Here is a 54,201-nt window from a genome sequence, read left to right as displayed (position 1 = left end):
CGACGCGCGAGATCGAAAGGCTCTTGAGATAGGCCTGCGGGTCCGCGGGATCGAAAACCTTGCCGTCGAAGAATTTTTCGATGCCGCGCGATGTCGAGGACGGGATATCGGCAACGCCGAGATCCTTGGCCGCCTCACGCCAGATGTCCTCGCGATTGACCTTGGCAACCAGCGCCTTGATATCGGTATCGGGCGCGAACTTGCCCCAGCGGATGTTCTCGGTCAGGAACCATGCATCGTGGCTCTGGTAGGGATAGGAGGCGTGGTCTCGCCAGAATTTCATGAGATGCGGGCTGGCCTCGACGACCTTGCCGTTGCCGTAGTCGTATTCGCCCTTCAGCCGATCGACGATGTCCTTCGGAGGAACGTTGAACCAGCTGCGCTTGCCGACGATCTTCGCCAGTTCTTCCTTGTTGGCCATGTCGTCGCACCATTGCGCCGCTTCCTGGATCGCCATGGTGAGCGCCTTGGCGGCGCGCGGGTTCTTCTCCACCCAGTCGGCGCGCATGGCGAAGGATTTTTCCGGATGCTCGTTCCAGATCTCGGCGGTGTTGACGGCGGTGTAACCGATCTTCTGGTTGACGAGCTGCTCGTTCCACGGCTCGCCGACGCAGAAACAGTCCATGGTGCCGACCTTCATGTTGGCGACCATCTGCGGCGGCGGGACGACGATGGTTTCGACGTCCGTGTCCGGATCGATGCCGCCGGCGGCGAGCCAGTAGCGCAGCCACAGATCATGGGTGCCGCCCGGGAAGGTCATCGCCACCTTGGCCGCAGCGCCTTCCACCTTCTTCCTGGCAAAGGCTTCCTTCAGGGCAGACGCGTCCAGACCGACCTTGAGATCGGCATAGGCGCCACCGACGGAGATCGCCTGCGCATCGAGGTTGAGGCGAGCGAGGATCGCCATCGGCAGCGGCTGGTTGTTCTGCGTCACCTTGCCGGTCGAAATGAGATAGGGCATCGGCGTCAGGATATGAGCGCCGTCGATGCCGGCACCGTCCGAACCGAGCACCAGATTGTCACGCGTCGTGCCCCAGGACGCCTGCTTGACGACGTCGACTTCGGTCATGCCGTACTTGTCGAAGAAGCCTTTCTCCTTGGCGATGATCAACGGCGCGGAGTCTGTCAGAGCAATGAAGCCGAGAACGGCCTTGGTGGTCTCGGGACCGGCCGACTGTGCAAAGGCGCCGGTCGGGAAGGCCGTCTTGACGGCACCGAAAAGGGCGGCCGTCGCTGTGGTCTTCAGCAGGCTGCGACGGGTCAGTCCGCCGGTCAAAAACTTGGTCATGCGCAGGTTCCTCTGCTGCTGCCGGGCAACGCCGGACATAAAAAAACGCCGCTTGGAGATTGCGTCCGGGATCAGGAGGAATCCTCGGGAAACAAAAACCTTGCGACGTCAGTGTCTCTGGCAAACGCGATCTGGCGTTTGAACTCGCCTCAATCGCCGTTGACCGAAGCGATTTCTAAAATGCAAAGGCCGTGCCAGTTCGAATGGCCGCAGCCTAGAGTATTGATATAAAAGGAGAAAAACTCGATCGACACAAATGCACAACAAAATAGCTGCTTTAGACTCTGCTGAATTATTGTGCGCCGCACACAACGGGTCTGGCAACTCTGCCCAAACAAGCAGCGCCCGACAGCGTCAGTTGTCGGCGTCAAACGGCGCCGCACTGCCTCTGGTCCGGACCGGGAACGCCTCGACATAGGCCTCGATGGCGGCCGGGTCGAATACATGTCCGTCCACGAAACGATCGTCGGCAGATGCGCCCTCAATCCCGATGTCGGGCCCCGCCGGTACGGCGTCCTTCCCGAGAGCGAGGCGATAGAGATCCGGGCGGTATGCAGACGCCGCCGCCGTCAACCCTTCCGCGCTGATGCTCGCCTGCCCCCAACGCGCCATCTGGCTGTAGATCCACAGCGCATGGCTGGAGCGGGGGTAGTTGGCGAAGCCGCGATGGAAGACGAAATAGTCATCGATGACCCGCCTCTGCCCTTCCGCGTCGATGGTGAACTCGCCGGAAAGCACGCGGCGGATGATTTCGACCGGGGCGCCGACATAGTGCTGGTCGGCCAGCACACCGGACAGGCTATCGCGATTTTGCGGATCGTCGCACCACTGCGCGGCGGCATCCAGCGCCACGATCAATCGCGAAACGGTCTCCGGATTGGCCTCGGCCCATTCAGGGCGCATGCCGATGACCTTTTCCGGGGCCGACGGCCAGATATCCTGCTTGGCGGCAACAATCCGGCCGACGCCGCGCTCGGACGCGACCATGTTCCAGGGCGCACCGACGCAGAAGCCATCGATCGCGCCAGCAGCGAGCGCGTCGGAGGTCATCGGCGGCGGCACGACCACGAGCTTGACGTCACGATCCGGATCGATGCCGCCGGCAGCCAGCCAGTAGCGGAATTCGTAATTGTGCGAGGAAAACGGATAGGTGACACCCAGGGTCGGCGGCGCTTCGCCCTGTGAGGCCATGCGCGCAAGCACGGCGGCAAGCGCCCGGGCATTGGCCAGCGCGTCTCCGGCTCCCCCAAGCCCACCCTCCTCGACCATTCTGGCATAGAGCCGGTTGGACAGCGTGATGGCGTTGCCCCCGCGCCCGAGCGAAAAAGGCGCGATCGCCGGCGACGGGTTGGAGCCGAGGCCGAGCATCGCCGCGACCGGCATCGGCGAAAGCATGTGGGCAATATCGAACTGGCGAAAAGCCAGCCGATCGCGAACATTGGCCCAGGACACGTCCTTGACCAGGTCGAGCGTCAGGCCTTCCCTGCGGGCGAAACCGAATTCGCGCGCGGCGATCAGCACAGATGCGTCGACGAGCGGGATGAAGCCGGCACGCAGCGTGCGGGCACCCTCGCCACGCAGCTTTTGCGGGGCCGACAAACCGCGACCCGTCGGGGTCTGGCCGCTGCCGAGATCGCCGAAATTGGCCATGACGTTCACTCCACTCACTCCTTGCAGCAAGCCGATGCGCAGCGCGTCTTTGCCGTCACATCAACAGGCCGGCAGCCGTCACCACGCTTTGCGCGATTTCCGACATCTTCTTCTTTTCGTTCATCGCCGTCTGGCGCAGCAGGGCAAAAGCTTCCTCCTCCGACAGACCGCGGATCTTCATCAGGATACCCTTGGCGCGCTCGACGACCTTGCGCTCCTCGAGCGCGGACCTTGCATCGGCCAGCTCCCTCTGCAGCCGGCTGAAGGCATTGAAGCGGCTGACCGCCATGTCGAGGATCGGCTTGACGCGTTCCTTCTTCAGTCCGTCGACGATATAGGCCGATACGCCCGCCTCCACCGCCGCCTCGATCGAGGCCGTGTCGGAGCGATCGACGAACATCGCGATCGGCCGCCCGACCGTGCGCGTCAACTGGAAGAGATGCTCCATCATGTCGCGATTGGGGTTTTCGATATCGATGACGATGACATCGGGCCTGAGGCTGTCGATGATGCGCGCGACGCCCTGCACCTCATGAATGACGGTGACCTTGCGATGACCCGCCTCGTGCAATCCTTCCTCGATGATCGAGGCACGGATTGCGTTCTCGTCGATGACGAGAATGGTGAGGTCGCGGTTTGTCATGGCACAATCATGATGCAGCGCAGCAATTTGCGCAACAGATTTGCCTATTTTCTTGACAAATTTGTTTCCGCCTATTTTTTAGGCCAATTGCTCATCACGTTGGCGTCAACCGGTTCACGGGAATTCCACGCCAACGACGGTCGCATCGAGGCCACGCGCCGGTCGTGCAAAAACCTGCCAGCGCTGCATGCAAGGCGAACGGTCTCACGAGCGAAGCGGCCCGATAACGAAAACGGCAAGCCTAGTTCTTCTCGACCTGTTCGGCCAGACGCCGAAGGCCTGGCAAATCACAGAGCAGCAGCTTCTGCCGCCCGCCCTGAACCAGTCCCCGCCCCTCCCAGGCGCTGAGAATGCGCGAAACCGTATGAAGGGTCGTGCCGGTCATTTCCGCGATATCCTGGCGGGAGATCGGGAAATCTATGCGCACGCCGAGCTCTTCGCGTTTGCCCGCCTGTTCGGCGAGCCGCAGGACCGCGTGCGCGACGCGGCGCTCGACTTCCTCCGTCGACATCTCGCGAATGCGGGTATGGGCCTCGTCGAGCCGCTGGCCGATCGTGTGCATCGCATTGATGGCCAGATGCGGATTGCTCTCGACGAACACGTTCCAGAGCTCGGTCGGCCAGGCAAGAACCAGGCTTTCCGTCGCCGTCATCGCCGTGCCCGGATAGTCGCTGCGCTGCAACGCGCGGGCAAAGCCGAACAGATCGCCTGGGTTGACGACACGCACGATGATCTGTTGGCCATCACGGGTGACCTGCGTGACCTTGAGACGCCCGTGCAGCAGCAGGTAAAACGAGTCTGCCGCAGCCCCCTGCTCGAAGACCGCTTCATTCTGAGGAACGCGCCGCACCGTCGCATGCGCAAGAAGCCTGTCCAGCTCCTGATCGCTCATCTTTTGAAACAGCGGGAGGGATTTGACGAGTGTTCGGTCCAGTGCAGCCACGTCGTTTCCTGTCTCCTGCAGATCGGCGATGCGGGCTGCTATATCACGTGCGACCGAACCGAAAAAGCAGCCAGCGTCCACTCATCGCCTTGCAGGGCCGACAATGTACGCCTGCGCTGTTACACCGCACCGGGGAAACGGCGCTCGAAGGCGTACAGCATGTTCGCATACCAACGATCATCGCGAACCAGGCGGAAGCCGAGATTGTCCGGCGGCACGCCGACAGCACACCCGCCGCTCTTCGGATCGCGAATGAAGAAGCTCATCGACGCGCGGTGCTTGCCGTCGACGACGTAGATGCCGCAGGCCGGCGCTTCCTTCAGCACTTCGCCGTCCTCACCGACCGTCACGCGACGGTGGCAGGTTTGTGTCCACTCCCAGACGTTGCCATCGAGATCGGCGACGCCGAATTCGTTCTCGCCGAACGTGCCCGACGGTTGCGGCATCGGGTTCTTCGACTTCTGCCGGGTCGACTCGCGCTCGTAGTCCGCAAGCCACCGGAGCGCCGGATTGTCCTTGCTGCCATCGATGCCGAGCGCATCGTCGGGAAACTTCTTGCCGGCGGCAAAGGCCCATTGCCGATCGGTCGGCAGCCGCCAGACCTGGCCGGTCTTTTCGGTCAGCCAGGCGGCATAGTTGCTGGCATCAGTGTAGTTGACACCGGTCATTGGCGTATCATTGCCAAGGCTTGCCGCCGGCTCGCCCTTTTCGCAGGCGCCGTCTTCGACGCAGCGTTGATAGTCCGTGCGACTGACCTGGTACTTCATGATCCTGAACGGTTTTGCCAATGTCGCATCGACAAGCGGCGCATCGACGGCAAAGCCATTCTTGATGAAGTGGCCCTCGGCCCGATACTCCATGCTGCGCGGTTCAATCGTCACGGTCACCGGCGCTTCGACGCGGGTATCGACCGATGCGTCGAGATCATCCAGCAGCCCGACCTTGGCCGAAAGCACCCCGCCGATGGCAACCAGCAGCAGGGCGGGAACGGCGACGGAAAACACCGAGACCGCATTCTTGTGACGTCTATCGCGCATGACCTTCCCCTTCTGTTGGCATGCGCCGATGAACCCGGCGCATGTCTTGTCGCTGGCTCGCGCTGTCTGAAGTCCCCCTCGGACAGCGCAGCCGATTGGCCGGCCGGGGTTACATCGACGCCGGCTTGACGACCGAGGTCATCAGATCGTCATTCCACTCGCCGGTGACCTTGAAGTGTCCCGCCGCGCCCAGCTCGAAAGCCTCGATCAGGTTGTGGTTGACGTAGGCATAGATGCCCGGCTGGCGGAATGTGTAGAAGGCCGCGCCGGCAGTGCCGCCCGGAATGAACCAGGTTTCCTGGTCGAGCTCCGGCGGGTTGCGGAACTTGCCGGTTGCCCAGACATAGTCGCCGTGTCCGCCGATCAGGTGTGGCCGCGTATCGCGGTTGGCCTGCGAGTGGATGACGAGCACATGCTCGCCCACGGCTGCCGTCAGTGCCTTCTCGCCTGTAAGCGCTCCGACCGCGCCGTTGAAGACGACGTGGGTCGGCGTCAGCGTGCGCATGGCCTTGACGGTATCTTCATAGGCTTCGCCGGGCGTTTCGTATTTCTTGTAGTTGCCGGCCTCGTCGCGCGGGATGTAGAAGTCCTGCTCGCCCACATAGTAAACCTTGTCATAGGTCAGCGGCTGTCCCTTCTCGTCCTTCAGCCCGTCGCGTGGTAGCACCATGATGGCGCCGTTCATGCCCGAGGTAACGTGCCAGGGCACCATGCCTTCCGGCGCGCAATGGTAGACGAAGACGCCTTGTTTGGTCGCCTTGAAGCGCAGGGTCGTCTCCTCGCCGGGATTGACCTGCGTCAGGCCGCCGCCGCCGAGCGCACCCGTTGCCGCGTGAAAGTCGATATTGTGCAGCAGCGTGTTGGTCGCGGGGTTGATCAGCCTGAGTTCGACATAGTCGTTCTCATGGACGACCATCAACGGGCCGGGAACCGAGCCGTTGAAGGTCATGGCGTGCACTTCGGTGCCGTCGCCGTCGATCACCAGCTTCTTTTCTTCGATGGTCATGGTGAATTCGACCACGCGCGGGCCGGTCTTGGCGACCTGATCGTGAGCGTGAACGAAGGGCGGCGCAACGAGGTCGACCTTGACCCGCTCCAGTGTCGCAATGTCGACCGGAGCCGCGCCCGTTGCCGCGGGAGCGGCGGCCGTTGCGGCCTGGGTCGAAGTCGCCGTCAGGATCGGCGTCAGCGCGCCAGCGAAGGCGGCGCCGGCCAGTATCGTCCGGCGAGTCATCTGCAGCTGTTCTGTCATCATTGCTCTCCTTTGGCACGACCGCGCGACCGGAATGGTCGTCCGAAAATCATGCCGATATTCAACGTGTTACGGCGGCTCCTGCCGTCCCTGGCGGGCTCGCCTCAGGTTTTGACCACCTATTTTCCAGCAGTCATGTCTCAAGTAGAACCGGGAGCGAAAGGCGTCTTTGTCATGGAACAAATCGGCCGAGGAAGGAGACGTTTTTCTGCAAATCTTCGCGCGGGAATGAATTGGCCGGGCTCTATAATTGCGTTTTCGCAAAGAGACCTCGGCAAGCCCCGGATACATCGATCCCATCCACCCGTCCGCCCAGCGAAAGAACAGGATCGAACAATGTTTAGTCTCCTCAGCAAACCACGGCCCAGCGGAGGAATCCCGCGCGGGATCGCCACCACTGGTCCCGTTCTCTTTTCCTATGGCTTCAGGCCATTCTTTCTGGGCGCCAGTCTTTGGGCGATTTTCGCCATGGCCGCATGGATCGCCGCCCTGACTGCGGGCATCGACCTTGCCGGGGCCTACGGGCCTGCCCATTGGCACGCGCACGAGATGCTGTTCGGCTTCTCGTCCGCCGTTCTCGCCGGCTTCCTTCTGACCGCGGTTCCGAACTGGACCGGCCGATTGCCCGTTTCCGGGTGGCCGCTCGCCTACCTGTTCGGCCTATGGCTTGCCGGGAGGCTGGCGCTGCTCATAACGGATGTCATCGGAGTGACGCCGGCGGCCATCATCGAAGCGCTGTTCATGCCGGCATTGCTCGCGATCTGCGCGCGGGAAATCATCGTCGGTCGGAAGTGGAAGGATCTGAAGGTCGTCGGCGGATTGGTTCTGCTTTCAGCCGCCAATATCTGGTTCCACATCTCCGTCATCCGTCAACTCGACGTCGATGCAGCGGCACGGCTGGCGATCGGCGCCTATGTCATGCTGATCATGATCGTCGGCGGCAGAATTCTGCCGAGCTTCACCCGCAACTGGCTGAACAAGTTCGGCCGGACAGACTTTCCGGTTCCCTACAACCGCTTCGACACTGCGAGCATCCTCGTCGGTGTCGCGGCTTTAGCCTGCTGGACCTTCTCGCCCCAGCACATCGTCACCGCCGCCGTCGCAGCCACCGCCTCGTTGATGCAGGCGGCCCGGCTTATCCGCTGGCGCGGGTGGACGACGTGGCCGGACAAGATCGTGTTCGTCTTGCATGCCGCCTATGCCTTCGTGCCCCTCGGCTTTGCCGCCGTCTCTGCCGGCGCGGTCGGCGCGCTCGACGGGTACCCGGTCATGCATGTGATGACCGTCGGTGTCATGGCCTCGATGATGCTGGCCGTCATGACGCGCGCAAGCCGCGGACACACCGGACGGCCGCTGGCTGCCTCGAACCTAAGCTGCGCCTCTTACATCGCGATCATCGGTGCGGCTTTGGCACGACCCTTCGCCGAAATCCTGCCAACTCACTACCATCACCTGCTCGCCCTTTCGGGTGCTCTCTGGATCATGGCCTTTGGGTTGTTCTGCATCGAATACGGTCCGATGCTGGTTCGCGCCCGGCGCGCACCCAGAGGCGCCGCATAACACGCCCTGAAAGTTACATCCCACAAGCAAAAAAGGTTGCCGCAGACACGGCAACCTTCATCAGGCATTCACGGCCGTTGACCGCCAGCGGCCTAGTGCATCATTTCAGGGGTCCATGGCGGCTCATAGGTGAGCCGCACTTCGGCATACTCGACGCCCGGCACATACCAGACGCAGTTCTGCACCGCCTCCTTGAGAAAGGCAGTCGCCGGGCAACCCTTTATCGTCGTCGTCATCGTCACCCGGACAAGGCCGCCTTCCTGGACGGCGATATCGTAGATCAGACCGAGATCGACGATATTAGACCCCATCTCCGGATCGACGATCGTGCGCAGCGTGTCGCGGATTCTGTCGACCAGTTCTTCGCTTTCAGCCGGCTGCATTTTCGTGCCCCTTGCGTCCGCCGACGCGGATCAGGATGCGATAGGTTTCTCCGGTCGCATCAAAGTTGCCGGCCCATTTGTGCCCGCGCTTGGCAAGCTCCGGGTAGAGAAACAGCGGTTCGCGCGCCAGCAGTGCGAAAAGCACCTCGCCGGCCAGCATCTTTTCCAAGACGGCGAGGATGCGAACCATCGGCTCGGGCGGATCCAGATCCGTCAGGTCGAGCTGGCGTGCCGGGTCCGGCCAGGTATCGAGATCCGTATCGCCGGCCGAAACCCTGATCTCGTCCACCTGTTCCTCAGGCGTGAACAGGACTTCCCAATCGCCGTTGCCGAGAGGTTGATCCTGATATGCAAAACCACGGCCGGCCATGACGCTGAAGAGCGGCACCGGCCGGAACGTGGCGATCAATTTCAGCGGCTGGCCGGGTGCGAGACCGTCGACGGCGCTCATGATGGCCTGGAACGGATCGCTGCCGCTCTTCAGAAGCGGCCTGACGTCGAGCTCATAGGGGTCTTTGGTCATGGTTGTCTCCGTGACTGAAACGATGGGAAGAAAAGATGCGGACCGGTGAACCCGCCGGGAAGTCGAAGATTGCTCGGCACGTTGCTGAGCCGTCGTGTTGCCACGAACTCGAAGACCAGCGCATTGACCGCAATCAACTGGCCAAGGCTGCCGGCTCGAAACAGCCATGTGCTGTCGAGATAAAGCGCGACCGAGGCAACGGCCACGGTGAGATAGAAGAGCCGGAACCAGAACGCTGCCCGCGTCTCGACGACCAGATCCTGAACCCGCGGCGTCGGCATGCGTCCGAGCAGAGGGCCGTAGCATTCGAGCCAGGTGATGAAAGGCACGATCTTGTAGAGCTGCGCCAGCCCCATGCCGGTCAACCAGCCAAAGGTGACGAGATAGACGAGTGGCCCCACGCCCTCCTCGATCTGGCCGCCGACGAGCAAAGCCACGAAGATGACGGTCGCGACAATCAGTGCGGCGAACGCGCCGATGCCGGCGCGGCTGTTTAGCTCGATCAGCTTGCGCTTTCGCCCGTGGTAGATCCTGACGATGTCGGCCATGTAAATTCCGATGGCGATCACGCTGGCAAGCGCGGCAAAGACAAGCACCGTTGTCCGGCCGGCAAAGCCGACAAGGATCATCGGCACGATGCAGACGATCATGCCGAGGGCCGCAGCGCCCAGTATCCAGACGGTCCTGCTGCTGCGTCGTTCCCGGTCGGGCGATAGCATGAACATGGTCAGGAGCCGGTAGCTGACCCCCATGGTCGTAAAGCTCAACCAGCCACCCAGCCCCAGTGCCGCATGAAGCGAAACACCTTCGAGCGTCAGATCGATCGCGCCCGGCGCATCGGCAAGTCCGGAAAGAACGAATGCGTAGGTGCCACCAAGCAAACAAGCGATGACGAGCGACACGAGGCCGGCAGCGACGAAACGCGCAGGCAACGGCAGCGGACGCGCCTGCCATAGTGTCGTTGCAAAGACGCTGACGAGCAGGCCGAAACCGGCAATCGTCACGGTCGCCCCCACCGGGAGCAGGAGCGGCGAAAGGCCGTCGGTACCTGCGAGGCTGGCAAAGCCTAGGACCAGGCTGGTTATACCGACAACCAGCAGCACCAAAGCTGGAAAAGCCAGATGCGGAAACGAAAGCGGTCGACCAACGAGAACAGGCACGAACTGCAACAGGGCCCCCGCCATCAGCAGGCTGAGCCAGCCAAGCGCAATGGTATGAACGAGTACCAGGGTTTCAGGGGCTTCGATGGACGAAATCGGATATCCGACGCCGAAAACCATCATCATCTCGCCGATGGCGAGAAAAATCAGCGCCGCCGCGAAATAGGACATCGTCCAGCGAGATAGCGTGGCTCCGAACATAGCGGTTCATCCTGAACGATGAGCATTTCCAGGAAAAGTGAGGAACGGTCTTCCGTCGGGAAATGCGTAAAAACAAGGAAATGGCGCGTCTGCGGCCCCGCCCAAACCGCAAACGCTTTGGCTGTGGGCGTCCTTTCAGTGGCCGCTGCTGCTGCCGCAGCAGCAATCGCAGCCGGAAGCCTGTTGCCGGCCGATCTCCACCCGCCAGACGTCGGGTCCGTTCTCAAGATATTCCCAGGTAAATTCACCGGGATAACGGCTTTCCAGCTGGTAGTGCAGCGGGCGGGGATCATGGTCGTTGACGATGATGAAGGAGCCGCCTTCGGCCAGCGCATTGAGCATGCCGAAGATCTTCGGATGGCGCTCGACGGGCGGAATGGTACGCACGTCGATGAAGGGCTTGGTTTCTGTTTCTGCAGTGGTCATTTCAGTCCGTTCAGGGCGCCGTTGTTGCCTCGGTTTCCGGGAAACGCCGACGCAAACGGCCCGGATTTGCAAAGCCTAGTGCCACCGACAACGCGACATTTTGTCGAAGCGCAAACAAATCCCGCTTTGCCACCTGTCGCCCGCTTACTTGGCTTTTCGCAAAGAACTGACGTGGCTGCCGCCCTAGAACGGATCGATCGTTTCGACATCGATAGGAACCGCCATGCAGTCCACCGCCCTCATGAAATACGCCGAGATGCGCTTGCCGCGTTACACCAGCTATCCGACCGCGCCGCGGTTTTCCGCCGGCATCGGTCGCGACACCTACGCCGATTGGCTCGGCGCGGTCCCGGCGGACAGGGATGTTTCTCTCTATCTGCACATCCCCTTCTGTCGGTCGATGTGCTGGTACTGCGGTTGTCACACCACGATTACCCGGCAAGACGAGCCGATCCTCGATTACCTCAATGTGCTGAGGCAGGAGATCGGCATGGTCGCCGATCACGTGCAGGGACCGCTGCCGATCGGCGAGGTCCATTTCGGCGGCGGGACGCCGACGATCATCGAACCGGAAGAATTCCTGGCCCTGATGGCACTCCTGCGTGCACGTTATCAGTTTGGTGCCGAAACGGGCGTGGCTGTCGAAATCGATCCTCGCCGCCTGACCGTCGCCATGGCGCAGGCGCTTGGCGAAGGCGGCGTCAGGCGCGCCAGCCTCGGCGTGCAGAGCTTCGACCCGGTCGTGCAGAAGGCCATCAACCGGATCCAGAGCGAGCAGCAGACGGCCGACGCGGTGGCCCATCTTCGCAACGCCGGTGTCGCAGGTATCAATTTCGACCTGATCTACGGATTGCCACACCAGACGGTTCGCTCCTGCGTCGAGACGGTCCAGGCTGCGACCGCGATGCGACCGGAACGCTTTGCCGTCTTCGGCTACGCGCATGTGCCATCCTTCAAGAAGCACCAGCGTATGATCGACGAGGCCGTGCTGCCCGACGCTTCGGCGCGCACCGATCAGGCGCTCGCCATCAGCGAGGCGCTTTGCCAAGCGGGTTACCGCCAGATCGGGCTCGACCACTTCGCCCTGCCCGATGACGATCTGGTGCTCGCACAATCGGCCGGTATGCTTCGGCGGAACTTTCAGGGCTACACCACGGACAATTGCGAAACGCTGATCGGTTTCGGCGCCTCGGCAATCGGCCGCTCGCGAGACGGCTATGTGCAGAACGAGGTTCCTCCGGGGCTTTATGCCAGCCATATCGCCTCCGGCCGACTGGCAACCACGAAGGGTTACCGGCTGACCGAGGAAGACCGCCTGCGTGCCGAAATCATCGAGAGGTTGATGTGCGACTTCACCGTCGACATCAAGGCAATCGCCACCGCACACGGACGAGACTCGGACTTCCTTCTCGGCGGCAATGTGCGGCTGGCAACGATGGTCGATGATGGCGTGCTCGATATCGCCGATGGCGTCTTGACGGTCAGGCAGGATCATCGCTTCGTGATCCGCGCCGTTGCCGCAGCGTTCGATGCCTATATCGACGACGGACAACGCACGCACAGCAAAGCCGCCTGAACCGCTGACAGCACCCAACAAAAAAGGCCCGGTCGCAACCGGGCCTTTTTCTGCTTCAAGTAACGTCCTATCCCGCGAGGCTTCGGTATATCGCCGGTAATGCCGCCGGCAGCCGGGCAATATTGCCGACCAACGCATAGCCGTTATGGCCGAACATGGCCGGCACGTAGGACTGCGCCTCGCGGTCGACGGTAACCGCAAAAGTGCTGATGCCGCTGCGGCGCGCTTCCATGACGGCCTTGCGGCTGTCCTCCAGCGCGAAGCGCCCTTCGTAATGATCAATGTCATTCGGCTTGCCGTCGGTCAGGACCAACAACAGCTTCTTGCGGTTGGGCTGTTTCTGCAGTTCGGCTGTGGCATGGCGGATGGCGGCCCCGATGCGGGTGTAGTATCCCGGCTTCAGGGCGGCGATACGGCTTTCGACGAGCGAACTCATCGGCTCGTCGAAAGCCTTGACGCTCTCCACCTTTACCCAGTCGCGCCGGCGCGAGGTGAAGGTGAGGATCGAATGATTGTCGCCGCAGGCAGACAGGCCGTGGGCGAGAATGAGCAGGGCCTCCTTCTCCACGTCGAGCACCCGGCGATTGTCGGACCAGGCATCGGTCGAAAGCGAGACGTCGACCAGGATCGTGACCGCGAGATCGTGAACCTGCGGGCGGCTCATCAGGTGGATGCGATCGCTCCCCTGCCCGCCTGCAGCCAGATCGGTGCGGGCGCGCACCACGGCATCGAGATCGAGGTCGGCGCCGTCGATCTGCGCGCGCAGGATTTCGTTGCGCGGCCGAAGCACCTCGAACTGGCGCCGTACCCGCCGGATCAGGCTCCTGGTTTCCGCCGTAAGCTCAGCCCGGTCTTCGGTGCCCGAGGCCGGGCCCGCCAAGACGCGGCAATGGTCCTTGAGATAGCTCGACGTCCTGTAGTTCCATTCTGGATAGGTCAGCTCCGATGTCAGCGGCGTCGGATCGACGGCTTCCGGCGGCAGGTCGAGATCGAAGCGGAAACGGGCGGACGGGCGGCCCTTCCGCTCGCCCAGCGTCATCTCGTCAAGATCCTGCGCCGCCTTGTTGTCGTGTTCATCGCTGTCGTCGGATGGCCGGTCGACATTGACCATCTCGGCCATCGCCAGGATCTTCTCGAAGCGATTGAGGATGAAGGGGCTGCGATCCCCCTTGCGGTTCTCCGGGCTCTCCCGGACGGCCACGTGGCGTTCGGTCTCGGCGATCTGGCTGGAGGCGGCACCTGTTGCCGCGACATCGTCATCGCGTTCTGTCGTCGTTTCCGGCCGCAGCAACGTATCCGGCCACAGCGGGACCGGCAGCAGCGGCAGATATCCCGGCGGGGCGCGATGCGGGAAGATCACCGGCAAGGTCGTATCCAGCTGGCCGGCCGCCTTGCGCAGCAACCGCAGCACGCGGTTTTCGACATGCTGCTCCACCGACGGAAGGGAGCCGCGCTGACGCTCGACCAGAACGGCTTCGGCAAGACGGCAGTACTTGTGGCGCATGCCAGGAAAGCGCTGGAAGACCTCGGCCACGATCTCCTGCGCCCGGGACAAATATGTCAGGTCAGCCAGCAAGGGATCCGCTTCGTCGCGCGGGACGAGCGGCATGGTCGCCATGTACGCGACCAGCCAGAAGTAGAGATCGATGTTGAGGCGTCTGTCTGGAAAAATGTCAATCTCGCCGGGCAACATCAGCGAAGCGTGATCCCGGCCGGGCTGAACGAGCTTTTCCTCGCCGAGCCCCATCTTCTGTCGCCACTTCAGCCGATGGCCCGACGTGCGGCCGCGCGCCGGCACGATCTGGACGGCGGTTTCACCGCCGTGCCCCCGAAAGCAGATCGCCAGCATCGGCATCATGTCGACCAGCTTGACGGCCTCATCGGGATAGCGCCGCCAGGTACCCGTGTTGCCGATAAAACGGTGCCAGGCGCGCCCGACAGTTTCTTCGAGTTCGAGGAAATCCAGCATGGCGCAATCCTCAAGCGATCAGGGAGGCAGCAACCTCGAGAAGGGCTGCGCGCACGTCCGGCTCATCGGTCAACGGCTCGATCATCGCGGCACGCACCGCATCGCGGACAGGCATTCCGGCATCGATGAGGCAGGCGCAGTAGACCAGCAGGCGGGTCGATACTCCCTCCTCAAGATCATGCCCCTTGAGGGTGCGCAGGCGGTGAGCAAGGTTGACGAGCGGTGCCACCTGGCTTGCAGCCAGTCCGCACTCACGCGAAACCACCTCGATCTCCTCGTTGCGTGGCAGGAAATCGAACTCGATGGCGACGAAGCGTTGCCGCGTGCTGGGCTTCAGGCTCTTGAGCAGGTTCTGGTAGCCGGGGTTATAGGAAACGACCAGCATGAACGCCGACGGCGCTTCGAGCAGCTCGCCGGTCCGCTCCAGCGGCAACATGCGGCGGTCGTCGGTCAGCGGATGCAGCACGACGGTGACGTCCTTCCGCGCCTCGACGATCTCGTCGAGATAGCAGATCCCGCCTTCGCGTACGGCCCGTGTCAGGGGACCGTCGACCCAGACCGTATCGCCGCCCTTCAACAGGTAGCGCCCGGTCAAGTCCGCTGCTGCCAGATCGTCGTGGCAGGAAACGGTGGAAAGCGGCAGGCCGAGTTTTGCCGCCATATGGCTGACGAAACGGGTCTTGCCGCAACCGGTCGGCCCCTTGAGCAGGAGCGGCAACTGTCGGACCCAGGCATTCTCGAACAGCGCGCACTCATTGCCCGAGGGACTATAGGCGGGAATGTCGATCGATACCGGAACCAGGCTTGGTTGAACAATGCTCATGGCATGTCTCCGTGAAAGGGGGGAGGAAAAGATTGGCCGGTCCGGGCGAGCCGGACCGGCGCGTTCATTCATTCAGCAGGCTGCATCGAGGCACTCAGCTTCTCGCTACGCTCTTTGCCGGGGACGAAGATCGCCCAGACGAACATCAGCGCCGAAATCATGACGAAGACGCCCGAGCCGAGGCGGATCCAGTAGAACAGCGCCAGCTGGTCCTGGACGTCCATGTAGCTCTCGCCCAGAACCCGCTGCAGATGGGACTGAAGGACACCGGCAAAGGTCAGCGCGAAGGTCATGACCGACATCGCCGTGCACATGATCCAGAAGCTGACCATGGAAAGCATCTGGTTGTAGGGCGCGCGCCCGCGGATTTCGGGGATCGCATAGGCCATGACCGCAAGGTTGAGCATGACATAGGCGCCGAAGAAGGCGAGGTGCCCGTGCGCGGCGGTCACCTGGGTGCCGTGGGTGTAGTAGTTCACCGACGACAGCGTGTGCAGGAAACCCCAGACGCCGGCACCGAAGAAGGCCATCACCGAGCAGCCGATCGACCACAGCAGCGCCGCTCTGTTCGGGTGTTTGCGCCCGGCCTTCCAGGTCATCACGAAGGTAAAGATCACCATGGTGAAGAACGGTGCGACCTCAAGCGTCGAGAACAGCGAGCCGATCCACTGCCAGTAACCCGGCGCGCCGATCCAGTAGTAGTGGTGGCCGGTGCCAAGGATGCCCGAAAACAGCGCCAGGCCGACGATGACGTAAAGCCATTTCTCGACGACTTCCCGGTCGATCCCATTGAGCTTGATCATCAGGAAGGCGAGCACCGACGCCATGATCAGTTCCCAGACGCCTTCGACCCAGAGGTGAACGACGTACCACCAGTACATCTTGTCGAGCGCGAGGTTGATCGGGTTGTAGAAGGCGAAGAGGAAGAAGATCGCAACGCCCCAGAGCCCGAAGATCAGGATGTTGGTGACGGTCGTCTTGCGGCCCTTAAGGACTGTCAGCGTGATGTTGTAGAGGAACATCAGCGCGACGATGACGATGCCGACCTTGATCGCGAAGGGTTGCTCAAGAAACTCGCGGCCCTCGTGGATGCGCAGGAGATAGCCGACGACGGCGATGGCAGCGGCGATCAGGAAGATCCAGAACTGGGCGATCGCGATCTTGGTGCTGTAGAGCTCGGTCTCCGCCTCTTCCGGCAGGAGATAGTAGGTGGCGCCCATGAAGCCCATCAGCAGCCAAACGATGAGGGCGTTGGTGTGCACCATGCGAACGATGTTGAAAGGCAGCAGTTCGGACAGGGTATTGGGAAGGACATAGATGGTGCCGGCAAGCACGCCGAACAGCACCTGAGCGAGAAACAGGCCGATCGCTCCGTAGAAATAGAGCATTGCGACCTTCTGGGTCTGGTATTTCATGATTTCACACTCCAATCGCAACGCTTAGCCGGCCTCGTTCGGCGGCCAGTTCTGGGTCTTGATGCGGCTCGTCCACTCCAGGAAATCGGCGAGGTCGTTGAGCTCCTGTTCGGTGAGGTTGAACTGCGGCATCTGGCGGCGGCCTTCGATGCCGCTCGGCTGGGCGGCCATCCAGGCCTTCATCGTTTCGCGTGCACCTTCCGGATCGGTCTCGCCGCCCCAGCGCTTCCAGACATTGCCGAGCTCGGGCGCGAAATAGGCGCCTTCGCCAAGAAGCGTGTGGCAGTTGATACAGGCGTTCTTCTCCCAGACGTGCTTGCCGCGGGCGACTGCGTCCGTCAGCGTCGACTCGTCGGTGGAGACCGTCCGCATGTAGTAGTGGCTGTGGGCGGTGAGCCCGACAAAGATTGCAAAAAAGAAGAAGGACCCGCCGTAAAAGACGTTTCGGGCCCCGGTCTTGGTGAGGCGTTCTGCCATCACGTGATCCTTTCGACTTCAGCCGGCCTTAGACACCGGGGCCGGCTTTACTGATCCCCTCCCCGCTTGGCGCCGCGACGAGCGGCGCCGAACTATCGGGGCGCGAACCATGTCTAGGGATTTCCGGAAGACCTTCTTTGCGTTTTGGCAAACAAGACAAAGAGTGGTTTCAAGCAGATAGCGTCACGCCCATCGCAAGCTTTGCCAGCGCCAGAAGCGCAAGGATCGCCGGCCAGGCCAGGAGGCCGAACCGCAGGCCGGCCGGCGCCTGAGCGAGGCCCATGAAATCAAGGGCAACAAGCCGGCACTTGATCACCGCCAGAACCAGGAGGGCCGCTGTTGCTGCAGCCGTTCCGCCCCAGAGCGTCATCAGGATCATGCCGCAAGCAACGAGCAGGACCAGCGTCGCAAAGGTCTTCCGTAGTCGACGTTCATTGTGATGGGTCATGGCGATCACACGAGATAGACGAGCGGGAACATCACGATCCAGACAAGGTCGATCACGTGCCAGAGCGTGGTGATCAGCACGATGTTTCCGGGGCTCGGGCGCCAGGCGACCAACAGCAGGATGGCGCTGCCGAAGCCGACGTGCAGCAGGTGGAAGCCGGTGATGAGGAAATAGAGTTCGAAGAAGGCGCCGAACTGCGGCAATCCGGCCGCGCCGATTTCGGTCGAATATTCGAAAAGCTTGATGGCGACAAAACCAAGACCGAAAAGGGCTGCCAGAACGAGCGCGCGCCGGCGTGCGGACATCGAAGCGGCCGGGCGCGCCGCGAGAGCTGCCTGCCAGCCGCTGGTCAGAAGTACGAGCGTATTGATGCCGGCGAGCAGCGGATTGAGATGCGACCGGGCTGCCGCAAACGCGTCCGCCTGGAGGAACCCGACCACCAGAAAGCCAGCGAGCAGTATGCCGAAGGCCGCCAGCTCGCTCCACACCAGGACCCAAAGCAAAAGGTCGTCGGCGGATGCCTGATCTTCTTGGTCTTCCGTCGGAAGGACGTGCCCGTCCATGCGTCAACTCCTTGCCAGAACCGCCGTCAGCTAGGCAGGCAGGCGCTTTCTGTCTTTGCGATTGCGCAAAGAGCCGGGCCAACCGGACTGATAGCAGCAGGAGCAATCTAGGAGTTTTCCGATGACAGACGCACAAATCGGCCTTTCCGTCGCAACCCCGATCATTGTCGGGTTCGCCATCCTTCTCTACCGCATGGGCGTTCTGCAGCGCGCCGCGACCCTGTCAGCCGTGCTGTTCTCCATCGCGATCGCCGTCGTGCTGTTTCTCGACCCTTCGCAGTAACTGCATCACGCCGCGGCGTTCTTCAGCTGGACGTCATCCACTTTGCGAAATGTCAAAGATCGCCCTATCGATTGCGCCTAGAGGATTGGGGGATGACAAATCTCGATCACGGAGCGGCCGATGCCTGGACAAGATGCCCTGGAGGAAGGCTATCAAAGCCTCCTCGAATTGTGCGATCGCCTTGAGGCCGTTGCCGACTCCCTGCCGCGCCGCATCGATACGGCGAGCTGCCGCGAGGTTGCGGACAAGCTGCCCTCGACACTGCTGATCGTACACAGGCTGGAGGAAGAAATCCTGTTTCCAGGGATCGCGGCTGTGCGATGCCAGGACGACGGACAAAGGCTGATCGAACGCCTGCGCGACGAGCACCGGCATGATGGGCAATCGGCCGAGCAAGTTGCCCGCGTCCTCAATGAACTGCTTCATGGCCGCAGTCCGCACAGCTGGGAGGCGATCGGCTACATGCTGCGCGCCTTTTTCGAAACCGTCCGGCGTCATGTCGCGACCGAAAGGTTGCTTCTCGCGCAGAGGGTTTGAGGTCCGGTCGATGTACAATTTCCTTCTGGCATTCGCAGTTTTTCTTGCCCTTCACATGGTGCCGGCATTGCCGAGGCTGCGTCAGCGGCTCATCACGTTGCTGGGGCGGCGAACCTATTTCAGCCTCTATTCGCTGCTGTCGATCGTCGCGCTGATCTGGGTTTTTCAGGCAGCGCTCGCGCTTGATTTCATCCCGCTCTGGGAGCCGGCCCCGTGGCAGGCCTGGACGACATTCGTTCTCGCGCCATGCGGGGTCTTCCTCGTCCTAGCCGGCCTGTTCAGCGAAAATCCGCTGTCGATCTCCATTTTTCAGGGCAACGAACGGAAAGGCGCAATCGTCAGCGTGACGCGCCATCCGGTGCTCTGGGGCTTCCTGCTTTGGGCCGTCGGCCATGTCATCGCCAATGGCGACCTGCGCTCCCTGGTGCTCTTCGGTGGCTTCGCGCTGTTTGCGCTCGGTGGGTTCTTCATGGTGGAAAAGCGTGCGCGGCGGCGCCTTGGGGATACCTGGCCGGCGGCCCGGCAAGGTACCTCGGTTTTTCCCTTCGCCGCGATCATGAAAGGCCAAGCGCGCCTGCGCGCAGATCCCGTGATGATCCTGTCGGCCTTCGCGACCGCTGCGATTACCTTCTGGCTGCTCGCCGGCGGTCACTACGCGATGTTCGGCGCAGATCCGCTTTTGCAGGCATTGCCTTTCGGCTGAACTTCCCCCTGCCAGGCGACAGCAAGCGACGCGATCGGCAATGCGAGTAGATCGATCGCCCTAGCGGCGAGATGATCGACGATCGCCTCGACACTGTCAGGCCGGTGATAGAAGGCCGGGACCGGCGGCATGACGATCGCGCCCATCTCCGTCACCGCACACATGTTGCGCAGGTGCCCGAGATGAAGCGGCGTTTCGCGCGCCATCAGCACGAGACGGCGACGCTCCTTGAGGTGCACGTCGGCGGCACGCACGATGAGATTGTCGGCAAGCCCATTGGCGATCGCGGCAAGCGTGCGCATCGAACAGGGTGCGACGATCATGCCGGCGGTCGGAAACGATCCGCTGGCGATCGCAGCGCCGATATCGCTGTGGTCATAGGTCCGGTCCGCCTTCTCCAAGAGCCGCAACAGTGCATGTCCGCCAACCTCATGGGCAAGCGTTCGATGCGCCGATGGCGACAGCACCAGATGCAGTTCCACTTCTTCGATCCGCGCAAGCCGCTCGGCAATGCGCAACGGAATGGCGGCACCCGATGCACCGGTGATCCCCAAGACAATACGGTGCCGGCTCATGATGTTTTCCTTTCAAGCCCGAGTTCGGCCCAGATAGCATCGACCTGGCGCACGACGTCGGGCGTCATATCGAGGACACGCCCCCATTCGCGATCGGTCTCCGAACCGATCTTCGTCGTTGCATCGAGCCCGAGTTTGCCGCCGAGGCCGGTGCGTGGCGACGCGAAATCTAGATAGTCGATCGGCGTGTCGGCAACGACGGTAACATCGCGGCTGGCATCAAAGCGCGTCGCCAGCGCCCACATCACATCGGGCCAGTGGCGGACATTGATATCCGGGTCGACCGCGATGATCAGCTTGGTGTAGCTGAACTGCGGCAGCATCGACCAGAGCCCCATCATCAGGCGCTTCGCCTGCCCGGGGTAACGCTTGTCGATCGCGACCACCATGGCGCGATAGGAACACGCTTCCGGCGGCAACCAGAGATCGGTGATCTCCGGGAACTGTTTCTTGGCAAGCGGAACAAACAGCGTGTTCATCGCCTCTCCCAGCCGCGAAGGCTCGTCCGGCGGCCGACCGGTATAGGTGGAGAGATAATAGGGTTTGCGGCGAGTGGTGATGGCGGAAAGCGTCATGACCGGAAACGGCTCGACCGAATTGTAGTAGCCGGTGTGGTCGCCATAGGGCCCTTCGTCGGCGGTCTCGGTTGCCGACACCGTTCCTTCCAGCACGATCTCGGCCTGTGCCGGAACGGCCAGCGGCACCGAGGTTGCGGCCACGAGCTGCGTTCGGCTCCGGCGCAAGAGGCCCGCGAAGTTGAGCTCGCTCATCCCCTCCGGCAGCGGCATGACCGAGGCAAGGATCGTTGCCGGATCGGCACCGATCGCCACCGCGACCGGCATATCGCGCCCCTGGCGCTGCCACAGACGGTGGTGCCGCGCACCGCCGCGATGGGCAAGCCAGCGCAGGATCACCCTGTTACGGCCGAGCACCTGCATGCGATAGATGCCGACATTGACATCGAGCGGGTCGTCCGGCGCGCGGGTGATGACGAGCGGCCAGGTGATCAACGGCGCCGGCTCGCCCGGCCAGCACCATTGGATCGGCAGGCGGCCGAGGTCGATATCCGCGCCGCGCCAGACGACGTCCTGGCACGGTGCGGCTGTCACATGCTTCGGACGCAGGAACAGAGCCGAGCGCAGTAGCGGCAGCCGATCCCAGGCATCGCGCAGAGACGCTGGTGCGCGGGGATCGCGCAGGTCCGCGAGATCGCGCGCAAGGCTGGCCAGTCCGCCGTCGCCCAGACCGAATCCGCGCTCGATCCGGCGTTCGGTGCCGAAGAGATTGGCGAGCAGCGGGATGTCGTGGACCCGCCCGGAGGCATCGACGGGTCGCTCGAAGAGAAGCGCAGGGCCGTGATCGGCCAGAATGCGCCGATGGATTTCGGTGATCTCATGGACCAGGGATACGGGGCGAGAGATTCGTTTCAGCTCTCCCTCACGCTCCAGCGCACAGGCAAAATCCTGAAGCGATGCAAATCCCCTGGCTGGACGGAAGCTCTTGTTCATTCCGCCTCTTAGGGGCGGCTAATGCCCGATGTCTTTGACGTGGGACAAACAGCGGCGGCGACACGGCGACTAGCATGCCGCCATTCTTTGCTCCGTTTTCATGCAGGCAGCCCATGACCCTACCCTTTGCGATGACCGCACCGTTGCGGTTCGCGCCGCTTCCTCTCATCGAACACGCCACGCGGCTCGTCTTTGCCCAGGTCGTTCGGCAGCACCCTGATCTTTTCGACCGGCTCGGGGAGCACGCCGACAAACGCTATGCCTTCGTCCCCACGGACCTTCCACTGGGCTTTCTGATAGAGCCGGCGGCTCGACGCATCTCCGTTCACCGCAAGCCGCACCTGCCGGCCGCCGACGCCTGCATGGGCGGCACCTTCGTACTGCTCCTGGCGCTGCTCGAGGGTCAGCTCGATGGCGATGCCGTGTTCTTCTCCAGAAGCTTGACGATAACGGGCGACATGGAGGCCATGTTGGCGCTGCGCAACGCGCTCGACGACTGCAATATCGACCTGCCGGCGGATATCGCCCGCATGAGCGGCCCGTTCGCGCCCCTGGTCAGGCGCGCGGCCAGCGAAATCAGGACACGCGCATTGTCGGGGGAGGCCGCCAGATGGAACTGATCTGTCCGGCAGGCACGCCGGCCGCCTTTCGTGAGGCCGTGGACGCCGGCGCTGATGCCGTCTATTGCGGCTTTCGCGACGAGACCAATGCCCGCAACTTTCCCGGCCTGAATTTTTCCCGCGACGAGCTGAAGACGGCGATTGCCTATGCCCGCCGGCACAAGGTGATGACCTTCGTCGCCATCAACACCTTCATGCGCGCCGGACAGGAAAAGCTCTGGCATGACGCCGTCGATGATGCCGTGCGCCTTGGCGCCGATGCCCTGATCCTCGCCGACTTCGGCCTGATGGCCTACACCGCCGAGCGCCATCCGCAGCAACGGCTGCACGTCTCGGTGCAGGCGTCCGCCTCCAACGCCGATGCGGTCAAATTCCTGGTCGAAACCTTCGGTGCGAAGCGCGTCGTGCTTCCGCGCATCCTCACAATTCCCGATATCGCCCGCCTTGCGCGCCAGATCAGCTGCGAGATCGAGGTCTTCGTTTTCGGCGGGCTTTGCGTGATGGCGGAGGGGCGCTGCTCGCTGTCATCCTACGCCACTGGCAAATCGCCCAACATGAACGGCGTCTGCTCGCCGGCAAGCCATGTGCGCTACCGCGAGGACGGCAGCGAACTCGTGTCGGAACTCGGTGACTACACGATCAATCGGTTTCCCGCCGGCGAGGCCGCCGGTTACCCCACGCTCTGCAAGGGCCGTTTCGACATAGCCGAGGAGCGCGGATACGCCTTCGAGGATCCGGTTTCGCTCGACGTCATGGACCATATCGATGCCTTGCGCGATGCCGGCGTCGGAGCACTGAAGATCGAGGGGCGCCAGCGCGGCAAGGCCTATGTCGCCGAGGTCGTTTCCGTCATGCGCCGCGCTGTCGCTGCCGATGCAACTGAGAGACCCGCCTTGCTGTCGCGCCTCAGGCGGCTCAGCGAAGGACAGAAGACGACGTCGGGCGCCTATGAAAAGCGGTGGAGATAACGACATGCCTGCTACACCCCACCTCTCGCTCAGTCTCGGCCCCGTGCTCTACCTTTGGGACGGACCCAAGTGGCGTGACTTCTATTTCCGCATTGCCGACGAAGCCCCGGTCGACCACGTCACCCTCGGTGAAGCGGTCTGCTCCAAGCGCCTGCATTTCATCGAGCCGCATGTCGCCGAAGTCATCGAACGCCTGGAGGCGGCCGGCAAGAAAGTCAGCCTTGCTTCGCTGGCACTCGTCACCCTGGAGCGCGAGAGCCAACTCGTGCGCGGCCTGGTGCGCGACAGCATCCACCCGATTGAGGCCAATGATCTGTCTGCGCTCGGGTTGCTTGTCGGCAAACCGCATTCGATCGGCCCTCTGATCAATGTCTATAATGGAGCCACCGCCCGATTGCTGGCGTCGCGCGGCGCAACCAGCATTTGCCTGCCACCGGAGTTGCCGATGGCGTCGGTCAGCGAGATCGTTCGTGATGCGCCTGACGTCGCGTTCGAAATCTTCGGCTTTGGCCGCGTGCCGTTGGCAATCTCGGCGCGTTGCGCTCACGCCCGTTCCAAGGGCCTGGTGAAGGACAATTGCCAGTTCATCTGCGGCGACGACAGCGATGGGCTCATTGTCGAGACGCTTGATCGCCAGCCGTTCCTCGTCCTCAACGGGGTCCAGACCATGTCCCACACATGCCAAAGCCTGCTGCAGGAACTTCCGGCACTGACTGCCGCCGGCATCAGCCGGATCCGGCTATCGCCGCAGGACTGCGACATGGTGACGGTCGCCCGCATCTATGAATCCGTCGCCGCCGGGCTGATGTCTGCGGCCGAAGGCCTTGCGCGTCTGGTGGCCGCCTATCCCGGCGTGCCGTTGTCAAACGGGTTTCACTATGGCCAGACCGGCGCATCGTGGATCGAAGCACCTGCCGGCGCGCGCCATGGAGGTGAAAGATGGCAGATGCGTTGACCCTTCCAGTTCGCGAGCCGACTGACGATGCCGGTCCCGCTGACATCGTCGCCGGTATCCGTCGTCTGATTGCAGGCGCGACTCTCGATTGCGCCTGCCGGGCGGAAATCGATCAGTTGCTCCTCCAGTTCGAGCGGTTGGCCGCCGGCCGGTACCGGCGCCGCCGGCTGGACCGCGCCAGGTATCAACGCCGGCGCATTGCCGCCATCGCGGAACTGCTTTGCGAACTCGATGAAGTTGACGATGAGGAGGTGGATGGCAGCCTGCTGGCCGAAGCGCAATTGCTGTTCGAAGACATTGCCGAAGCCGCACGCACCGGCGCTGTCATCCTCGCAGGCGCACAACAGGTGGACCGCAATACCGAGGCCAGCGCATGACGACTGAGCGAGGCACCAAGGGCAACTTGCCCGAGCTGGAATTGGCGAACGATCCCGGCGTCGAAAATGCTACGTCCCTTTCCTTGCTGACGGATGGCCGGCTTCGCCATCGCCGGCACCTTTCTTGGCAACGTGCCGAGCACACCCTTTGTTCACCTGGTAACGGGCCGGTTCGTTCGCGCCTCGCCGGAACTTGAGCGTCAGCTGACGGCCGACGGCACCGGGCGGCTCGCCGTGATCCACCCGGTGCGGGTCGATCACGCCTCACGCTGGCTACTGTCGATCTCTCCTTCCGGCGGCGCGGCGGCATCATCCTTGAGGCCGTGCTTGAAATTGCGAATGCCCTTGGCGACATCCCCCATCAGCTCCGGAATCTTGCCGCGTCCGAACAGGACCAACACCACCGCAAGCACGATCAACCAATGCCAGATACTCAAAGACCCCATGTCTTTACTTCCTTCAAACAGTTCCGATGCGGCCGGGCGGCGACTGCTCGCCGGCTGCAACACAGGATTAGCGCGCGTTCGGCGGCATATCCTTGTCAGGCGACAAACAGACGGCAGCGTTCCTAGATTTTCGAGCCATGATCCGGCACGGCGCTGCCTGCTTGCAATTCATGTGCACCGGGCGCAGGAATCACCGATGATACCGATGCCCCGGGGGCCATTCACCTGCAGCGGCTCGATCCGCGCCGACCGGTTCCTGCATGGCAGCAACCGACAGCGCACCACGGGCTTCCGTCGGGCGCCGTGGCGCACAGATCAGGCGAAATCGGTTGGCCTTGCGGTTGGGCAAACATTGCCCGTTTCGGCCGGGGCCGAGCAACAATTTGACTTATGTCATGAGCGGTGAATAATGTCAGGGATTGACAGCATGAAGGATCCCCATGCCTATCCGCAACACCGACCAGATCATGCACAAGGCCGCATGGCTCTACTACAGCCATGGGCTACGGCAGGATGAAGTCGCGCAGAAACTGGGCATATCACGTGCCTCTGTTGCCACCTATCTCAGGCGGGCACGCGAGACCGGTATCGTCAATATCAGCACATCGACGGAGCTTTTTACCGACGATGTGCTGGCGCGCGAACTGGAGGACGCAACCGGCGTGACGACCGCCTGGATCGTGCCGGAGGATCGACAGGCCATGGACCCGACGGCGGAGATGCCGGTGCTGGCCGCATCCGTCTTCCTCGAGCTGATCAACAAGGGCGACCGCGTCGGCGTCGCCTGGGGACGCACGGTTTACCACATCGCCGACGTGATGCCTTTCGCCGATCTGCGCGGCGTCACGGTGGTGCAGCTCTGCGGCAATCTCGGCGCGCCCTATTCCTATCGCCCGGACCAGTGCACGACGGAGATCGCGCGCCGGCTCAATGCCGAAGGCATCAATTTCTACGCGCCGCTGGTCCTGTCATCCGAACGGCTGGCCGAGGAACTTCGCGGCGAGCCGGTGATCCGCGAGCAGCTGTCGACGATCGCCGACTGCCATCTGGCGCTCTATTCCGTCGGCGGCATCGAAGACGACAGCCATCTCGTCAAATGCGGCGCGCTCAGCGCCGATGAAATGCACCGCATGGGCGAAGAAGGGGCCGTCGGCGTCATCGCCGGGCAGCTGATCGACGGTGACGGCCAATGGGTGAACTGCGCCCACAATCGACGCTGCATCTCCGCCGATCTCGGATCGATCCGCGCCATCGAGAAACGCATGCTGGTCGTCCAGGAAGACAGCAAGTTCGAGCCGTTGATGGCCGCGCTAAAGGGGGGCTTCGCCTCGCATCTCGTCGTTACTACATCGATGGCGCGCCGGGTGATGGAACGCTGGCGGCGCGACGGCCTCGACCGGGTCCAGGCGGCAACGGCCTAAGCCGTGCCTTGGAACAAGGCCCGACGCGCAAGGTCGGCAACATGCAAACGGGGCGGCCTTTCGACCGCCCCGCTTTCTTTCAAATTGACAGTACGGATCAGGGCTTCGGCATCCATGCCGGCATGGCAACATCGGCATGAGCGAACTGCGGCAGCTTGGTGCCGAGTTCTTCCATGTTCTTGATGTCCTGATCGTTCAGGTCCTTCTGGGTGATCAGCGTCGGCGGCACGATGACGCTACGGCCCGGGTCTTCGCCGGCGAGCAGCATGGCAAGCGTTCTGACCGAAACCTGTCCGACCACGGCCGGGTTGGTCGCAGCCGTTGCCGCCCAGGCGGAATCCGGCTCGCGCATCGCGGCGATATCCGAGGTCGAGATGTCGGCGGAATAGATCTTCACGCTCTGCGACAGACCGGCTTCGTCGACCGCGATCTTCACGCCCTTGGCGAACTCGTCATAGGGCGCGAACATCACGGTGATATCAGGATTGGCGGAGATGACCGAGCGCGCCTGGTTGGCAACCGAGTTGGCGATCGGGTTGTCCATCGTGCCGAACTGCGAGATCTCGTTGATCCCCGAATACTTCGCCTTGAATTCCTTCCAGGTCTCGTCGCGGCGGTCGAGCGGCGCGATGCCGGCGACATAGACGTAACCGGCCTTGAAGCTGTCGCCATTGTCCTTGATCGCCTGCTCGAGAGCAAGGCGGGCGAGGTCGCGGTCGGACTGTTCGACCTGCGGGATCTTCTCGTTCTCGACGTTAACGTCGAAGGCCACGACCTTGATGCCGGCATCGACGGCGCGCTGGGCGGCTTCCTTCATCGATTCCGTCAGGCCGTGCTGGATGATGATCCCTTGCACGCCGAGCGCGATAGCCTGGTCGACCATGTCGGCCTGAAGCGCTGCGTCCTGGCGGCTGTCGAGAACCTGAAGCTGGACGCCGAGTGCCTTTGCCTGCGCCTCCACGCCGGCAAGGTAGGACTGGAAGAAGTCGCCGGTCGACAGATAGCGCACGAGCGCGATCTTGACGTCGCCTGGCTTGTCGAAGGGCTTCGGCATGTCGGCGGCAAAGGAAGCGGTGGCGAAGGCCACGGTTCCTGCAAGGCCAAGCGCCAGCTTGCCCATTGCTCTGCGTGTAAAGTTCATTTCAGTCTCCTCCACTGGTGAACGTTTGTTTTCCGCCTCCGGGGCTTTCCCGTCAGCGTTTGCCTCTTTTCGAGAGCGCAAAGGTGAAGATCAGGGCGATGACGAGAACGGCGCCCTTGATGAAGTCCTGGGTGTAGTAAGGCGCATTCATCATCGTCAGGCCCTGGAGCAGGATGCCGACAAAGAGCGCGCCGATCGCCGTGCCGAACGCATTCGGCTTGGCAGCTCCGAGCACGGCAAAGCCGATCAGGGCGGCTGCGACCGCGTCGAGCAACAGGTTGTTGCCCGAGGCGATGTCGCCGCGGCCGAGACGGGCGGCGAGCAGAATGCCGCCGATTGAGGCGAAGACGCCCGAAATGACATAGGCCGAGATCTTGTAGGCATTGACCGGCGCGCCGGCGAGGCCGGCGGCGCGCTCGTTGGAGCCGACCGCATACATCATCCGCCCGAAGCGGGTGTATTCGAGGAAGAACCAGATCACGACGGCCAGCACGATCAGCACCACCACCGAGACCGGCACGAGGTTCGGCAGGATCAGATCGAAGCGATGGCGCCCGAGCGCCAGGAAGGCAGGGCTAAAGGTGCCTGTCGCAACAGAGCCGTCGGGAAGCGTCATGCCGGCGGCGATCGAGCGCCCCTCGGTCGGGATGCGCTGCAGGCCGAGCAGCAGGAACATCATGCCGAGCGTCGCCAGAAGATCCGGCACGCGCATATAGACGATGATGATGCCGTTGATCAGGCCGACGAGAACGCCGATCGCCAGGCAGACGAGTGTCGCCGTCAGCGCGTCGCCGCCCATCACCACCATCACATAGGATGACGCCATCATCGACGTGGTCGCGACCGAGCCGATCGACAGGTCGAAACCGCCGACGACGAGCGTGGCCGTGACGCCGAGCGCCAGGATACCGGTGATCGATACGGATTGCAGGATGAAGACCGCGCTCTGCGGCGAGGAAAAGCCGTTGGTCACCAGCGAGAAATAGATAACCAGCCCCGCCAGCAGAACAAGGAAGCCGTACTTGATCGCGAGGTCGCGCAGGCTGAACGCGGCACTTGCCGGCGAAGCCGGTAGCACTGAAGCGGCAGGCGCCGTGGGTTTTATCTGTTCACTGCTCATGAGGCTGTCCCTGCTGATGATGTTGACCGGCGATCTCCTGGAGGAGCCGCTCGACGTCGACCGAGGCGTTGCGATGCTCGCCGACTACAGTGTGTTCCGACATCACGAGAATGCGGTCGGCGATCTCGAAGGCTTCGTCGAGTTCGGTCAGGAAAACGATGGTGGCGCGGCCGGAGGCCGAGGCGCGCAGCTTGGCGCCGATGTCGCGGCGCGCGGCAATGTCGACGCCCTGGAAGGGCTCGTCAAGGATCAGCAGGCGCGAAGGCTCGGAGAGCCAGCGCCCGACCATCACCTTCTGCTGATTGCCGCCGGAAAGGGTCTGCATCTCGTCGCGCTCGCTGCGGCAGACGACGCCAAGTGCCGCGATCTGCGCCCGCGATTTCGCCCGTTCGGCCGACCTGCTCGATATGCCGAAACGCGACAGCCGCTTAAGGAACGGCAGGCTGATGTTCTCGTAGATATTGAAGTCCGGAACGATGCCGCTGTCGGCCCGATCCTTGGCGACCAGAAACACGCCCTTGGCAATCGCCTGACCGGTCGATTGTGGATGGTAGGCCGCGCCGTCAAGCGTCATCAGCCCTGCCACGGGCGAACGCGCGCCGAAAAGCGTCTCGGCCAGCGCCGTCTTGCCGACACCGACAAGCCCGGTCACGGCGACGATTTCGCCATCGCCAAGCGCCAGGTCGAACGGACGGGACGTCTGCGTCAGCCGCAGGCTCTTCACCGAAAAGACTGCACCGGAACCGTCGCGCACGGTCACGGCACCTGCCGAAACCTTTTGCCCGAGCATTGCGTTGACAGCGCCTTCGTAATCCAGATCCGCCCCTTCGAAACGGCCGGTTATGCGCCCGTCGCGCAGCGTGACGATGCTGTCGGCGAGCCTGCGGATGTCGGACATCCGGTGGGAAATATAGAGGATGGCGACGCCGCGGGCTTTTAGCCGGTCGAGAAGCTCGAACAGCCGATCGGCCTCGGCACTCGACAGCGACGAGGTCGGCTCGTCGAGGATCAGCACCTGCGGTTCATGCGCCATGGCGCGGGCAATCGCCACCATCTGTCGGTCGGCAAGCGTCAGGTCGTTGATATCGGCGGAAAGATCGATCGCGAGGCCCATGCGGGCCGCAACGACGGCTGCCTCACGCCGGACACGGCGCGGGTTGAAAAACAGGCGTGCACCGCGACCGTTCAGCCGGTCGAGCGTGAGATTCGTCGCCACATCGAGATCGGCGACGACGCCGTCATTGATGTTCTGGTGAACCGTCACCACGCCGGCTCGGATCGCCTCTGCCGGCGTTGCCGGGGCAAATGGAATATCGCTGAGCCGCATATCCCCGGCATCGCTGACGTAGACGCCACTGAGGATGCGCACCAGTGTCGACTTTCCAGCGCCGTTGGCGCCCATCAGCACCGTGACGGCACCCTTGCGCAATTCGAGATCGACGCCCTTCAGGACCGGTATCGGCCCGAAGGATTTGCGCACGCCCTCGATGCGAAACACTGCTTGTTCGCTCATGCTCTCCTCCCAATGAAGGCAGGTTAGGATGGCTATCCATCAAATGTCAAGGCTGTTGACATTTGACAGAATGGCGACTTACCTATGACCCAAGACAGCATGACGAGGAGCGGTGAAGGCCGGTCATGTCGATAGGGAGGACCATATGGACAAGCACGTGTTCGAGGCGCTCAGCGCCGAAACGCTGCCATTGAGACTGAGCGATAACACGGCCCTTTGCGACAGGATCGGCGCGGACCATCTTCGCTGGCAGGTCAAGGAGGTCGGCGATGGCAACCTCAATCTCGTCTTCATCGTCACGGGCGAGAAGGGGGCTGCGATCGTCAAGCAGGCGCTGCCCTATGTCCGGCTCGTCGGCGAACGCTGGCCCCTGCCCTTGAAGCGCTCGTTCTTCGAATACCACGCCCTCATTCGCCAGGCTGCCCGCGATCCGGGCATGGTGCCGGAAATCCTGTTCTTCGACGCCGAGCAGGCGATGATCATCATGGAATACCTGACACCGCACGTGATCCTGCGGCGCGCGCTGATTGCGGGGCGCATGCTGCCGAAGATCGGCCGCGATCTCGGGCTTTTCGCGGCCCGCACGCTTTTCCGCGGCTCGGATCTTTCGATGCCGACGCGCGAAAAGAAGGCCGATCTCGCGCTCTTCGCCGACAATGTCGAGCTCTGCGACATCACCGAGAACCTGGTTTTCTCCGATCCTTACTTCGAGGCGGAGATGAACCGGCACACGAGCCCGCACCTCGACAGCCTGGTCGAGGAACTGCGCCGCGACCGTGACCTGAAGGTGGAAGCCCAGCGGCTGAAGCACATTTTTTCCGCCAAGGCCGAAACCCTTTGCCACGGCGACCTGCACACCGGCTCGGTCATGGTCACCGACGACGAGACGCGTGTCATTGACCCGGAATTCGCCTTCTACGGCCCGATCAGCTTCGATGTCGGTATGCTGCTTGCCAATTTCTGGATGAGCTACTTCTCGCAACAGGGCCACGAGACCGTCGCCGGCGAACGCGACCGGATGCGCACCTACCTGCTGGATACCACGGAGACGATCTGGGAAACCTTCTGCGACGAGTTTTCGGCTCTGTGGCGGAGCGAGCGCAAGGGCATCCTCTACCAGGCAAGCCTTTTCGAAGACCGCGACGATCCGTTCGGCTCGGAACAGGCGCTGACCATCGTTCTCGATGAGATCTACCGCGAGATGCTCGGCTTTGCCGGCGTCGAGATCCTCAGACGCATCCTCGGCCTTGCCCACAATGCCGATTTCGAAACCATCGACGACCTCAGCCGCCGCGCCGAATGCGAAAGCAAGGCACTGAAGCTCGGTCGTCATCTCGCCGTCAACCGGGATCGCATTGCGAGCCTCAGGGACATTCGCGCCACCGCGCAACGGCTTCAGCAGGAGACACTTTCGTGAAAGTCGGAGAAAAGCACTACCATACGATCTGGCTCAACGCCGACGGCCGCTCGGTCGACATCATCGACCAGCGCTGGCTGCCGCACGAATTCCGGATCGTCACGCTGAAGACAGTCGCAGACGTGGCGGTCGCCATCCGCGACATGTGGGTGCGCGGCGCGCCGCTGATCGGCGTCACCGCCGCCTACGGCATCGCGATTGCCATGGCGCACGACCCGTCCGACCGGCATCTCGATGCGGTCTGGGAGGAGCTCAACGAGACCAGGCCGACCGCGATCAACCTTCGCTGGGCGCTCGAGGCCATGCGCCAGTTCCTGCGGCCGCTGCCGGTCGACGACCGCGCCGAGGCCGCCTACCGGCGCGCCGGCGAAATCGCCGAGGAGGACGTGCAGCTCAACCGGGCGATCGGGGCGAACGGCCTCAAGATCATCCGCGAGATCGCGGCGACGAAGAAGCCCGGCGAGCCGGTCAACATCCTGACCCATTGCAACGCCGGGTGGCTTGCGACCGTCGACTATGGAACGGCGACGGCACCGATCTATATGGCGACCGAAGCGGGTATTCCCGTGCATGTCTATGTGGACGAAACCCGGCCGCGCAACCAGGGCGCCCAGCTGACCGCCTGGGAGCTCAACGGCCATGGCGTGCCGCACACGCTGATCGTCGACAATGCCGGCGGCCACCTGATGCAGCACGGCGCCGTCGACATGGTGATCGTCGGCACCGACCGCACGACGGCCAACGGCGATGTCTGCAACAAGATCGGCACCTACCTGAAGGCGCTCGCCGCCAGCGACAACGATGTTCCCTTCTATGTCGCGCTCCCGTCGCCAACCATCGACTGGACGGTCAAGGACGGCGTCAAGGAGATCCCGATCGAGGAACGCACCGGCGACGAGGTAAGCTTCGTGCAAGGGCGTGGCCCCGATGGCGCGATCATCTCGGTGCGCGTCTCACCCGAAGGCAGCCCCTCGGCAAACCCGGCCTTCGACGTGACGCCTGCGCGCCTCATCACCGGCCTCATCACCGAACGCGGCGTCGCCACGGCGTCGCCGCAGGGCCTCAAAGCGCTGTTTCCGGAAAGGAGCTGACCGGTGAGCCTGACAAACCAGAAGACCACCGAGGAGATCGCACTCGGCATTCGCCGCCGCGTCTTCTTCCACACGATGAAGAACAATGGCGGCTATCTGAGCCAGGCCTGCTCGGCCGCCGAAAGCCTCGCTCTGCTCTATAACGAGTTCCTCAAGCTCGGCGAACCGACCCTGCCGAAGGTGCCGCTGCCGTTTCGCGGCGTGCCCTCCGCCGATAACCCCGACGCCTTTACCGGCGCCGGCTACCACGGCCCGTCGGCCCCGGAATATGATCGCTTCATTATCTCGCCGGCGCATTATGCGCTGGTGATCTACTGCGCACTGATCGAGGTCGGGCGCATGGATGAACACGCGCTCGACCATTTCAACAAGGACGGAAGCTCCGTCGAGATGATCGGCGCCGAGCACAGCCCGGGCATGGAAGTCACGACAGGCTCGCTGGCGCAGGGCCTTTCCATGGCTGCGGGCGTTGCCTTTGCTCGCAAGAGGCGCAACGAGCCGGGCAAGGTCTGGGTCTACATGTCCGACGGGGAATTTCAGGAGGGCCAGACCTGGGAGTGCCTGGCGGCAATGGCCCACCATGGCATCGACAACATCCGCGTCATCGTCGACGTCAACCGTCAGCAATGCGACGGTGCCATGTCGTCGGTTCTCGATCTCGGCGATCTTGCCAGCCGCGTTGCAGCCTTCGGCGCCACCTGCCGCTCGATCGACGGCCACGACCTTCAGGCCATGCGCGATGCTGCCGACAGTGCCGAAGCGGGTAAGCCGCTGGTCATCCTCGCCAATACGTCGCCGTTCCAGGGAATGAACTTCCTGCAAAAGCGCTTTCCGCGCCTTCACTACGTGCGCTTCAAGAGCGCCGAAGAGCGGCTCGAAATGCAGGCGGCACTCGCCGCCGAACTGGGCGTCAGCCCGAACGAAATGGAAGGGGCCTGACCATGGTCGAAATCGTCAATCGCCCTTACGCTGGGGCATTCGAGGCTTTCGCGACAGCGCGCCCGGAAGTGCTTTGCCTTTCCGCCGACCTCACCTCGTCCTGCGAGGTCGATGGCTTCCGCGACCGGCATCCGGAGCAGTTCCTGTCGTTGGGCATGGCCGAGCAGAACATGCTCTCCTTCGCCGGCGGGCTTGCCATGCAGGGCTATCGGCCCTTCATCCACACCTTCTCGGTGTTCCTCTACCGGCGCCCCTACGACCAGCTGATCAATTCGATCGCCTATTCCAACCGCAAGGTGCGGCTGATGGGCTTCCTGCCGGGTATCACCACGCCCGGCGGCATCACCCACCAGGCGATCGAGGATATCGCCGTGCTGCGCGCCGTGCCGAACATGACGATCCTTGAGACCGGCGACGCGACCGAGGTCGAGACCGTACTCGAGGTTGCCGATGCGATCGACGGACCGGTTTATGTGCGCATCCTTCGCGGCGAAGTCCCTCGACTTTTCTCAACGCCGTTTGCGTTCAACACGCTGCGTACCCTGTCGGAAGGCGACGACATCCTCGTCGTCAGCTCCGGCGTCTGCACCGAGGAAGCCTTGCGCGCCACAAAACCGATCGAGGCGCGCGGCATCGGGCTTCATCACCTGCACGCCTCGACGCTAAAGCCGTTTGACCGCGAAGGGCTGCTCAAGGCCGCGCGCGGCAAGAAGGGCATCGTCACGCTCGAAAACCACACGATCGTCGGCGGCCTCGGCTCGATTGTTGCCGAGATCGTGGCCGAAGAGGGCCTTGGCGTTCGCCTCAAGCGTCTCGGCCTGAAGGACACGTTTGCCCATGGCGCCTCGAAGCCTTACCTCATGAAGAAGTATGGCCTCGACGCCGGCGCGCTGGTGTCCGCGATCGAGGAGCTGACCGGCAGGTCGCTCGAAATCGGCGAAGACGAACTGACCGAGGTCCGCCTTGATCATGTGCATTCGGCGCAGAAGGCGGAGGCGCTCTGATGGCTCCGCGGTTCACCGTCAGCTACTACGTCAGGGCGGCCGACGAGGCGGAGGCGCGCGCACGGGCGCTGGATATCGCCCTGGAACAGACGGTCGAGATCCCCAGGGATGTCGTGCCCAAGGGTTATGTGGAGGATGAAATCCTCGGCAAGCTTGAGGCGCTGGCAAAAGATCCGGACGGTCGGCCCGGCTATCTCGCCGAGATCTCCTACAGCGAGGACGATGTCGGCGGCGACTTCCTGCAGTTCCTCAACATTGTTTTCGGCAACAGCTCGATCAAGCCGGGATTGAAAGTCGAGAACATCGGCCTGTCCGCGGGCATTCTCGCGCTTTGCCCCGGCCCGAAGCATGGCATTGCCGGCTTGCGGCAAAGGGCCGGCATCGGCGCGCAGCCGCTGTTGATGTCGGCGATCAAGCCGGTCGGCCTGTCTTCGGCCGAGCTTGCCCGCCGCGCGCATGATTTCGCGCTCGGCGGCATGCATTTCGTCAAGGACGACCACGGGCTGGTGGACCAACGGACGTCGCCCTTCGCCGAACGGCTGGCCGCCTGCGTCAATGCCGTCGGCGAAGCCAATGCCAAGAGCGGCGGGCGGGCGAGTTTCGTGCCGAACATCACCGCGTCGGCAAAAGACCTGTTCGAGCGCGCGATGATGGCGCAGGAAGCCGGCGCCGGTGGGGTGATGATTTCCCCGGCCCTTGCCGGCTACGATGTGATCCACACGCTAGCCTCCGATCCGGCCTTCACTCTGCCGATCGTTTCGCATCCTGCGTTCTCAGGTGCCAACGTCGTTTCGCCCGATACTGGCTTTTCGCACAGGTGCTTCTACGGCGCCTTGCAGCGCCTGATGGGGGCCGACGCAGCGATCTATCCGAATTTCGGCGGGCGCTTTGGCTTCACCCGCGAGGAATGCCAGTCGATCGCCAAGGCCTGCGCCACCGACATGGGTGGCCCGAAGGCGATCGTGCCTGCCCCCGGCGGCGGCATGAACCTCGGCCGCGTGCCGGAGATGCGCGACGCTTACGGAAACGATGTGATGTATCTGATCGGCGGCGCATTGCTGCAGGATACGGACATCGTTTCGGCCAGCCGCAGGATCGTCGAAGCGGTCGCACGCTAGGCGTCCAGCGGTCCGGCAATAAGATAACCTCCCCGGGTGCTGCCGAGCGCGATGGTGCGCTCGGCAGCCTTGACCACCGTCGCGGCCGAAACGCTGTCAGCCTATTCACCGCAACGGGCACGGCGCTTTCCGCGTGGCTACTCACCCGCCCTGGCGACGTCATCGCCGACGGGGAGCCTTGCCGCATTGCCGATCCGCCTGCGGTCAAGCTGCTTCAGACCCGGCAGAAAGACGGCGATCATCGTCGTGCCGGCGAGCGCTGCGGCGCAACCCAGGAGCAATGGCTGAGCGCCAAAAACCTCGACCGCTCCACCGGCCAGAATGATGGCCAGCGGGATCGCCGACAGCTCCAGAGCATCCGCAGCACCCAGCACCCGCCCGCGCAGCTTGACCGGCACACGGCGAAGTGCTGCGGTCGCGACGATCGGCCCGATTGGTCCCGTCGCGAAACCGGCCACAGCGCCGGCGGCGATCAGCAGCGAAACCGGAGGCGCCAAGGCCAGCACGAGAATGGCGAGCGCCTCGACGGCGCAGCCGAAGATAAGGATGCCACGCCCGGAGAGCCGATGGCCCCAGGCCGCATAGGCAAGCGTGCCCAAAATGGCGCCGCCGCCGCTTGCCGACAGGAACAGGCCGAGGCTCATGGCGCTTTGCCCGGTCGCCTTGAAAAAGGCCGGCATGACGACGGCCTCCATCGCGCCGAAGATGATGCCGAACAACGTGCCCAGCATGATCAGGCTGCGCAGCAGCGGATCGCGCAACAGGAAGCGAACGGCTTCCCATGCGCCAGCCAGGCCGATGGCGACCTGTTCGGCGCCAACCGATTTGCGCCGCGTCGGCAGGGAGATAACGTCGAGGATCGCCGCGGCGAGTGAACATCCAGCGGTCAGCCACAACGTGTCTTCGACGCCAACAAGCGCGATCATCACGCCGGCAAGCGCCGGCCCGACGAGCACGCCGGCATTCTCGATCAGCTCATCCACGGCCTTGACCCGCTCCAGCCGGAACCCCGCAAGACGCGCCAGTTCCGGATGGCGGCTTTCGGCGGCGATCGATGCCGGACCGTCCATGGCCGCACCGATCGCAATCAGGACGACGAGCGTGCCGATCCCGAGCATATCGAGATGATAGAGAAGCGGCACCGCTGCGACCGCAAGCGCGCTCGTCAAATCACCCGTAAATGCGATCCAGCGCGGGCCGAAGCGATCGACAAGACCGCCGCCGAACAGCGAGCCCGCAATCATCGGCAAGACGCCTGCGGCGGCGGCAATGCCGGTCCACAAAGGGCTTCCGGTCAACGTCAGCACGAACCACGGCAAGGCCACCATGGCGACGGCGTTTCCGAGCGTCGAGAATGCGCCAGCCATGACGCTGCCCAGCACCGGCAACCGCCGTCGGATGCGAATGGAGTGGCGGCTCATGCGGATGCCATCGAGCGCAAACGGCAATGGGCGTGGCAGATGGAGTTGAGCATCGGATCGCAGTTGGTGTTGGAGGGTGGATGAGCGTGCGCGCTGCCTAGGGATCGGCCGGCTTTATTAATTAATTGACTACTTGATCTATTATTTACACGTGTTGCTTCTGCCGTCAAGCAGGACCCTGACCACACACGAACGATGCGGTTCGCGTGGGCTCAGGGGCCAAATTGACGTGACTTCTGTCTGTCTTTGCACAAGACATGACCGATCTTCTGCGGAGGCCTTTCCGAGGCGGAGATGTGCCTGCCCGCTATGACGGCTCTGTTATCTCGGTGAACCCCGATTTGAGCGGCGAGGACCGAATGATGGTGCTGGAAGCCGTCGGCTGTCGGACCATGGCGGCGCTGACGCCTGCGCCAGCGCAAATCGGCAGATGCCCGATCGTTAGTCGGTGTCTCGATCGAACTGGTTGACGATGCGCATGGTCGCCGTCCTCTGGGCGTGGCGCACGTCGGCATCGCGCTTGCTTTTCAGCATCAGGTGGGCGGCACGCACAGCCGGAAGGGCCACCGGCTTGTAACCGGGAACGGGGATCGGGCGTGCTTCTTCAGTCAGTTTAGGCTTACGCATCTGTTCACTCCTCATTCGAACACTGGCCAGGTCATCGTCGCGGCTCGACAGGAATGGTCGAGGACCGGGCAGGAAGGGAGCGTGCCTGCCAATGGAGGCGAGTGTTTGATTGGACATTTCAAGATTTGTTGCCGATTGAAATGACGGCACGGCTCGATTGCACCAGCCAACGCCCTGAAAGTCTTCCGACGGAACGGAACAACCGAAACGGGCCGGCAGTCTGCGTTACGGGAGGAGATTGCCTAAGCCGACTGGATATTGACAGGGACGGCAACGCCTCTTAGGTTCACCATATGGACTCTGTTCAATATTTTGAACAACAAGGAATGCGGTGAGCGGCCGAGGCGCGGAGAGAATTTTGGACCTGGTCGAGTGGTTGGCATCGCGCAGCGATGCTGTCTCGCTCGTCGAGACCGTGCAAGCGCTCGCCCTGCCGAAAAGCAGCACGCTCCTGCTGCTGCGCACGTTGGTCGACGCCGGTTATGTCACCCGCCAGGCCGACGGGCGCTATCTGCTGATCCGGTTGCCCGGCGAGCCGTCGGAAACAAACAGCGGCTGGGGCACGATCCTGAGGGCCGCGGAACCGATCCTGCGCGAAACGGTGGCTGCAATCGAGGAAACCGGTTTCATCGCCGTGCTGACAGGTGACCGGCAGGTTCGCTATCTCAACAAGGTCCTCCCGATGCGGGAGATCCGCTATGACCGCGACATTGCAACCCAGCGTGTCGCCCATTACGTGGCAAGCGGGCTGATGCTGCTGTCCGGCCTCGCGGACGAGCATCTCGAAGCCTATCTCCGCCTCTCCGTCCCCGACGAGGACGACCCGGGAGCCATCGCCGCGCGCGTGAGCGCCGCGCGCCGGCAAGGCTATGTCGCCAATCTCCATGGCCGGGTCGAGGGAGCGGCGGGGGTCGCAGCGCCAATTCGCGACCCCGAGGGGCGTATCGTCGCCGTCGTCAACATGTCCGGCCCGCGCGAACGGATCGCCAACAACCTCAGTCGCGTCACCGAGGTGACGGTCGAGGCTGCACGCCGCGCAAGCGAGGCGCTTTCGCGGCGGATGTTCAAGAGCGAGAAATCGCCAGCGAGGAATTGATGTTCTATTCGACAAAAGCTTGCGTCGCCTTTGCCTGCCGCATCGGCGTGAATGTCGGTCTCGCCGAACCCCAGACGGGACCATCGCTTTCGCTTGGACAGAGCACCCGTGGCATGCTCCGCGCCGCCAATCTGTCGGCCGACGAAGGTACCGTGGCTATGGGAGGCCGGTCCAAATGAGGATGCGTTCGCTGCTTTATGTTCCCGGCAGTTCGCCCCGCTTCCTCGAAAAAGCCCACGAGCGTGGGGCCGACGCGATCATCATCGATCTCGAAGATGCGGTGGCGGCGAACGAGAAGGACGCCGCGCGGGCTGCACTCGGTCGATCCGTAGCCATGGTTGGTCGGGGCGGTGCCCAGATCATCGTCCGGATCAACACCCACGACGTACCCGCCATGTTGGCCGATGCCGCTGCGGCCTGCAAGGCAGGCGTGCAAGCGCTGTACATTCCCAAGGTGTCTTCGCCCGATGTTCTCCACCGGCTCGACGCGCATCTGCGGCCGCTGGAAGAGGCTGCAAACCGACAGGCGATGCGGTTTGCTCCGCTGATCGAGGACCCCGCGGGCCTGCTGAACGCCGCGTCGATCGCCGCGGGGCCGCGGGTCTTTGCGCTGTCTGCCGGCGGCGAGGATCTGGCGACGTCGATGGGCGCCCAGCCGACGCCCGAGGTTCTGCGGGTGCCGAAGCTGATGATCCATTATGCCGCGAAGGCCGCAGGCGTTCTTTCCTTCGGGCTGCTTCGCAGTACCGCCGACTATGCCGACAGGCAGGCACTGGCCGCAGCCATTGCGGAAGCCAAAGACTTCGGCTTCGATGGTGCCACCTGCATTCACCCGAGTGTCGTGCCCCTCCTGAATCAAGGCTTTTCGCCTTCGCCAGAAGAAATCGAGCGTGCGCGCCGCCTGATCGCGGCCGCAGACGAGGCCGACCAGGCCGGGATCGGCGCTTTCACCTTCGAGGGCAAATTCGTCGACCGGCCCATCGTCACTCGCGCCCGCGCCCTTCTCGCGCGCGCCGCGGGTTGATCCCGTCACCAAGCCGACGGGTCAGCCGATGGCGGTGTCGATGCGATCAGGTCGCCAGGTTCAGATCGGTGGCGCGCCTATCCGGCATCCGCCACGAAGCCGACAGCCTCGATACCGGCGACGGCGCAGGCTTCGTCATTGTCAGACGTATCACCGGTGATACCGACCGCACCTATGAGATCGCCGGCCGCCGTGCGCACCAGAACGCCGCCGGGCACCGGCACGATGCGACCGCCCGAGACGGCCGAAAGCCCTTGCACGAAATGCGGCCGCTCGATCGCCGTGTTGCTCAGCCAGCGCGATCCCATGCCGACGGCGAGCGCGCCGTAGGCTTTGCCCGAGGCAATCTCGAAGCGAAGCATCGAGGAGCCGTCCTGCTTCTGAAACGCGATGAGATGGCCACCGGCATCGAGCACGGCGACCGAAAGGGGTTTCATCCGGGCTTTTGCCGCCGCGCCGAAGGCGGCATCGATGATCCCGTTGGCAAGATCGAGAGTGAGTTGGGGCATAAGAGTTCCAATCGCATTTTTGCCGGCGCATGCCGGCAGGAAGATTTCAATCGATGGCCGGAAGGCAGGTTGGGATCCTGAATGCCATCCGCCCGCTTCGTAAGCCATCACGAACGCAACTCACCCGCCACCCTGGACAAAAATATCGTTCAGGGAGGTGGGTAAGATCGAGCCGCTGCTGCGCTTCCGTTTAGGCGAAACCGCAAAAGTGCCCTATCTCTTATTCACGCGTCGCCTACGCAGATGCGCTTCGCATCGACCTGCAAAGGTCAGCAGTGTCCCGCTTTCCGGTGCAATTACCGAAGACGGATAACATGCGACAAAATCGAAGTGCCAGTGCGTCCTTGATGGGTACTTCCGAACGCACGGAGCTCTAGCTTGCGACGCCCATGACCTTGCCGAGATAGGCGACATATTCGCCGAACTTCGGCATGGCGCGGGTGGTGGCCGCGTTGCGGGGGCGCGGCAGGTCGATCGTGACCTCCTCGACGATCTTGCCGGGGCGATCGGCCATGACGAGCACCCGGTCGGAGAGGAACACGGCCTCGGCGATGCTGTGGGTGATCAGCATCACCGTCTTGCGCGATTCCTGCCAGATACGCAGCAATTCGACATTGAGCTTGTCGCGCGTCAGCGCGTCGAGCGCACCGAAGGGTTCGTCCATCAGCAGGATCTGCGGATCGAGGACCAGCGCCTGGCCGATCGATGCGCGCTGGCGCATGCCGCCCGACAACTGATGCGGGTGGGCATCGGCAAATTTGGTCAGCGACAGCACATCGAGGATCTTGTCGACCGCCGCGTCACGCGCATCGGCCGGCATGTTGCGGATGCGCGCTCCAAGCTCGACGTTGCGGCGCACGGTCAGCCAGGGCAGCATGTTGTTGGTCTGGAAGACCACGCCGACGTCAGGGCGCGGTGCCCGCACTGCCTCACCCTTGATCGTTGCCGAGCCGCTCTCATAGGGGATCAGGCCGGCGACGATGCGCAGGAGCGTACTCTTGCCGCAGCCGCTCGGGCCAAGCACCGACACGAACTCCTGGTTCTTGATGGTAAAATCGATGTCTTCCAGCGCCTTGAACGAGCCGAAGGTCTTGTTGAGGCCGCGTGCCTCGATGTGGTTGGCGGCAGCTTCCGCCGCCGGGTTCAAGACCCTGCCTGATTGCGGCGCTTCGGCCGTGGCTGTCGACACCATCTTTTCCTCCCGAACTGAAATGTTCATACCTGTATTCCCCGCCACCAGACGGACTTGGCCGCAAATTCGATCAGCGCGTAGAGAGCCAGCGAGATCAGCGTGATCACGATGATGCAGCCGAAGACGAGGTCGGTGCGCGTCGATGCGGTTCCCAGCATGATCAGGTTGCCGAGGCCACGCTCGGAGCCGACGAGTTCGCCGATGATCGCGCCGATCATCGCAAGCGGCATCGCCACACGACATCCATCGATGAAGCTCGGCAGGGCGCTTGGCAGCCGGAGCGTCGTAAAGGTGCGCCAGGGGCCTGCATTCAGCGCGCGAAAATGTTCCTCGAGGTTCTTCGCCGTGCCGGCAAAGCCGCCGAGCGTCGCGACCACGATCGGGAAGAAGGCAAAGAGAAACGCCATCGCCACCTTGGAAATGAAGCCGTAGCCGAACCAGACGATCATCAGCGGCGCGAGCGCGCTTTTCGGCGTCGTCTGCAGGGCGGTGACAAGCGGATAGATGGTGCGCTGGGCAAAGGGCGAGACATAGACGACCATGCCGAGCATGACGCCGACTACGACGGCAGCGCCAAAACCGATCAGCACCTCGGCAAGCGTGTACATCGAGTTCTCAAAAATTTCGCTTCGCGCCTCCCAGACCGCGACGGCGATCGCCGAGATCGGCGGAAGAATGTAGCTTTTCACTTCAAAATATCGGACGCCATATTCCCAGAAGAGTAGAAAAGCACCGAAAAACAAGACGACTTGGCTATAGGCGGCAAGTCGCGAACTAACGCCTGGCATGAGAGCCTCCGAAGAGCGAGTTGGCATCCGTGGTGAGGCGCGCCGGTCGATGCCGGCGCGCAAGAGCATTTCCAGGAAAAGCGAAACGGCTTTCCGGAGAGAAATGCTTGCGAACAAAGCGGAGCGTTTCGATCACTGCGTTCGAGGCCGAAACGCTCCCGGGATCACTGACCCTGCTTGTCCTTGACCACCTGGTGTGGTGGCGGCACGACGAAGCGCTTGAAGCGCCATTGGTCGAACGCGTCGATGTTTCGTTCCCAAACCTGCGGCGTATGCGGGTTCTCCTCCGTGACCTGGATCATGTCGCAGTAGATCTCGCAGTTGTTGCCGTCGGGATCCTTGAACACGAGGAAGCAGTTGGCGCCCGGACCGTGCTTGCCGATACCGCGGACGATCTCGACGCCCCGCTCCTGCAACATCTCGGCGGCAGCTTCCATGTCTTCGAGGCTGTCGACGAGATAGGAGAAGTGCTCGAGGCCGGGCCTCGTGTACTTCGGCAGGTCGTCACGATCCGGCGAATCCGCCGGCAGTTGCGACAGAGCGAGATCGTGATGGTCGCTGCCCGCACGCAGGAATACCATCTTGTCCTCGATCCAGTCCGAGACCTCAAGGCCGACGACATTGGTATAGAAGTCGACGGATTTGTGGATGTCGCGGACCATCAGCACCATGTGGCCAAGCTTCCGCACGTTGATCTTCTTCTTCATGTTCCTCATCCCAGGTTTGGGCCGACCTCAGCGACTGATGTTGCGGTAGAGGTCGACGGTCTTGATGCTGTCGTCGACGACGAATGCCTCACGCACGAAGCCCATCGTCTTTTCCATGCGATCGGCGCGAACGAAGCCGAGATCCTTGTTTTCAGCGTGTGGATCCCGCACGAGCGCATTGATCTGCTTGATCTGGTTGAGCACGACGGTCTTTTTCAGCGTCGGATACTGCTTGACGATCAGGTCGGCGGATTCTTCCGGATGCGCGGCCATGTATTCGTAGCCGCGGTAGGAGGCGTCGAGGAACTTGTCGACGACCTCGGGCTTCTCGGCCAGCATCGCTTCGGTGGTGACGAAGCCGCTTCCGTACATGTCGAGACCGAAATCGCGATACTTGATCATGCCGATCTTCTTGCCGCTCTCCTGCGCATTCTCATGGAGTATGGGCAGGCTGGCACCTTCCCAGCATTCGGCAAGGTCGACCTGGCCTTCGAGGAAGGACGAGGTGATGACCGCCGGGTTCATCCGGAGCAGCTTCAGATGATCCTTCGGCAACCCGTTCTGCTCAAGCCAGGCCGGCACGATGTTCTGGACCGGCGACGTGGCGCCGCCACCGACCGACTTGCCGCTGAAATCGGCAAGCACCGGCGTCTTTTCACCATCCTTCTGGATGTAGCAAAGCGCGCCCGGCCATACGGTGTTGATCGAGCCCACGAAGACGGCCTTGCCGCCGTTGACGCGGTTGAGAATGACGCTCACCGGATCGCCATAGCCGATATCGAACAGGCCCTGGTCGATCTCGTTGACGGTGCGCTGACCGCCGTAGCCCTGATAGACCGAAACGTTGAGACCTGCTTCGTCGAAGAAGCCCTTGGCCTTGGCAACGAGAACGCCTCCAACGCTCCCTTGCGGCAACCACGACATATTGAACGAGATTTCCTCGGCGGCGGAAGCCGCCGTCATCATCGATGCAAGCGCCCCGGCGAGCGCTGCCAGGCGAAGCGAATTTCCAAACTTTTTAGCCATACTGTCCTCCTCAGTTTAGCCATTGCTGGCGGTTTGGGTGTTAATCGATCCGAGCTCCTCTGATCGGATTGGTGATGGTGCCGACCTTCTCCACGGCGGCCGTCACGATGTCGCCGGCATTCAGGAATTCTCCTGTGCCCATTCCGACCCCGTCGGGGGTGCCGGTGGCGACGAGATCGCCGGGACGCAAGGTCAGGATCGACGACAGATAGGAAATCTGCTCGGCGACCGAGAAGATCATCGAGCCGGTGCTGTCGTCCTGCTTGCGGGTTCCGTTGACGTCGAGCGTCAGGCGCAGATCCTGCGGGTCGCCGACGCAATCGGCCGGAACCAGCCAGGGGCCGAGCGGCGCAAAGGTGTCGAAGCTCTTGCCGCGGAACCAGTCATGCTTGAAGGGAAAGTCGGTTCGACGCGTCAGGTCGCGCGAGGTGATGTCGTTGATGACGGTATAGGCGGCGACATGGTCGAGCGCCTTGTCGACCGGAATATCGCGGCCGCCGATGCCGATCACCGCGGCAAGCTCGACTTCCCAGTCGACCTTCTCTGCCCTCTGCGGAAGGATGATCGCCTCATCGGGGCCGATGACGCTCGAATCGGCCTTCATGAAGACGAAGGGCTGACTCTCGGACTTCGCCGCTAGCACCGTCCCCATCTCCTGCGCATGCTCGACATAATTCGAAGCGGTAGCAAAGATCCTGTTCGGACGATAGGGCGCGCAAAGCTTCGTCCCCGTTCCAAGCGGCTCGAACTTCGGACCGCTGGCGGCGAGATTGTCGGCAAGCGCTGCCAATGCCGGTTCGACGTCGATCCAGGCGTCCAGCATCGCGGCAATGCCGCCGGCACGCCACCGGCTCCAGTCCTCGCCCGGCCGCCCCAGGACGCGCGACACCAGATCCAGATCGTAGACCCCGTGCTCGGTCACGATGACCGGTCGTATTTCTTCCCTGATGAGCCTTTGCCCAAGCGCATGCCAAACCACCGGCTGTCTCCTTCCATGCTGTCGGTATCTTCTTGCATACAATTTCGTCATTATGTATTCTTGTCAAGTGCATCGGTGCACACAGGCGCGAAAGTTGCGAAGAAATGCGCAAAGGAAACGGCGAGCAGGTCCAGCGACGGCACCGAACGGGTCCGGCCAAGTTCGTCTTGGCTGCCGAGAACGCAATTTTCGAGGGATTTTCCGGGCGCGCCGGCCCCAAGGCCTAGCCGAGCCTGAGCGCGCGCCGGCTGCTCACCGGCCGACAGGCCGACCGTAGCGACCACACGATCAACGTCAGAGATAACCAACGTCCGAAGGGGACCCCATGGACCATCAAAGCCTTCAAACCACACCGGCCGACACCGCCCTGCTCGGGAAAATCTTCACGGAGGCGAGGAGCCAAAACGGCTGGCTCGATCGTCCGGTGCCGCACAGGCTGCTGGAGCAGATCCACGAACTCGCATGCCTGGCGCCGACGAGCATGAACTGCTCGCCGCTAAGGATCACCTACCTTGTGACGGCAGAGGCAAAGGAAAGGCTGCGCCCGGCGCTGGCTGCCGGCAACGTCGACAAGATGATGACCTGCCCTGTTGTCGCCATCTTCGCGACCGATTTCGCCTTTGCCGAGCGCCTGCCGTTTCTGTTTCCGCATACGGATGGCAAAGGGTTCTTCGAGCGCAATCCGCACCTCGTGGAAGAGACTGCCTTTCGCAACGCCACATTGCAGGCGGGATACTACATGCTGGCAGCCCGCGCGCTCGGGCTCGATTGTGGCCCGATTTCGGGTTTCGATGCCAAGGTGGTCGATGCGACGTTCTTCAGCGAGAGCCGGCTGAAGTCGAACTTCATCTGCGGTCTCGGTCATGGCGATCCGGCAAAGCTGTTTGCCCGGCACCCCCGCCTGTCGTTCGAAGACGCCTGCCGGATCCTTTGAACGCAAACAGCCCCCGACGGCATCGTCGGGGGCTGCTTTTTGGACCGTCGCAAAGCGTCAGGCCGGTGCGCGTGCAACCACCTTCAGTTCCACGACCATATCGGGATGCGGCAGTTCGTTGACCCCGACCGTGGTGCGGGCCGGCCCATCGGCGGCAAACCACATATTGTATTCGTCGTTCATCGCCCGGTAGTGGCGCATGTCGGTCAGGAACACCGTGACATCGACGATATCGCCGAAGCTTCCGCCGTTTCGGGCCAGTGTTTCGCCGACCTTGCGCAGAATGACCCGCAACTGCTCTGCGACATCGTGAGTCTCGGCACCATCAGAGGCCCTTGCGGCGCCGGCGATGGTTCCATCCGCCTGCCGGGCACTCATGCCGGACAGGAAAAGCAACCCGCCTTCCCGCTTGAGATCAGGATAGTTGGCAAGCGGCTTCACAGCCCCGGAAGCCGCCGCGCTCATGCGGGCTCCATCGTCGCAGCCCAGGGTCTGAAACCCATCTCGGTGCAGGCGGACACGAACTTCTGTTCAGCCTGGCGATCGAGCTCCACCAGCGGCGGACGTACCGCGCGCCAGGTCTCGTCGCCGGTGTGGCGAGCCATGGCGACCTTCATCGCCTGGATCATCGGGAACTGCTGGAACAACGTGCGCACCGGGGCGATCGGCGCGAAAGCCTGTGCGGCCCCGACCGTGCTCGTGGCAGAGACGGCATCGACCATGGCCTTGGCGTTGACATTGGCCGTCGCCGAAATGCAACCGACAGCGCCGCGCTCGATGGTCTCGCCAAGCAGGATCTCCGAGGCGGGAAAGACGCGGAACCCGTTGCCAACCGAGAGAAAGCCGTTCAGCGTCTCGCGATCGCCGGAGCTGTCCTTCACGCCGAGAATGTTGGCGGGGTAGCGCCGCCTGAGCGTCTCGATCAGCTCGAGGGTGATCGGCACGCCGGTGAATTGCGGGATGTGATAGAGCACGATCGAAAGACGGTCGGAGCCGACCGCCTCGATCAGCCGTCCGTAGTATCGGGCAAGACCGTCCGTCGTCAGCGGCTTGAAGAAGAACGGCGGCAACACGAGCACACAGGGTGCCCCGGCATCGACCGCCGCGCGGGTAAGCTCGATGGTTTCCTCCAGGCTGCAGGCGCCGACGCCCGGCATCAATGCCTTCGTCGGGATGCCGGCCTGGACGACGGCATCGAGCAATTCACGCTTCTTGCGCAGCGCGAGCGAAGCGGCTTCGCTGTTGGTCCCGAAGACCGCGAGCCCCGCGCCCTGTTCGACGATCCAGCGGCAATGCTCGATGAAGCGGGGCGTGTTGCAGCTCAGGTCCGCCTTGAAAGGTGTCAGGACGGGAGCGTAGACGGAGAAGAGGTCTGGATTCATGGGTTTTCACTTTCGATTTTGACAGGTGAGGCCGCAGGAAAAGAAGCCGCATTCCTGCTGGGCGAACCGGACGATCTCGCGTCCAAGCTCCTCCTCGCGCGTATCGAAATGCGCGACGATGGACGTGTGATTGTGGCGGTTCAGCTGCAGGAAACGCGGCGCCTTGCCTTTGCGGAGCGCATGGCGCTGGACGAACTCGGCACCATAGGCATCGATGTAGCGGTTCTCGTGCTCTGCAACGGCGACCAGCACCGGCAGGTCGCTCGCGCCCGCATAGGTTACGGGGGAGCGCAGCTCGTAGGCGGCGAGATCATCCCCGAAATATTGGCGGACGTTGGCGGCATTGGGGTTGTCGGGCAACTGATCGGCCCGGAGCCGCGCACTGATGAACACAGCCCCCTTGACTGCGGGGCTCGCCAATCGGCCGACAGCCCGATCATAGAGATAGCCCGCGACATGGCAGCCGCCAGCGGAATGGCCGATCAGCAGGATCGATTGCGGGTCGCCGCCGTAATCGGCGATCGATCCGGTAATCCAGTCGATTGCCGCGGCGACGTCGCGCGCGCCCTCAGGATACTGCGACCCCGGCGCCAGCCGGTACTCGATGTTGACGCCGACGAAGCCCTGTCGGGCGAACCAGCGCAGCACGTTGTCGTAGATCAGCCCATCGGCGCTCTTCGAACCGCGCGTAAATGCGCCGCCGTGGACGAAGGCGACGACGTTGCGCGCACGTCCGCCGGCGCAGGCGTAAGCGCTTTCGAACACATCAAGGCGTTGGGCACCGTCTTTGCCATAGGGAATGTCGCGATGCTCGACGAGCGGCTGGCGGACAACGCTTGCCTCGACATGCGGGCGGTAGACGTCGAGCACGACCTTGCGGCTTGTCGCCAGGTCGTCGTTCCAGATGGCGCCGACGGCGTCCAGCCGCGCCTGATCCGTGACCGTCAATCCCGCAAACCTCATCCCGCGCCTCCAAGCTGCTGTGAGCGACGGTTTTCCGTGCACCGTCGTCTATGTGCATTTCGATAACATCCAAAAACACACTTGACAACCATTTTGCATACACAGATTAATATTTGCATACACGAAACGATTTGATCTCGTGTTGCGCTCCGCATGTCGCGTCGCGCCCGTCATCGACAGAAGGAAATTGACCAATGGCAAAATTGCGCCATCTCGCTATCGCGGTTTCGGATCCGGAAGCTGCAGCCCAGTTCTTTGAAAAGGCATTCGGCATGACGCGCGCCGGCCAGGCCATGCGCGGCGTCTACATGACCGACGGCATCATGAACGTGGCCCTGCTCAACTTCGGCGAAGAGCCGGTTCCGGGCTTCGAGACCGAGAAAGACTATAACGGCCTCATCCACTTCGGCGTCTGGGTCGACTCCGTTGAGGAAACCGACCAGCTCGTGCGCGCAGCCGGCGGCTCCTACATGGCCGGCCGCAAGGAAACCAACCCGAACGTGTTCTACGAGGTCAAGTACAAGATGCCCGAAGGCATCGTCTTCGACGTCACGGAAAATGGCTGGAAGGGTGCGGTCAAGAACGTCAACGCCGCCTGATCAGGCCCGTCGCGGCCGCGCCTCCGGCGCGGCACGCCACACAGCTGAAACAATCGTCCGGCGCGCATGACCGAACGACACGACAAACGCATTGGAGAGACTGACATGGCAAGAAAGACGATTGTGGTTTCGATACCGGTTTCCGAAAAATGCCTGTCACGCCTCTCCAGCGGCTACGATGTGATCACGCTGCCCAACGGCTTGGGCAGCGGATCGCCGGAACTGGAGCGCAGCGCCATCTGGGCGGTGGTGACCAATGGCAGCACCGGTCTGTCGCAGGCCGATATGGCACGGCTGCCAGGCCTCAATCTCGTCTGCTCCTATGGTGCCGGCTACGAAAACATCGATCTCGAAGCAGCAAGGCAGCAGGGCGTGTCCGTCACCCATGCGCCGAACACCAATATGCAGACGGTTGCCGATCACGCGCTTGCCTTGATGCTTGCTGTCTCGCGCGACATCTGCGCCCGCGACCGGGCACTGCGGGCCGGCGCCTGGGCCGCGATCCGTTCGCCCCGCCCGACGCTATCGGGGTCAAGGCTCGGCATGATCGGACTTGGCAATATCGGCCAGGCCATTGCCCGGCGCGGCGAAGCCTTCGGCATGACGGTCACTTACACAGCGCCGGAAGACATGCCCGGTGTCGTCTGGCCCCGTGTGACCGACGCGGTGGCGCTTGCAGCTGTCAGCGACTTTCTGGTCGTCGCCTGCCCGGGTGGACCGGCGACACGGCACCTGGTCAACCGTCAGGTGCTGGATGCGCTTGGTCAGAGTGGCTTTCTGGTCAATATTTCCCGCGGGATGGTCGTGGATACCGACGCGCTGGTCTCAGCTCTGCAACGGGGCGACATCGCCGGTGCCGGTCTCGACGTCTTCGAAGGAGAACCGGACCTGCCGGTGGCACTTTCCGGCCTCGACAATGTCGTCCTCACGCCGCACATGGCCGGACGCTCGCCGGCAGCGGAAGAGGCCCAGATATCCGTGCTTTTGCACAACCTTGACGCGGCTCGTGAAGGCCGGCCGCTGACAGCTCAACTTGCATAAATCCCCGGCTGTCATTAAATCGATTCCAAGCACCTTCGGCTGAAGGTCGCTCAATGTCGTGAAGACAGGAAAGCTGCGCGCATGACAACTATCGCCTCTCAGATCTATCAGGCTCTGGCGGAAGAAATCGCCAAGGGTGTGATGACCCCTGGGCAGAAGCTTGAGGAAAAGATGATCGCCGAGAAATTCGGCGTCTCGAGAACGCCCGTGCGCGAAGCGATGCGCGAACTGGGCGCGCGCGGACTGATCGAGATGAATCCTCGCCGCGGCGGCATCGTCGCGCGCATCGATGTCGAGCAGATGGCCGACATGCTCGAGGCCGAATGCGAGATCGAGGCCTCCTGCGCCCGGCTCGCCGCCCAGCGCATGACGGGCATGGAACGCGAACAGCTCTACGAACTGCATCGGCTCTATGCCGAATGCGTTGGCAATCAGGATCTCGACGGCTGCCGCGACATCAACCGCAAGTTCCACGACGCGATCTGCCGCGGCGCCCACAACACCACGATCGCCGCCATGGCGGTCGAGCTCAGGGTCAGGCTGGCACCGTTCCGCCAGCATCAGGCAGGTCCTGCCGACGTCCGGCTGCAGCAGTCGCTCGACGAGCACCAGAAGATCGTCGACGCCATCCGCGCCAACGACGCCGCGGGCGCCTATGCCGCCCTTTCCGAACACAATGCCCGCCTGAGCGCCGGCGTCATGCGGCGGTTTACGGCAGCAGCCAGCAAATAATCTCGCCCGCAGGCATTTTCAGACCTGAACCGGTCGCGGGGCGAACCCGCCTGCGCTGTCTTTCGCGGGTTGGCTGCCCCGTCAACGCATGGCGTTGCCTGGCTGAGTGACAACGCAGCCTCAGCCTGCCTTCAGCGACGAACGGCGCCTGTTCCGGTGCTGCCTTCGTTCGTCTTCATCCCGTCATCCTGAATTCCTGACGCCGCGGCCGATTGCCGGTGCATGTCGAGGGCATCACTCGAGGTGGCTTTTGGCCGTCCTGCGCCAACTTGCAGATGTGCAAATTTATGTGTTTGCATTCCGGTCGTCACTTGTGCATACATTATAGCCGTATTGAATGCACAAAGGTCGGTGCGCCACAACGCCCGACAAAATTCATGACCCGAGTTCTGGAGGAGAAATCATGGGCAGGAATGCACGATATATGACGTTGGTTCTGGCGGTCGCCGCCATGGGCGCGCTGGCCACTCCCACTTCAGCCGAAACGCAGAAGACGATCGGGGTGACGGTGCCCTATTTCGCCTCGCCGTTCTGGAAGGCCGGGTTGTACGGCGTCGAAACGGCGGGCAAGGAGAAGGGCTACGCCGTCATCAAGGGAGACGCCAAAGATAAGGCCGAACTGCAGATCGAGCAGATCCGCGGCTTCATCGACAAGAAGGTTGCGGCCATCATCATCGGCGCTGCCGACGCCGTGGCCGTTGCACCGGCCGTCGAGGAAGCCATCGACAAGGGCATCCCTGTTATCGCGCTTTCGGTTCCGCCGAAGTCCGACCGGCTGACGTCCTTCGTCGGTGCCGACAATATCGGCATGGGCCGGCTGCAGGGCATCTGCCTCGGCCGAGCAATTGGCGGCAAGGGCGAAGTCGGCCTCTTCGCCGGCCCGGACGAGATCTGGGCGAAGCTTCGCGTCACCGGCTTCAAGAACACGATCGAGGCCGATTTCCCCGACATCAAGATTGTCGCGGAAAAGGCCGGCGGCACAAAGGATGCCGGCGCTGCTGTCGCCGAATGGGCCAAGGCCTATCCCGGCATGCACGGCATCTTCACCGCGGCCGACACGATGGCGGTGGAATCGATCAAGTCGCTCGATGAAGCCAAGGCCATGGACAAGTTCAAGGTATCCACCTCAAACCTGAACGACGAGGCACGCGCAGCACTCGACAATGGCACGCTGACCTGCGCGTCGCTGCAGCCGGCGGTGTCCATGGGACGCGACGCGATGCGCGAAGCCACGGCCGCGATCGAGGGCGGCAAGGTGCTCGGCCGGATCGAAGCGCCGGCGCTGCTGGTCACCCGGGAGAAGGTGGCCTCCTACGACTTCAGCAAGATCATCGCTCCGGCCGACTACCAACCCTAGAGCGTTTCCGATTTAGACGGAAACACAGAAACGCTCTATGTCTCTGTTTTTACGCATTTCCTGACGGAAAACCGCTCCGCACTTTTCCTGGAAATGCTTTAAGCATTCGTGGTCTTTCGAAGACAAGCACAAGATCGACAGGGCCCGGCCGAGCCGGGCCCTGTTTGCATGCGCGGCTTGGCCGCGCGCGCCGTCAACGTTCACAGCCTGGAACGGCTTGCGGCCCGAACCACGGCGCCCGTCATCAACCGGCACTCATTCTGGCTGACCCGTCGCGGAGATCCGCTCAGCCCTGCTTATCGCTGCCGGCTTTTCGGCTAGCTGTGCTGCAGACCTGTTATCATTGCGATGATCTCGTTCTTGTCGGTCTTTGCGGTTTCGCGCACACCGATCTGCTTGCCGCGTCGCAGGACACAGATGCGGTCCGACAATTTGAACACCTGGTCGAGACTATGGCTGATGATCAGGACGCCGATGTTGCGGCTCTTCAGCGACTGCACGATTTCCTCGACCTTGGCCGTTTCGGCAACCCCGAGCGCCGCCGTCGGCTCATCGAGCAGAATGAGCTTGCTTGCCCAATGCGTGGCGCGCGCAATCGCCACGCCCTGGCGCTGTCCGCCGGAGAGATCCCGGATCGTCGCATGGGCTGACGGGATGCGAACATCCAGTTCCTTCACGAGCTTGTCGGTCTCATCGATCATCCGGCGACGGTCCAGCAGGCCGAAGCGGTTTGTCGGTTCGCGGCCAAGGAACATGTTCATGTACACGCTCTGCTGATCGGCGAGCGCGAGATCCTGATAGACGACCTCGATGCCGTGCGCCCGCGCCATCGTGGCGTTCGACATGGTCACCGTTTCGCCCTCGATCGTCATCGTTCCGGATGTCGGGGGATGAACGCCGGAGATGATCTTGATCAGCGTCGACTTGCCGGCACCGTTGTCACCGACAAGCGCCACGATCTCGCCGGGATAGACCTCGAGCGAAAAGTTCTCGATGGCAACGATGCCACCGAACGATTTGCGGATGTCCTGCAGCCGAAGAACCGGCGCACTCTGCGTGGCTTCTGCATTCACAGTCATGCTCGTCCTCCTAAACCGGCCAGGCGGCGGTTTCGCCGAACCCGTTTTCGATTGTTTCGACCACCGGCTCTCCCTTTGCGATGCCGGACACGCCCACGACATAGGCACGGGTAACGAATGCCTGGCCGCGGAAGCCGAACACCGCCGTGTCACCGGGCTTGGGTGCCGCAGCACCGGTCGCGTCGATCATCGCGTAGTAGTCGATGGCGGAAGGCGGCGGCACCTCCACGCTGCGCAGCGCAGCGGCAGCGGCGGTGGGCTCGGCACCAACAATCGCCTTGACGTCATAGGGCGGGAACACCGGGTCGATGTAGAAGCCGCCGCCAAAACAATAGGCCTTGCCACCCGACAGGTGCGACACCTCGGTCAGGTAGAGCACCGCCGGGACTTCCGGCAGGTCCTCCATTGCGTGCAGTGCAGTCGTGCCGTGCAGGCCGTTGCCTGGCTCGCATTGCGTCGCGCCGGCCTCGGCAAGCGCGGCCAACATGACACTCGACGTGGTTCCAGGGGCATTGACTTCGATGTCCTTGCGTCCGGCTCTCGCAAGCGCCTCCGCCGCCCTCGACAGGGTGGCAAGGTTGTGCGTCGGCAGAACCTTGCGGGTGGCGAGATCAAACAGCAGCGCCGGAAAGGTGGTGATGCCTGCAAACCGACCGCCATCAAGCGCATCCA

The 54,201-nt window shown here is 62.8% G+C and carries 58 protein-coding genes (2 of these 58 running past the window's edge); 23 read left to right on the top strand and 35 right to left on the bottom strand.

What is annotated here, in order from left to right:
* The 6 genes from AC1Q80_RS20880 to nirK form a co-directional block, all read right to left on the bottom strand.
* A protein-coding gene (locus AC1Q80_RS20880) for a CmpA/NrtA family ABC transporter substrate-binding protein (RefSeq protein ID WP_492361673.1) crosses the window boundary here: on the bottom strand, positions 1 to 1,288 show its 5' portion. Its footprint begins 5 nt before the window's first position; only the first 1,288 of its 1,293 coding nucleotides appear in the window; the start codon lies at positions 1,286 to 1,288; its stop codon lies beyond the left edge, outside the window.
* Positions 1,289 to 1,642: 354 nt separating this feature from the next.
* Positions 1,643 to 2,938, bottom strand: a complete 1,296-nt coding sequence (locus AC1Q80_RS20875; RefSeq protein WP_492361672.1) for a CmpA/NrtA family ABC transporter substrate-binding protein — start codon at positions 2,936 to 2,938, stop codon at positions 1,643 to 1,645.
* Positions 2,939 to 2,993: 55 nt separating this feature from the next.
* Complete coding sequence (locus tag AC1Q80_RS20870) at positions 2,994 to 3,581, bottom strand: ANTAR domain-containing response regulator (protein ID WP_053248712.1); 588 nt, start codon at positions 3,579 to 3,581, stop codon at positions 2,994 to 2,996.
* Between the two features lie 241 nt (positions 3,582 to 3,822).
* Positions 3,823 to 4,524: a Crp/Fnr family transcriptional regulator gene (locus tag AC1Q80_RS20865; protein ID WP_327795819.1), complete on the bottom strand. Its 702-nt coding sequence runs from the start codon at positions 4,522 to 4,524 to the stop codon at positions 3,823 to 3,825.
* 119 nt (positions 4,525 to 4,643) lie between these two features.
* Entirely contained in the window at positions 4,644 to 5,561 is a 918-nt protein-coding gene (locus AC1Q80_RS20860; protein WP_492361671.1) for an SUMF1/EgtB/PvdO family nonheme iron enzyme, read from the bottom strand.
* A 109-nt stretch (positions 5,562 to 5,670) separates the two neighbouring features.
* A complete protein-coding gene (nirK, locus tag AC1Q80_RS20855) occupies positions 5,671 to 6,813 on the bottom strand; it encodes a copper-containing nitrite reductase (RefSeq protein ID WP_173421386.1) in 1,143 nt (380 codons plus the stop codon).
* Between the two features lie 336 nt (positions 6,814 to 7,149).
* Here nirK and AC1Q80_RS20850 point away from each other — a divergent pair, with 336 nt between their 5' ends.
* Positions 7,150 to 8,373 (top strand): NnrS family protein, encoded by a 1,224-nt coding sequence (locus AC1Q80_RS20850; protein ID WP_492361670.1) that lies wholly within the window; start codon positions 7,150 to 7,152, stop codon positions 8,371 to 8,373.
* Between the two features lie 92 nt (positions 8,374 to 8,465).
* Here the strand turns inward: AC1Q80_RS20850 and AC1Q80_RS20845 are convergent, their stop codons facing one another.
* The 4 genes from AC1Q80_RS20845 to AC1Q80_RS20830 form a co-directional block, all read right to left on the bottom strand.
* On the bottom strand, positions 8,466 to 8,756 hold the full coding sequence (locus AC1Q80_RS20845; RefSeq protein WP_173421384.1) for a metal-sulfur cluster assembly factor: 291 nt from the start codon (positions 8,754 to 8,756) through the stop codon (positions 8,466 to 8,468).
* Positions 8,743 to 9,279, bottom strand: coding sequence for a DUF2249 domain-containing protein (locus AC1Q80_RS20840; protein WP_492361669.1), 537 nt, complete (start codon positions 9,277 to 9,279; stop codon positions 8,743 to 8,745). The genes AC1Q80_RS20845 and AC1Q80_RS20840 overlap by 14 nt, the downstream gene beginning before the upstream one ends.
* On the bottom strand, positions 9,276 to 10,640 hold the full coding sequence (locus AC1Q80_RS20835) for a hypothetical protein (RefSeq protein WP_492361668.1): 1,365 nt from the start codon (positions 10,638 to 10,640) through the stop codon (positions 9,276 to 9,278). Before AC1Q80_RS20835 ends, AC1Q80_RS20840 begins: the two co-directional genes overlap by 4 nt.
* Before the next feature lie 135 nt (positions 10,641 to 10,775).
* The gene (locus AC1Q80_RS20830) at positions 10,776 to 11,066 is read right to left on the bottom strand and encodes a DUF2249 domain-containing protein (protein ID WP_173421381.1); all 291 of its coding nucleotides are present in this window, start codon (positions 11,064 to 11,066) and stop codon (positions 10,776 to 10,778) included.
* 223 nt (positions 11,067 to 11,289) lie between these two features.
* Between AC1Q80_RS20830 and hemN the strand changes: the two genes are divergently transcribed.
* Entirely contained in the window at positions 11,290 to 12,642 is a 1,353-nt protein-coding gene (hemN, locus tag AC1Q80_RS20825) for an oxygen-independent coproporphyrinogen III oxidase (RefSeq protein ID WP_492361667.1), read from the top strand.
* Between the two features lie 67 nt (positions 12,643 to 12,709).
* On the opposite strand, the gene AC1Q80_RS20820 is transcribed toward hemN, so the two are convergent.
* The 6 genes from AC1Q80_RS20820 to AC1Q80_RS20795 form a co-directional block, all read right to left on the bottom strand.
* The gene (locus AC1Q80_RS20820; protein WP_492361666.1) at positions 12,710 to 14,611 is read right to left on the bottom strand and encodes a nitric oxide reductase activation protein NorD; all 1,902 of its coding nucleotides are present in this window, start codon (positions 14,609 to 14,611) and stop codon (positions 12,710 to 12,712) included.
* Positions 14,612 to 14,621: 10 nt separating this feature from the next.
* The gene (locus AC1Q80_RS20815; protein ID WP_492361665.1) at positions 14,622 to 15,434 is read right to left on the bottom strand and encodes a CbbQ/NirQ/NorQ/GpvN family protein; all 813 of its coding nucleotides are present in this window, start codon (positions 15,432 to 15,434) and stop codon (positions 14,622 to 14,624) included.
* A gap of 68 nt (positions 15,435 to 15,502) precedes the next feature.
* A complete protein-coding gene (locus AC1Q80_RS20810; protein ID WP_173421377.1) occupies positions 15,503 to 16,849 on the bottom strand; it encodes a nitric-oxide reductase large subunit in 1,347 nt (448 codons plus the stop codon).
* A gap of 24 nt (positions 16,850 to 16,873) precedes the next feature.
* Positions 16,874 to 17,326 (bottom strand): c-type cytochrome, encoded by a 453-nt coding sequence (locus AC1Q80_RS20805; RefSeq protein ID WP_025430210.1) that lies wholly within the window; start codon positions 17,324 to 17,326, stop codon positions 16,874 to 16,876.
* Between the two features lie 169 nt (positions 17,327 to 17,495).
* Positions 17,496 to 17,774 carry a cytochrome C oxidase subunit IV family protein gene (locus tag AC1Q80_RS20800; RefSeq protein ID WP_173421376.1) on the bottom strand — a complete coding sequence of 93 codons (279 nt, stop codon included), beginning with the start codon at positions 17,772 to 17,774 and terminating at the stop codon, positions 17,496 to 17,498.
* Positions 17,775 to 17,779: 5 nt separating this feature from the next.
* A complete protein-coding gene (locus tag AC1Q80_RS20795; RefSeq protein WP_492361664.1) occupies positions 17,780 to 18,337 on the bottom strand; it encodes a cytochrome c oxidase subunit 3 in 558 nt (185 codons plus the stop codon).
* 121 nt (positions 18,338 to 18,458) lie between these two features.
* Between AC1Q80_RS20795 and AC1Q80_RS20790 the strand changes: the two genes are divergently transcribed.
* From AC1Q80_RS20790 to AC1Q80_RS20780, 3 genes are all read left to right on the top strand, one after another.
* Positions 18,459 to 18,620: a hypothetical protein gene (locus AC1Q80_RS20790; RefSeq protein WP_173421374.1), complete on the top strand. Its 162-nt coding sequence runs from the start codon at positions 18,459 to 18,461 to the stop codon at positions 18,618 to 18,620.
* Between the two features lie 120 nt (positions 18,621 to 18,740).
* Positions 18,741 to 19,157 carry a hemerythrin domain-containing protein gene (locus tag AC1Q80_RS20785; protein ID WP_209789085.1) on the top strand — a complete coding sequence of 139 codons (417 nt, stop codon included), beginning with the start codon at positions 18,741 to 18,743 and terminating at the stop codon, positions 19,155 to 19,157.
* A 10-nt stretch (positions 19,158 to 19,167) separates the two neighbouring features.
* Complete coding sequence (locus AC1Q80_RS20780) at positions 19,168 to 19,860, top strand: NnrU family protein (protein WP_492361663.1); 693 nt, start codon at positions 19,168 to 19,170, stop codon at positions 19,858 to 19,860.
* Here AC1Q80_RS20780 and AC1Q80_RS20775 read toward each other — a convergent pair.
* Complete coding sequence (locus tag AC1Q80_RS20775; protein WP_209789080.1) at positions 19,809 to 20,435, bottom strand: UbiX family flavin prenyltransferase; 627 nt, start codon at positions 20,433 to 20,435, stop codon at positions 19,809 to 19,811. The genes AC1Q80_RS20780 and AC1Q80_RS20775 overlap by 52 nt on opposite strands.
* Complete coding sequence (locus tag AC1Q80_RS20770; protein WP_492361662.1) at positions 20,432 to 21,943, bottom strand: UbiD family decarboxylase; 1,512 nt, start codon at positions 21,941 to 21,943, stop codon at positions 20,432 to 20,434. Before AC1Q80_RS20770 ends, AC1Q80_RS20775 begins: the two co-directional genes overlap by 4 nt.
* Positions 21,944 to 22,056: 113 nt before the next feature.
* Between AC1Q80_RS20770 and ubiT the strand changes: the two genes are divergently transcribed.
* The 4 genes from ubiT to AC1Q80_RS20750 are packed head-to-tail and all read left to right on the top strand — an operon-like array spanning position 22,057 to position 24,863.
* The gene (gene ubiT / locus AC1Q80_RS20765) at positions 22,057 to 22,563 is read left to right on the top strand and encodes a ubiquinone anaerobic biosynthesis accessory factor UbiT (RefSeq protein WP_173422221.1); all 507 of its coding nucleotides are present in this window, start codon (positions 22,057 to 22,059) and stop codon (positions 22,561 to 22,563) included.
* On the top strand, positions 22,554 to 23,531 hold the full coding sequence (gene ubiU, locus AC1Q80_RS20760) for a ubiquinone anaerobic biosynthesis protein UbiU (RefSeq protein WP_173421369.1): 978 nt from the start codon (positions 22,554 to 22,556) through the stop codon (positions 23,529 to 23,531). The genes ubiT and ubiU overlap by 10 nt, the downstream gene beginning before the upstream one ends.
* Positions 23,532 to 23,535: 4 nt before the next feature.
* Positions 23,536 to 24,486: a ubiquinone anaerobic biosynthesis protein UbiV gene (gene ubiV / locus AC1Q80_RS20755; RefSeq protein WP_492361661.1), complete on the top strand. Its 951-nt coding sequence runs from the start codon at positions 23,536 to 23,538 to the stop codon at positions 24,484 to 24,486.
* Positions 24,471 to 24,863, top strand: a complete 393-nt coding sequence (locus tag AC1Q80_RS20750) for a hypothetical protein (RefSeq protein WP_209789074.1) — start codon at positions 24,471 to 24,473, stop codon at positions 24,861 to 24,863. Before ubiV ends, AC1Q80_RS20750 begins: the two co-directional genes overlap by 16 nt.
* A 257-nt stretch (positions 24,864 to 25,120) precedes the next feature.
* Here AC1Q80_RS20750 and AC1Q80_RS20745 read toward each other — a convergent pair whose 3' ends face one another.
* Positions 25,121 to 25,309 (bottom strand): twin-arginine translocase TatA/TatE family subunit, encoded by a 189-nt coding sequence (locus tag AC1Q80_RS20745; protein WP_173421366.1) that lies wholly within the window; start codon positions 25,307 to 25,309, stop codon positions 25,121 to 25,123.
* A gap of 440 nt (positions 25,310 to 25,749) precedes the next feature.
* Here AC1Q80_RS20745 and AC1Q80_RS20740 point away from each other — a divergent pair, with 440 nt between their 5' ends.
* Positions 25,750 to 26,730 (top strand): sugar-binding transcriptional regulator, encoded by a 981-nt coding sequence (locus AC1Q80_RS20740; protein WP_492361660.1) that lies wholly within the window; start codon positions 25,750 to 25,752, stop codon positions 26,728 to 26,730.
* A 97-nt stretch (positions 26,731 to 26,827) separates the two neighbouring features.
* Here the strand turns inward: AC1Q80_RS20740 and AC1Q80_RS20735 are convergent, their stop codons facing one another.
* The 3 genes from AC1Q80_RS20735 to AC1Q80_RS20725 are packed head-to-tail and all read right to left on the bottom strand — an operon-like array spanning position 26,828 to position 30,504.
* Complete coding sequence (locus AC1Q80_RS20735; RefSeq protein ID WP_112833332.1) at positions 26,828 to 27,871, bottom strand: substrate-binding domain-containing protein; 1,044 nt, start codon at positions 27,869 to 27,871, stop codon at positions 26,828 to 26,830.
* Positions 27,872 to 27,923: 52 nt separating this feature from the next.
* Positions 27,924 to 28,991 (bottom strand): ABC transporter permease, encoded by a 1,068-nt coding sequence (locus AC1Q80_RS20730; RefSeq protein ID WP_173421364.1) that lies wholly within the window; start codon positions 28,989 to 28,991, stop codon positions 27,924 to 27,926.
* A complete protein-coding gene (locus AC1Q80_RS20725; RefSeq protein WP_173421363.1) occupies positions 28,981 to 30,504 on the bottom strand; it encodes a sugar ABC transporter ATP-binding protein in 1,524 nt (507 codons plus the stop codon). The genes AC1Q80_RS20730 and AC1Q80_RS20725 overlap by 11 nt, the downstream gene beginning before the upstream one ends.
* 145 nt (positions 30,505 to 30,649) lie before the next feature.
* On the opposite strand from AC1Q80_RS20725, the gene mtnK reads away from it, so the two are divergent.
* From mtnK to AC1Q80_RS20700, 5 genes are read left to right on the top strand one after another with little or no spacing between them, the layout of a single operon-like run.
* The gene (mtnK, locus tag AC1Q80_RS20720; protein ID WP_492361659.1) at positions 30,650 to 31,921 is read left to right on the top strand and encodes an S-methyl-5-thioribose kinase; all 1,272 of its coding nucleotides are present in this window, start codon (positions 30,650 to 30,652) and stop codon (positions 31,919 to 31,921) included.
* A complete protein-coding gene (gene mtnA, locus AC1Q80_RS20715) occupies positions 31,918 to 33,012 on the top strand; it encodes an S-methyl-5-thioribose-1-phosphate isomerase (protein WP_492361658.1) in 1,095 nt (364 codons plus the stop codon). Before mtnK ends, mtnA begins: the two co-directional genes overlap by 4 nt.
* A gap of 3 nt (positions 33,013 to 33,015) precedes the next feature.
* Positions 33,016 to 33,951 carry a transketolase gene (locus AC1Q80_RS20710; protein WP_492361657.1) on the top strand — a complete coding sequence of 312 codons (936 nt, stop codon included), beginning with the start codon at positions 33,016 to 33,018 and terminating at the stop codon, positions 33,949 to 33,951.
* Between the two features lie 2 nt (positions 33,952 to 33,953).
* Positions 33,954 to 34,955, top strand: a complete 1,002-nt coding sequence (locus AC1Q80_RS20705) for a transketolase family protein (protein ID WP_209789060.1) — start codon at positions 33,954 to 33,956, stop codon at positions 34,953 to 34,955.
* Positions 34,955 to 36,073 (top strand): RuBisCO large subunit C-terminal-like domain-containing protein, encoded by a 1,119-nt coding sequence (locus tag AC1Q80_RS20700; protein WP_492361656.1) that lies wholly within the window; start codon positions 34,955 to 34,957, stop codon positions 36,071 to 36,073. Before AC1Q80_RS20705 ends, AC1Q80_RS20700 begins: the two co-directional genes overlap by 1 nt.
* Positions 36,074 to 36,210: 137 nt before the next feature.
* Here AC1Q80_RS20700 and AC1Q80_RS20695 read toward each other — a convergent pair whose 3' ends face one another.
* Both AC1Q80_RS20695 and AC1Q80_RS20690 read right to left on the bottom strand, forming a co-directional pair.
* Positions 36,211 to 37,494 (bottom strand): MFS transporter, encoded by a 1,284-nt coding sequence (locus AC1Q80_RS20695; protein ID WP_492361655.1) that lies wholly within the window; start codon positions 37,492 to 37,494, stop codon positions 36,211 to 36,213.
* Positions 37,495 to 37,935: 441 nt separating this feature from the next.
* The gene (locus AC1Q80_RS20690; RefSeq protein WP_492361654.1) at positions 37,936 to 38,121 is read right to left on the bottom strand and encodes a hypothetical protein; all 186 of its coding nucleotides are present in this window, start codon (positions 38,119 to 38,121) and stop codon (positions 37,936 to 37,938) included.
* 358 nt (positions 38,122 to 38,479) lie between these two features.
* Between AC1Q80_RS20690 and AC1Q80_RS20685 the strand changes: the two genes are divergently transcribed.
* From AC1Q80_RS20685 to AC1Q80_RS20675, 3 genes are read left to right on the top strand one after another with little or no spacing between them, the layout of a single operon-like run.
* A complete protein-coding gene (locus AC1Q80_RS20685; protein ID WP_492361653.1) occupies positions 38,480 to 39,217 on the top strand; it encodes an IclR family transcriptional regulator in 738 nt (245 codons plus the stop codon).
* Positions 39,217 to 39,396, top strand: a complete 180-nt coding sequence (locus tag AC1Q80_RS20680) for a hypothetical protein (RefSeq protein WP_492361652.1) — start codon at positions 39,217 to 39,219, stop codon at positions 39,394 to 39,396. The genes AC1Q80_RS20685 and AC1Q80_RS20680 overlap by 1 nt, the downstream gene beginning before the upstream one ends.
* Positions 39,393 to 40,241 carry an HpcH/HpaI aldolase/citrate lyase family protein gene (locus tag AC1Q80_RS20675; RefSeq protein ID WP_492361651.1) on the top strand — a complete coding sequence of 283 codons (849 nt, stop codon included), beginning with the start codon at positions 39,393 to 39,395 and terminating at the stop codon, positions 40,239 to 40,241. Before AC1Q80_RS20680 ends, AC1Q80_RS20675 begins: the two co-directional genes overlap by 4 nt.
* A 77-nt stretch (positions 40,242 to 40,318) precedes the next feature.
* Here the strand turns inward: AC1Q80_RS20675 and AC1Q80_RS20670 are convergent, their stop codons facing one another.
* The 6 genes from AC1Q80_RS20670 to AC1Q80_RS20645 form a co-directional block, all read right to left on the bottom strand.
* On the bottom strand, positions 40,319 to 40,750 hold the full coding sequence (locus AC1Q80_RS20670; RefSeq protein WP_492361650.1) for a GlcG/HbpS family heme-binding protein: 432 nt from the start codon (positions 40,748 to 40,750) through the stop codon (positions 40,319 to 40,321).
* Positions 40,751 to 41,123: 373 nt separating this feature from the next.
* Positions 41,124 to 41,969, bottom strand: coding sequence for an ABC transporter ATP-binding protein (locus AC1Q80_RS20665; protein WP_492361649.1), 846 nt, complete (start codon positions 41,967 to 41,969; stop codon positions 41,124 to 41,126).
* Positions 41,966 to 42,730, bottom strand: coding sequence for an ABC transporter permease (locus tag AC1Q80_RS20660; protein ID WP_112811892.1), 765 nt, complete (start codon positions 42,728 to 42,730; stop codon positions 41,966 to 41,968). The genes AC1Q80_RS20665 and AC1Q80_RS20660 overlap by 4 nt, the downstream gene beginning before the upstream one ends.
* A 164-nt stretch (positions 42,731 to 42,894) precedes the next feature.
* On the bottom strand, positions 42,895 to 43,437 hold the full coding sequence (locus AC1Q80_RS20655; RefSeq protein WP_209789048.1) for a VOC family protein: 543 nt from the start codon (positions 43,435 to 43,437) through the stop codon (positions 42,895 to 42,897).
* Between the two features lie 27 nt (positions 43,438 to 43,464).
* Entirely contained in the window at positions 43,465 to 44,463 is a 999-nt protein-coding gene (locus AC1Q80_RS20650) for an ABC transporter substrate-binding protein (RefSeq protein ID WP_173421351.1), read from the bottom strand.
* Positions 44,464 to 44,503: 40 nt separating this feature from the next.
* A complete protein-coding gene (locus AC1Q80_RS20645) occupies positions 44,504 to 45,442 on the bottom strand; it encodes a fumarylacetoacetate hydrolase family protein (RefSeq protein ID WP_492361648.1) in 939 nt (312 codons plus the stop codon).
* Between the two features lie 325 nt (positions 45,443 to 45,767).
* Here AC1Q80_RS20645 and AC1Q80_RS20640 point away from each other — a divergent pair, with 325 nt between their 5' ends.
* Entirely contained in the window at positions 45,768 to 46,376 is a 609-nt protein-coding gene (locus AC1Q80_RS20640; protein WP_492361647.1) for a malonic semialdehyde reductase, read from the top strand.
* A gap of 57 nt (positions 46,377 to 46,433) precedes the next feature.
* Here AC1Q80_RS20640 and AC1Q80_RS20635 read toward each other — a convergent pair whose 3' ends face one another.
* From AC1Q80_RS20635 to AC1Q80_RS20625, 3 genes are read right to left on the bottom strand one after another with little or no spacing between them, the layout of a single operon-like run.
* Entirely contained in the window at positions 46,434 to 46,841 is a 408-nt protein-coding gene (locus AC1Q80_RS20635; RefSeq protein WP_492361646.1) for a RidA family protein, read from the bottom strand.
* Positions 46,838 to 47,758 (bottom strand): dihydrodipicolinate synthase family protein, encoded by a 921-nt coding sequence (locus tag AC1Q80_RS20630; RefSeq protein WP_492361645.1) that lies wholly within the window; start codon positions 47,756 to 47,758, stop codon positions 46,838 to 46,840. The genes AC1Q80_RS20635 and AC1Q80_RS20630 overlap by 4 nt, the downstream gene beginning before the upstream one ends.
* A 6-nt stretch (positions 47,759 to 47,764) precedes the next feature.
* Complete coding sequence (locus tag AC1Q80_RS20625) at positions 47,765 to 48,721, bottom strand: alpha/beta hydrolase (RefSeq protein WP_492361644.1); 957 nt, start codon at positions 48,719 to 48,721, stop codon at positions 47,765 to 47,767.
* A gap of 194 nt (positions 48,722 to 48,915) precedes the next feature.
* Between AC1Q80_RS20625 and AC1Q80_RS20620 the strand changes: the two genes are divergently transcribed.
* From AC1Q80_RS20620 to AC1Q80_RS20605, 4 genes are all read left to right on the top strand, one after another.
* On the top strand, positions 48,916 to 49,320 hold the full coding sequence (locus AC1Q80_RS20620; protein ID WP_492361643.1) for a VOC family protein: 405 nt from the start codon (positions 48,916 to 48,918) through the stop codon (positions 49,318 to 49,320).
* Between the two features lie 105 nt (positions 49,321 to 49,425).
* Positions 49,426 to 50,361: a 2-hydroxyacid dehydrogenase gene (locus tag AC1Q80_RS20615; RefSeq protein WP_492361642.1), complete on the top strand. Its 936-nt coding sequence runs from the start codon at positions 49,426 to 49,428 to the stop codon at positions 50,359 to 50,361.
* Between the two features lie 81 nt (positions 50,362 to 50,442).
* Positions 50,443 to 51,093: a GntR family transcriptional regulator gene (locus AC1Q80_RS20610; RefSeq protein ID WP_077501495.1), complete on the top strand. Its 651-nt coding sequence runs from the start codon at positions 50,443 to 50,445 to the stop codon at positions 51,091 to 51,093.
* Between the two features lie 424 nt (positions 51,094 to 51,517).
* Positions 51,518 to 52,450 carry a sugar ABC transporter substrate-binding protein gene (locus AC1Q80_RS20605; RefSeq protein ID WP_492361641.1) on the top strand — a complete coding sequence of 311 codons (933 nt, stop codon included), beginning with the start codon at positions 51,518 to 51,520 and terminating at the stop codon, positions 52,448 to 52,450.
* A 317-nt stretch (positions 52,451 to 52,767) separates the two neighbouring features.
* Here the strand turns inward: AC1Q80_RS20605 and AC1Q80_RS20600 are convergent, their stop codons facing one another.
* The gene (locus AC1Q80_RS20600) at positions 52,768 to 53,529 is read right to left on the bottom strand and encodes an ATP-binding cassette domain-containing protein (RefSeq protein ID WP_077501498.1); all 762 of its coding nucleotides are present in this window, start codon (positions 53,527 to 53,529) and stop codon (positions 52,768 to 52,770) included.
* Positions 53,530 to 53,539: 10 nt separating this feature from the next.
* On the bottom strand, positions 53,540 to 54,201 hold the 3' portion of the coding sequence (locus AC1Q80_RS20595) for an alanine racemase (RefSeq protein ID WP_492361640.1). The gene runs 538 nt beyond the window's last position; only the last 662 of its 1,200 coding nucleotides appear in the window; its start codon lies beyond the right edge, outside the window; it ends in the stop codon at positions 53,540 to 53,542.

This window comes from Ensifer sp. GW823-FHT05D09 (assembly GCF_058795755.1).
The sequence above is the reverse complement of the archived record's forward strand: the minus strand, read 5'-3'. Positions and strand labels throughout refer to the sequence as shown.

What these genes read in the sequence shown, in the direction of transcription:
- AC1Q80_RS20750 (WP_209789074.1), top strand. Translation starts at nt 24,471, where the DNA reads ATGGCAGATGCGTTGACCCTTCCAGTTCGCGAGCCGACTGACGATGCC.
- AC1Q80_RS20785 (WP_209789085.1), top strand. Translation starts at nt 18,741, where the DNA reads ATGCCTGGACAAGATGCCCTGGAGGAAGGCTATCAAAGCCTCCTCGAA.
- AC1Q80_RS20835 (WP_492361668.1), bottom strand. Translation starts at nt 10,640, where the DNA reads ATGTTCGGAGCCACGCTATCTCGCTGGACGATGTCCTATTTCGCGGCG.
- ubiT (WP_173422221.1), top strand. Translation starts at nt 22,057, where the DNA reads ATGACCCTACCCTTTGCGATGACCGCACCGTTGCGGTTCGCGCCGCTT.
- AC1Q80_RS20735 (WP_112833332.1), bottom strand. Translation starts at nt 27,871, where the DNA reads ATGAACTTTACACGCAGAGCAATGGGCAAGCTGGCGCTTGGCCTTGCA.
- AC1Q80_RS20705 (WP_209789060.1), top strand. Translation starts at nt 33,954, where the DNA reads ATGGTCGAAATCGTCAATCGCCCTTACGCTGGGGCATTCGAGGCTTTC.
- AC1Q80_RS20610 (WP_077501495.1), top strand. Translation starts at nt 50,443, where the DNA reads ATGACAACTATCGCCTCTCAGATCTATCAGGCTCTGGCGGAAGAAATC.
- AC1Q80_RS20675 (WP_492361651.1), top strand. Translation starts at nt 39,393, where the DNA reads ATGAGGATGCGTTCGCTGCTTTATGTTCCCGGCAGTTCGCCCCGCTTC.
- AC1Q80_RS20810 (WP_173421377.1), bottom strand. Translation starts at nt 16,849, where the DNA reads ATGAAATACCAGACCCAGAAGGTCGCAATGCTCTATTTCTACGGAGCG.
- AC1Q80_RS20795 (WP_492361664.1), bottom strand. Translation starts at nt 18,337, where the DNA reads ATGGACGGGCACGTCCTTCCGACGGAAGACCAAGAAGATCAGGCATCC.
- AC1Q80_RS20820 (WP_492361666.1), bottom strand. Translation starts at nt 14,611, where the DNA reads ATGCTGGATTTCCTCGAACTCGAAGAAACTGTCGGGCGCGCCTGGCAC.
- AC1Q80_RS20850 (WP_492361670.1), top strand. Translation starts at nt 7,150, where the DNA reads ATGTTTAGTCTCCTCAGCAAACCACGGCCCAGCGGAGGAATCCCGCGC.
- AC1Q80_RS20845 (WP_173421384.1), bottom strand. Translation starts at nt 8,756, where the DNA reads ATGCAGCCGGCTGAAAGCGAAGAACTGGTCGACAGAATCCGCGACACG.
- AC1Q80_RS20620 (WP_492361643.1), top strand. Translation starts at nt 48,916, where the DNA reads ATGGCAAAATTGCGCCATCTCGCTATCGCGGTTTCGGATCCGGAAGCT.
- AC1Q80_RS20815 (WP_492361665.1), bottom strand. Translation starts at nt 15,434, where the DNA reads ATGAGCATTGTTCAACCAAGCCTGGTTCCGGTATCGATCGACATTCCC.
- AC1Q80_RS20830 (WP_173421381.1), bottom strand. Translation starts at nt 11,066, where the DNA reads ATGACCACTGCAGAAACAGAAACCAAGCCCTTCATCGACGTGCGTACC.
- mtnK (WP_492361659.1), top strand. Translation starts at nt 30,650, where the DNA reads ATGGACAAGCACGTGTTCGAGGCGCTCAGCGCCGAAACGCTGCCATTG.
- AC1Q80_RS20605 (WP_492361641.1), top strand. Translation starts at nt 51,518, where the DNA reads ATGACGTTGGTTCTGGCGGTCGCCGCCATGGGCGCGCTGGCCACTCCC.
- AC1Q80_RS20875 (WP_492361672.1), bottom strand. Translation starts at nt 2,938, where the DNA reads ATGGCCAATTTCGGCGATCTCGGCAGCGGCCAGACCCCGACGGGTCGC.
- nirK (WP_173421386.1), bottom strand. Translation starts at nt 6,813, where the DNA reads ATGACAGAACAGCTGCAGATGACTCGCCGGACGATACTGGCCGGCGCC.
- AC1Q80_RS20650 (WP_173421351.1), bottom strand. Translation starts at nt 44,463, where the DNA reads ATGGCTAAAAAGTTTGGAAATTCGCTTCGCCTGGCAGCGCTCGCCGGG.
- AC1Q80_RS20660 (WP_112811892.1), bottom strand. Translation starts at nt 42,730, where the DNA reads ATGCCAGGCGTTAGTTCGCGACTTGCCGCCTATAGCCAAGTCGTCTTG.
- AC1Q80_RS20680 (WP_492361652.1), top strand. Translation starts at nt 39,217, where the DNA reads ATGTTCTATTCGACAAAAGCTTGCGTCGCCTTTGCCTGCCGCATCGGC.
- AC1Q80_RS20635 (WP_492361646.1), bottom strand. Translation starts at nt 46,841, where the DNA reads ATGAGCGCGGCGGCTTCCGGGGCTGTGAAGCCGCTTGCCAACTATCCT.
- AC1Q80_RS20840 (WP_492361669.1), bottom strand. Translation starts at nt 9,279, where the DNA reads ATGACCAAAGACCCCTATGAGCTCGACGTCAGGCCGCTTCTGAAGAGC.
- AC1Q80_RS20775 (WP_209789080.1), bottom strand. Translation starts at nt 20,435, where the DNA reads ATGAGCCGGCACCGTATTGTCTTGGGGATCACCGGTGCATCGGGTGCC.
- AC1Q80_RS20665 (WP_492361649.1), bottom strand. Translation starts at nt 41,969, where the DNA reads ATGAACATTTCAGTTCGGGAGGAAAAGATGGTGTCGACAGCCACGGCC.
- AC1Q80_RS20770 (WP_492361662.1), bottom strand. Translation starts at nt 21,943, where the DNA reads ATGAACAAGAGCTTCCGTCCAGCCAGGGGATTTGCATCGCTTCAGGAT.
- AC1Q80_RS20600 (WP_077501498.1), bottom strand. Translation starts at nt 53,529, where the DNA reads ATGACTGTGAATGCAGAAGCCACGCAGAGTGCGCCGGTTCTTCGGCTG.
- AC1Q80_RS20690 (WP_492361654.1), bottom strand. Translation starts at nt 38,121, where the DNA reads ATGCGTAAGCCTAAACTGACTGAAGAAGCACGCCCGATCCCCGTTCCC.
- ubiV (WP_492361661.1), top strand. Translation starts at nt 23,536, where the DNA reads ATGCCTGCTACACCCCACCTCTCGCTCAGTCTCGGCCCCGTGCTCTAC.
- AC1Q80_RS20730 (WP_173421364.1), bottom strand. Translation starts at nt 28,991, where the DNA reads ATGAGCAGTGAACAGATAAAACCCACGGCGCCTGCCGCTTCAGTGCTA.
- AC1Q80_RS20790 (WP_173421374.1), top strand. Translation starts at nt 18,459, where the DNA reads ATGACAGACGCACAAATCGGCCTTTCCGTCGCAACCCCGATCATTGTC.
- ubiU (WP_173421369.1), top strand. Translation starts at nt 22,554, where the DNA reads ATGGAACTGATCTGTCCGGCAGGCACGCCGGCCGCCTTTCGTGAGGCC.
- AC1Q80_RS20655 (WP_209789048.1), bottom strand. Translation starts at nt 43,437, where the DNA reads ATGAAGAAGAAGATCAACGTGCGGAAGCTTGGCCACATGGTGCTGATG.
- AC1Q80_RS20870 (WP_053248712.1), bottom strand. Translation starts at nt 3,581, where the DNA reads ATGACAAACCGCGACCTCACCATTCTCGTCATCGACGAGAACGCAATC.
- AC1Q80_RS20700 (WP_492361656.1), top strand. Translation starts at nt 34,955, where the DNA reads ATGGCTCCGCGGTTCACCGTCAGCTACTACGTCAGGGCGGCCGACGAG.
- AC1Q80_RS20640 (WP_492361647.1), top strand. Translation starts at nt 45,768, where the DNA reads ATGGACCATCAAAGCCTTCAAACCACACCGGCCGACACCGCCCTGCTC.
- AC1Q80_RS20695 (WP_492361655.1), bottom strand. Translation starts at nt 37,494, where the DNA reads ATGAGCCGCCACTCCATTCGCATCCGACGGCGGTTGCCGGTGCTGGGC.
- hemN (WP_492361667.1), top strand. Translation starts at nt 11,290, where the DNA reads ATGCAGTCCACCGCCCTCATGAAATACGCCGAGATGCGCTTGCCGCGT.
- AC1Q80_RS20805 (WP_025430210.1), bottom strand. Translation starts at nt 17,326, where the DNA reads ATGGCAGAACGCCTCACCAAGACCGGGGCCCGAAACGTCTTTTACGGC.
- AC1Q80_RS20725 (WP_173421363.1), bottom strand. Translation starts at nt 30,504, where the DNA reads ATGAGCGAACAAGCAGTGTTTCGCATCGAGGGCGTGCGCAAATCCTTC.
- AC1Q80_RS20860 (WP_492361671.1), bottom strand. Translation starts at nt 5,561, where the DNA reads ATGCGCGATAGACGTCACAAGAATGCGGTCTCGGTGTTTTCCGTCGCC.
- AC1Q80_RS20630 (WP_492361645.1), bottom strand. Translation starts at nt 47,758, where the DNA reads ATGAATCCAGACCTCTTCTCCGTCTACGCTCCCGTCCTGACACCTTTC.
- AC1Q80_RS20780 (WP_492361663.1), top strand. Translation starts at nt 19,168, where the DNA reads ATGTACAATTTCCTTCTGGCATTCGCAGTTTTTCTTGCCCTTCACATG.
- AC1Q80_RS20670 (WP_492361650.1), bottom strand. Translation starts at nt 40,750, where the DNA reads ATGCCCCAACTCACTCTCGATCTTGCCAACGGGATCATCGATGCCGCC.
- AC1Q80_RS20800 (WP_173421376.1), bottom strand. Translation starts at nt 17,774, where the DNA reads ATGACCCATCACAATGAACGTCGACTACGGAAGACCTTTGCGACGCTG.
- AC1Q80_RS20740 (WP_492361660.1), top strand. Translation starts at nt 25,750, where the DNA reads ATGCCTATCCGCAACACCGACCAGATCATGCACAAGGCCGCATGGCTC.
- AC1Q80_RS20615 (WP_492361642.1), top strand. Translation starts at nt 49,426, where the DNA reads ATGGCAAGAAAGACGATTGTGGTTTCGATACCGGTTTCCGAAAAATGC.
- AC1Q80_RS20625 (WP_492361644.1), bottom strand. Translation starts at nt 48,721, where the DNA reads ATGAGGTTTGCGGGATTGACGGTCACGGATCAGGCGCGGCTGGACGCC.
- AC1Q80_RS20745 (WP_173421366.1), bottom strand. Translation starts at nt 25,309, where the DNA reads ATGGGGTCTTTGAGTATCTGGCATTGGTTGATCGTGCTTGCGGTGGTG.